Consider the following 57,671-nt stretch of genomic DNA (forward strand, 5'->3'; position numbering starts at 1 on the left):
AAGCAAATTGGCTAGAAACATACTTGCTTCTAACTGTTTAGGCTGGAGCGTCAGCGCGCGTTCATAGGCGGCCTGTGCTTTCCTGTATTGTTCGATACCGCCAAACTCGAAAGCAGCAGCGGATTCGTAAGACTGCCCGAGATAGGCCCACGTCAGAGCATAGCTAGGATCAATCTCAACGGATTTCTCCAGCATCTTGATAGCTAATGGAAAATTATGGCTGCCTACAAGATCGACTCCCCGCAGATAGTATTCATAAGCCAGCGGATTAACCGGCTCCCCAAGCTTGATCCGCGCCTCCTCTGCAGGTGAGAGGTTCAGTTCCAATCCCTTGATGATCCGCTGAGTGACATTATCCTGAACAGTCAATAACTTATCGTATTTAAGATCGATCATGTCTCTGCCGAGGATATTGTCGGTTTTCACGTCAATCAGCTGATACGTGATTCTTAGATCGTCTCCATCGTGAATGAAAGTACCGGTGAGCAGAGTATCAACGTTCAACTCCGCGGCAACTTTCGACAAGTCAATTGTCTGACTTTTGTATTTCTCAATCGCAGTAGAGGGCCGGACTGTCAGCGAACTGATGGGGCCCAGCTTCGTAATTACCGCGTCGGCGAGTGAAAACCCGAGGAAGTCGTCTTTAGGGTTCTGTCTGATATTCCGTAACGGAAGAATTGCCAGACTACGTTGCACAGGCGCCGGGCGTACAGATAATGTGAGCTTTCGAGAGGCTAAGTAGCCAATCACTGTCAGGATGCAGGCAAGCACGGCGAGGACGGATAGCACCATCCGGCGGCTGGATAGATGTTCCCCCTGTAGAGAAATAAGCACAGGTCCATCACGAGCATGGCCCCAGTCACCAGTTTCGCTCTCCGGCAACGCGCCCGCGGCAATGGCAGAAAGAGGGGCATACTGAGCTTCGTCAGATTGTATCCGGGTCGCTTCCGGACTTTTCACTTCTTTAACTGAAGCAATAAATCGATAACCCCTCTTCGGGACCGTCTCGATATAGCGTAGCTCGCCGTCTTTTTCACCCAGTGCCTTACGCAATACGGAAACTGATACGGTGAGATTGGCCTCTTCGACGAAGCTGCTTGGCCACACGGCTCGCATAATCTGATCCTTAGTGACCAGCCGGCCCTGATTCTGAACCAGGAAGACAAGCAGTTCAAATGCCTTGGGAGTGAGCGATACAGGATTTCCCTCTCGCGTCAACCGTTGTTCGGCTGGCTCTAATCGAAAAGGTCCGCATTCGTAGAAGCTCCCTGTTTTCAATTCCATATATTGTGCTCGCCGCTCTGCGGACGTTTCTTTGCAAATAACTTGGAATTTTTTTGGGGGCCGTTAAGGACTGCGAAGCTCTCCGCAGATGACTATGGCGGAGTCTTAAGCACCTTATGCCATGATCCTAAATCGCGGCCCGGGGCAGGACAAGGAGAGAACTTAATGAAGAAGTTACTTATCATCGCATTTGCCGCAATCAGTTTCGGGATAATTGGGAAATCGGCTTCCGCTCAGGTTCCTGAGATCATCTTCAACCTCGTACCTCAACCAAAGTTCGCCAGCTGCCTGGGGGTGCCGGGCGGCCCCGCACCTACTGCCGAAATACTTGTTCAGAGGGGCGAACTGAATGACATCCTCATTTTGCATGCTCAACACCTGCGGCCAAACCTTGGCTTCGACCTGTTCACTATCCAGAACACCAATTTGCTGGCGGACGGACAAGTGGATCCGAACTTCAAGAATTTCGGATTGGCTTGGTATCAAACAGATGTCCAGGCTAATAGCGAGGGAAACGCCGAGACAGTGATCAAGACGATTTTGCTGGATCAAATTTTTGGATTTGATCCGGCTGCGAATCTGCTGCCAACCCACACATTTCACGTCGGGTTCTGGTTCAACAAGCCGGAGGATGCTGTGGCCTGCGGATTCGATCCTACAAAACCTACACCCTTCAACGGAGAACAAAACGCCGGGCCTAACGCGATGATCTCGCTACCCAATTCAGTCACAAATCTCGGTCCATTATGCACAGGCCCTCGTAAACAAGGGTCGACCTTCGTGTGCAACGAATAAGGATTCAGCTTAAGAGTTTCAATCTAAGAAAGGTGCACACGGGCAAAAATATGATCGCGGATCGCGCGGCAAACATACTTCGCGATTCGCGACGCTACTGTAATTGCCCTGCGACGAACTCACGGGCAGCTTGATCACCGCAGAGTGATTCGCATAGCAACACCGTGGCGACAGGAAATCCCGCAAGGTCGTCGCCTCGGCAAGTACAAGCGCATCGATTGTGTGGTGAATGCATTGAGATGCGTGCAAATAGGCGCAGACGCATCTACACTTGCAGCTAAGGGAGTTTCCCTATGCGTCGCCTACTCTTCTTTCTGAGCGCAGTTGTACTTTTTGCCCTGTCGGCACAGCATGCGAGCGCGCAGTCGCACAAAGATCCGCTGAACGAGAACGAGATTGACCAGGTACGCGAGCTCGGCGACCGGCCCAATGACCGCATCAAGCTTTTCGCCAAATTCATCGAGCAGCGTGTCACCGACATCAAGCAGCTTGCCACCGACAAGAACGCAGACAATCGCCAGTACCAGCTACGCGCCAGAATTGAGGAGTTCACCAGCCTTGTCGACGAGTTACAGGACAACCTCGACACCTATGACGCACAGCACGCTGACGTGCGCAAAGCCCTGAAAGATCTGGTCCCTGCAACCGATAGATGGCAGCCAGTACTAAACCTGCCTCCCGCAAGTTCCGAATACGACTTCGCCCGCAAGACCGCCATCGATGCCGCGCAGAGCATTGCCGACCAGGCAAAGACACTCCAGAAAGTTCAGGAAAAATACTTCGCCGAACACAAGGATCAAGCAGGCAAGAACGGGACCGGCCCTTCATAAATTCGCCCAACACTTGTGCTACGCTCAGGTTGAGTGACCTCCGAGCTTTCGCGTTTATTTGAAGAAGAGTACCGCGCCATCCGCCCACGCGCTCCTATTCCTCCCATTCATGTCCGCTTCCGCCGATTCACCAGCCTGAACACCACTATCCGCCTGCGCGAAGGACAGATCAAAGTCCACCTCTCCGACTTGCTTGAAGGCGCACCTGATACAGTCCTGCGCGCCATCGCGCACATCCTGCTGGCCAAGTTGTATCGCAAGCCGCTCGATCCATCACACAATGCACGTTACCGCCGCTTTGTATCCAGTGACGCTGTGCTGAGGCAGACCGAGCGCATTCGCCAGACGCGAGGACGAAAAAAAATCTCAACCGCAAAAGGCGAGCACTACGACCTGGACGAAATCTTCGAGACTTTAAACCGCCGCTTCTTTTACGGACTGCTCGGCCGTCCACTGCTCACCTGGAGCGAGCACAAGGCGCGCCGTCTGCTCGGCCATTATGACGCCGCCCACAACACCATCATGATCAGCCGCGTATTCGACCGCAGTAACACGCCGCGCTACGCCATCGAATACCTGATGTACCACGAGATGCTGCACCTTAAGCATCCGGTCAGAGTCCGCAGCGGCCGCCGCTGCGTTCACCCGCGCGAGTTTCAGGAAGAGGAACAGCTGTTCCCGGAGCTTGAACAAGCCAAGGCGTACTTGAAACAGATATGAACAGCCCAAGCCTAAGGTTGTCATCCCGCCACATCCTTCGCAAAGGGAAGGGTGGGAGAAATCCACTCAATAAAGCAAAGCCATCTTCCGCTTCGCCTCAAACTGCTCCAGCGAAGCCCGCCAATCTTCAGCAATCCGCGACGGATCAATCCCACTCATCAACTCCTTCAGCACATGCTTGTTGGCCAGCAGCGTGTTGATGCGCTCCAGCTTGTAGTCCTGCGAATAAAGCCTGTGCAGCGCAGCCGCAACCTCAATTCCAAGTTCGGGAGCGTCGAGAATGTTGCGGTCAAGCAACATCACCCGCACCCCATGGCAAACTTCACCGGCATAGGGATAAGGCTTTTGCGGAGTGAAATCCACCGGCACAAAACGCACGCCGGGCAGGAACCTGTGATTCAGATACTGCGCGAGCTTGCGCCCATCGATCCACGGAGCGCCGAAAATCTCGAACGGCGTATCAGTCCCCCGCCCCACGGAGATATTCGTCGTTTCCACCAACCCCAGCCCCGGATACAGCGTTGCCTCTTCCAGATCGCGCAAATTTGGCGACGGATTCACCCATGCAAGCCCAGTCGAGTCGTACCAGTCGCCGCGCTGCCATCCCTGCATCTTCACAACAGTCAGCGGAGCATTCAGCTCGCGCTCGCGATTGAAATACCGCGCCAGCTCGCCCATTGTCATGCCATGCCGCGCCGGCAACGCCATGTAATGCACATAACTTTCCTCCCCCTCATCCGAAAGCGGCCCCTGCACAAATGCGCCGTTGATTGGGTTCGGCCTGTCGAGCACAATGATGTCAGTTCCCGTCTTCGACGCAGCTTCGAGGAAATATCCCATCACCGATTCATAGGTATAAAAGCGCACCCCGGCATCCTGCAGATCGATCACCACCGCATCCAGCGAGCGCATTGTATCAAGCGGTGGCCGCCGCTGCGCATCAGTCGCGCCATACAGACTGATGACTGGCAGGCCTGTCTGCGGGTCAGTTGTATTGCTGATGTCGGTCGTGTCCTGCGCGCCGCGAATGCCATGCTCCGGGCTGAAGAGCGCCTTCAGTTCAATTCCGTCGGCATGAGCCAGAATGTCAATAGTCCGGCGTCCTGCAGCGTCCACACCAGTCTGGTTAGTCAGCAGGCCAATCCGCAAGTGGCCGTCATGTTTCTTTGCCAGCGCATGAAGTTCGGCAAAGTTATCCCCTTCCAGAACATCAATGCCCGTTTTGACTTCAGCATTGCGCGAAGGCCAGCGCCGCATCCCGCTCAATGACTCGTTATATCCAGTGAGCCTCGCTGAAAGCTTTCCCCAGTCGGGAACAACGCCAATCGCAGCCGCCGCCGCGTCAGCAATCTGACGGCGCAACGCCACCGTGCTCTTGCCGCCATCGGGATGCACCGCGTTCGTCAGCACGATCACATAGCTGTCCGAAACAGGATCGATCCACAGTGAAGTGCCTGTGAACCCCGTATGCCCAAACGATCCCACTGGAAAAATTTCGCCGCGATTGCTCGAATACGGTGACTCAATGTCCCAGCCGAAGCCGCGCAACGCAGTTCCCGTCGCTGGCTGCTCGGGCGTCACCATTTTTTCAAGAATCCCTCGCGACACCGGAAATTTGCTCGGCCTTCCGGCGAGCCGGTCAAGAAGATTCTGTGCGTATATCGCAACATCATCTCCGGTGCTGAAGAGTCCTGCGTGCCCGGCCACGCCACCCATGCGTCGCGCCGTTGGATCATGCACCACTCCGCGCAGCATCACGCCATGCTCGTACTGTGTCGGCGCAATGCGGTCGCGCCACTCCACCGGAGGAAGATAGCGCGTGTGCTTCAACCCAAGCGGCCGGATGATGTTCTTCAGCACATATTCGTCTTCCGTCATGCCGGAAAGCTTTTCCACCAGAGCGCCCAGCGTGATGAAATTGATGTCGCTGTACACAAAGCGCATGCCCGCGGGCGTAGCCGGCTCAATCGCAAATGCCTGCCGGAAAGCTTCCGCTTTCCCCTCCCATGGTTGCTCCAGCGAAAGATCCGGCGGCAGGCCCGAATAGTGCGTCAGCAGTTGCCGGATCGTGATGTCCCGCTTGCCGTTCGCGCCGAACTCCGGCAGATATTTCGAGACAGGATCATTGAAGCTCAACTTTCCCTGCTGGCAAAGCTGCATCACAGCCGTCGCTGTCATCAGCGGCTTGGTCAGCGAGGCCATGTCGAAGATCGTGTCCAGTGTCATTGGTTCGCGCGTCGGCTCCAACGAGCGCTCGCCATAAGCCTTGCGAAATACGACATGACCATTGTGGCCAATCTCGACCACAGCGCCAGGAATCTGGTGCTGTTCAACCGCCTGGCTCACAAGCCGGTCAATCGCTGAAAAGTCCTTCTTCTGCCCAAAGGCACAACCCACACAGGCAACAACCAGAAACACGACCCGTCGGCACCGCGCCATCTACAATTCACTCCTCACACTGTTACGTTTCCCGAAAAGACTCAACAAATATCCCATCCCGAATGTTATCGCCGCGCCAATGGCCACATACCAGGTCCAAGCCACCTTCGGCAGTACAAAAGAATGCCCCAGCAAACTCCAGTGAATCTCGGAACTCTGCCGCCACAGCAGCACATTTAACACGCACCCGGCCAGCAAGCCGATCATCGTCGCTGTTTCTTTCGCGCGCCTGGTCAGCGTGCCCAGCAGAAAGACGCCCAGCATCCCGCCCCATAAGACTGACGCGATGGAAAGTCCGATTTCCAGCACATGCCCGCTGCCACGCGAAACAATCGCGAGGATAAGAAGAACAGCAGCCCAGCCCATCGTCATCACGCGCGAGAGCCGCGTCTTTGACTCCTCGCTAACATCCGGCCTGCGCAGCAGATATAAATCCACCATCGAAGTAGAAGCCAGCGAGTTGAGCGCCGCGCTCAGATTTGACATGGCCGCCGCAAGAATGGCCGCAATCATCAGCCCGGAAACGCCCATGGGCATCTGCCACACGATGTAATGCGGAAAAAGCCGGTCAGCGCTGGCGACATGCGGCGCTCTTCCCGTCTGGCCGTAGAAGACATACAGCCCCGCGCCAATCAGCAGAAAAAGCGTGAACTGCACAAAGATCACCACGCCGCTCGTGAGCAGCGCCAGCCTTGACTCATACAAATTCTTCGCCGCCAACAACCGCTGCACCATCAGTTGGTCGGTGCCGTGACTCGCCATCGTAAGGAAGCACCCGCCTAGAACTCCCGCCCAGAACGTATACGTCTCTGTAATGGACAAAGAGAAATGAAAGATCGTTAACTTGCCCGCTGACGACGCGACGTGCAGCAGCGCATGTGCTCCGCCGTGAATGTGCGCACAAATCGACCACAGACTGACGAGCGTTCCCAGAAAATAGAGCAGCATCTGCAGCACATCAGTCCAGATGACGGCCTTCATGCCGCCCTCGAACGTATAAAGCAGCGTCAGCAGCGAAAGAATCACAATCGACGCAATATCGCCTGTTCCCAGCGCCACGCCAACTACAATCGCCACGGCGAAGACGCGCACTCCCTCCGCCGCCGCACGCATCACCAGAAACAGCAGCGCGGTAAGCCGGTGCAGACGCGTCCCAAACCTTTGGCCAATCAACTGATATGCGGTCATCAGCTCGCCGCGAAAATAGCGCGGCAGAAAGATGATGCAGATCACCACGCGCCCCAGCAGATAGCCCATCGCAAGCTGCAAGAAGCCAAAGTCGCCCGTAAACGCGATGCCCGGCACGCTGATAATCGTTAGCGTGCTCGTTTCGGCGGCAACAATCGAAAGACAGATCGCCCACCACGGAATATTGCGGTCGGCAAGAAAATAGCTCTTGATCGACCGCTCTCCCTGCCTGCGGAAGCGCAACCCGAACCAGGTGATTCCCAGCAGATAGAGAACAACCAGGACCAGGTCGATTGTGCGCAGCGGTATATGCATCCGTTACAGTTACAAATACTTCATACGGCAGGAATCTGAAAATGTAGAAGCACCGGCCTTTAGGCCGGTGAATTAGGATCCCATCAAGCAAGGGGCTTTAGCCCCGGGACTATTTAGCTGCCTGCTGCGCTATCCCTACCGCTTCCGGCGCAGGCAGCGTATACGTTGCCTCCCATTGCTGACGCGCCGCTCGAAGCTTGTCCGCGCGCGTAATCCATAACTGCATGGCCATGTCGTATTGCGCCGTCACATTGTCCAGCCAGAACGGGCGGTTCTCCTTGAGCCACGCTGCTTTAAACAGATCGCGAATATACCCGTAACCATCGCGCAGGTCCTCGCAGCGCCCGTTCGCACCTGACAGGTTCCACAGATCGCGCGACATGTGCTTTCGCGTTTCAGGATCGCTTTGATTCTGATACAGCCTCTGATACGTCCCGGCAATGTCGCCCGCCGTCTGAAACTTGAAGGCAATAAAATCCATCCTGCGCGCGCCCAGTTCCATCGCGTCTACCGCATCCGGCTCGCGCAGGTTCCCCGCCTGCCGCGCCTGCGCAATCAGCGTCAGCGCGTGTTCTGCGTCCAGACGAATCTCGTCCAGCGACGGCTTCAGTTTCGCAGCTGTCTCCTGTCCTTCAGCAGTCCATGGATCGAGCCAGAACAACGCATCCCGCGCATCCTCGACGCCCGCTTTCGCAAAGGCCTGATGCGCCTGCATCAATGCAAGCTGCGCCTGATCGAGATCGCCTGTCGCGTCTCCGTGAAAAACCTTGCCATAATCCTTCTGGAATTCCGCAATGTCGCTTGTACCCGCCTGCCAACCGGCGGCAGCCCCAAACAGCACGCCATACCAGTCCTCGGCGAACAAGCCCTCGCCATCATCATTCCAGATTGTGTTCAACATGCCGGTGCTGCCGGCCTTCTGACCGGCGGCGACAAAGCCTTGAATGTTCCCCAGCGCGAGATTGTTGTTCGGATAGACGCGGTTCCAGTTGTTCACACCAGGCGCAACCCAGGTTTCCATGCCTGCGTGCGTATAAGGATCAAGCCATTTGCTGAAGTCCGCCTCCGGTTCATAGTGCCACGCAACGGCGATCATGTCCTTCGGCAGCTTCGGCACCAGCGCCGGATCATTCATCGCCACATCGCCCCAGAAGAGCAGTCTGCGGTTCAGCGGTGCAAGTTCCGTGTGGATTTTCGTTAGGAAATCAATGTAGACGGCACCCAGCCCGCGCTCCTTCACTTCAGCAGCTGTCTTTCCCTGCCCCAGTTCAAACGTCTCGTCCGCGCCGATATGCAGAAACGGCCCAGGGAAAATCGCTGCCAGTTCAGTGAACCATTGCTTGATGAGTTGCAGCGATCCCGCCTCGCCCGGCGCCAGCACAGCGCCCACCGGGACTTCGGCCAGGTTCGCATACTGCTGCCATGTCAACACATGATGCAGATGCCCGAACGCCTCCTGCTCCGGCACAATCGTCACATGGTACTGCTTCGCATACGCGACCAGCGCTTCCGCGTCCACCTTTGACATCGATCCGCCGGGCAGCCCCGGCAGAGGATTCGACGCATATTGCATCGTGTTCTCAAAATAAGGCGAGTACACGTTCATCTTGTATGCGGCAAACGTTCGAATCTGTCTTTTCTGAAATTCAAGCGTCGGCACCGGCCCACGCGATAAGTCGTCATGCACGCCGCGAAATTTCATCGCTGGCCAGTCGCGTATCACGCATCCCTGCAAGACCGCGTGATCGCCCGAACCCGACACAAGCTGCTTTACCGTTTGCGCGCCATAAAAGAGGCCCGCAGCCGAACGCGCCACGACGTAAACACCCCTCTTCGACGTGAAAAGAACATAACCCTCGTCCTGCATCGGCGCATCGAGCGTGAGTTTTTCATCAGTCAGTGCCCGCTTGCCTTCTGACGAAGTATCCCGCAGCAGATAAATGCGCGTACCTTTGCCCGCATGCTCAATTCCCTGCGCTTTCAAAAATGCCAGTAGGTCATCAGCAGCAAAAGAATCTTCTGCATCTTTGCTCGAAGCGGTAACTGACACGCCGCGCGCCAGCGAAATATCGTCGCCGTTGTGAAATTCACGCGGCTCAGGGATCAAGGCAGGACGCTGCGCCAGAGCGGCAATCGGCGTGGCAAAGACTACACAAAGGGCGAGAAATGCTGTCTGGATCAATTTGTCAATTTTCCTGAAAGAAGTTTTGAGGCGTGTTCGGAACTACATTCCCATGGATAGACAACTATACAAATGCGCTGATTCGAGGGTCAACCATAGGGCCTGCTGCACAGAAAAAGCGCCCTGAACCGGGCGCTTTTTCTCTCTGCAGCAAATCAGATTCTACGGAGCGCCCGACCCGACTGATCGGCTCTGCGTAACGGAATTTCCCAGTGTCGTTGCGGAACTCGTGCCAGCATACTGCGTCGTGGTATGCACATCCACGCCGTTGCCCTGCAGCAAAATCGACGAAGTCACGATGTCGGTGTCCGTACGAATCACTGTCAGATAGGGGCTGTCCTGCGCGACCGTATAGACCTTTCCAATCGGAGCATTAAAGGTGGAAGCAATCGAGCGCGGATGCCCGTTCACCGGAATCACCGACTCCACCGTGAAGCTCGAAAGATTCACCACCGTCACTGTGCCATCGCCTTCATCGGCAACATAGGCGCGGCTCCCGTCCTGCAGAATGGTGACAGCCGCCGGATGGCTGCCAGGCTTCAATTTCACCGTCGCCAGCACCTGTCCAAAATTCGGTGTGTCGGTAAAGCCCTCCACCGGCCCATTGATGGGGACGCTGATGATGCTGATCGAATCGTCATCGTAGTTCGCGGTCACCAGCAGCGAAGCCGGCGTATACAGGTCGGCATACACCGGCCCCTTGCCAACGCTGATCGTCGCATTCGTCATGTACTGGCTCGGCGAATCCGTATCCAGCGCGTTCTTCGAGCTGTCAATCACTGTGATTGTCCCGCTGCCGCGGTTCAGAACGAAGGCGCGTCGCCCATCTGCCGTCATCAGTCCATAGACCGGACAAATCCCGAGCGGCAGGCGGCTGTTTACCGTGTTCGTCGATACCTGGATTCCATCCGCCTCGCCATTCGTCGTGACCGCTGCACCGGAGTTCGGATCGCACTGCCCCCACGTCACACCGCTGCCGCTCGTGCTGTTGCCCTGGCTCACCGCATAGACGTACTGAGCGCCGGACGATCCAATAACGTTAACCAGACTCGGTGCAACCGCGATCTCCTGCTTCAGCGAAGTCGGGCTGCCAGTCATTGCGCCCACCGCTGTCCGGTTTTGCTCAACGACATATTGGCCCGCCGTCGTCGCCAGCAGATTCGTAGGCAGTGTACTCACACCTCCCGGGTTTTCCGGCAGAGTTGTTGTCAGCACATTCTTCGTTTGCAACGTCGTGCTGATCGGGATCGTGCTTACTGTGCCGTCGCAGTTCGTGCTGTAAGCTGTCGAACCTGTAGAATCCAGCGCGAAGGTCAATGGCCCTGTGCCGACGGTCGCCAGCGCCATCACGTTGTCTCCGGAAAAATCGACCAGCGTCACCACACCCGGTTGGCTGTAAGGTGTTCCTGGGCAAGGACTGGACACTCCGCCCTGCGTCAACCCAGGCTGCGAAAAGGCCACTACAAAAGACTGCGGCTGCGGCGCCGGACCAGTTGGCGTTATGGGTGTTACAACCGGACGATACTGGTTGCCGCACCCGCACACACCGGCCAGGGCCAGCAACGCCCCGGCGGTATACCCTGTGACACTTCGCACTCTAAGACACCTCATTCAGCAACGAATCCTGCGTCGGCATTTTTGGCCGCGTACTTCCACTGACCTCGACCGCAGCCAAAAGGTCAACTGGCGTCGAACCATCAGGACAAAATACCTTGAAAAGTAGATTGTAAATCACTCAGCCATTTCGATTTTGCCACGCGCCTTAGGAAAAACCCGATGCACGAAAGAAACCGTTCCGGCTCACCGCTACATTGGCAATCACAATTGCTCCTCCTGATTGTAGTGCCTGTCTGCTGCGTCTGGATATTCCTCCAGGCTACAAGTGCGCGGGTCTTTCACAACTTGATCTTTCTGCAGGCAGCTGGACTTAGCATCACCTTCGGCCTTCTCGTCTGGCTGACGCGATCAGCTACGGGCTATGCCGCGGCCACCGGCGCGGTCATCGCCGCCTGCCTTTATCTCCGCACGCCTGGCTGGAGGACCGCGCTCCTTCCGCTTGTTGTCATGCTCGTCCTCACACTGACGGCCACGCGCATAGGTCGAGCGCGCAAGGAACAACTCAGCACCGCTGAAGCCAGACGCGGGCGCAGGGCTTCTCAGGTCGCAGCCAACCTCGGAGTAGCAGCCCTTGTCGCCATCCCAATCTTCAGTCCATCCTCGCGAACCAGTCTCGCAATACTTGCCGCCATCGCGGCAGCGCTCGCCGAAGCCGCCGCTGATACCTTGTCTTCCGAGCTGGGCCAGGTCTTTGGCGGCCAACCACGTCTGCTGACAACTCTGAAGCCAGTGCCTATAGGAACTGATGGCGGCATTACGCTCGCCGGAACCACGATGGGATGTATCGGTGCAGCTATCGTCACCGCCACCTCCGGAATTGCCTTTTCCTTTGATCTCAAAACATCAGTCACTGTATTTTTCTGCGCCGTGCTCGGCCTCTTCGCCGATAGCTTCCTCGGAGCGGTCTTCGAGCGCTGTGGTTGGCTGAACAACGACGCCGTCAACTTCCTCTCAACACTGATTGCGGCTCTCGCCGCTAGCTTGTGCGTATCTCACAATTGAAATCAGGCCTGTCATCCTGGTCTTAGTGACCCAACCTGAATTGTCATCCTGACTGGAACGCGTAGCGCGAAGTCAAAGAGCCTGCCCTGAGCTTGCCGAAGGGACCTGCCGTTTTGCCAGCAGCACGAAATGGATGCCCATCCTCGCGCAGTTTGCGAAGGATGGGAAGGCGAGAACACTTCAGTGCAGATGTAACCTCCACGCCGTGTAGCTGATAATCTCATGCGCCATGCGCGTAAACGATTCCTGCCAGCTGATGCCCCGCCCTGCCGGACGAGGTGAAGTATAGACAGTGAGTCCAATCTTCTCGCACAACGCATGAATACGGAAAAGGTGGGTCCCATCGCTCACCACAATGATGCGGTTCAGATGGTTCGCCCTTGCAATCACCGCCAGCCGCGCCGCCGATTCCTCCGTATTGTCACTCTGCGTTTCGGCAATGATTGCCCTTTCCGGAACGCCGTGTGCAAGCAGGTAGTCATGCCCGACTCCACCTTCGGAATGTTGATCCCCCACATCGCCGCCGCCCAGCGTAATTACCATCGGCGCCAGTTTGCGGTCATAAAGATCGAGCGCATGATCGAGCCGCGCGCGCAGCACAGGGGACGGTCGCCCGTCATATTCCGCTGCGCCAAAAACGGCGATCGCGTCCGCTGAACGCGCTTCATCGCGGTCGGCATAATAGCGAATCTGGCCGTGGACCCAGCCGACCCACGCCACAATCACCGCCAGCACCAGTACAACGGCGGTCCGCAGAAGCCTGCCGTCGGCGCTTCTTCGCCGCAGATTGGTATCAGGAACGATCATCGAACTACAAACCAAAGCTTAGAACATGCTCGAAATGCTTCTCGATAGAAGCACTGGGCTTTGACCCCTTGAACCAAATCCTAGGTATGCAATGCCAGAGCAACTTCGTGCGTTGCAATAGCCCCCTCGCGCAGAATTTGCCAGCGGTCTTCGCCGCCTGAAAGATCGACTATCGTCGTCGGCAGCTTGCGCCCCGTTGGCCCTCCATCCACAATCAATGGAATCCGGTCGCCGATCTGATCGCGCACGCAGGCCGCATAAGTGCACTCCGGAGCGCCCTGCAAATTGGCGGAGGTAGCCGTAATCGGCAGGCCAAAAGCATTCGCAACCGCGCGCGGAATCACCGCATCGGGGACACGCAGCGCCACGTTGCCTGTGTTCGCCGTCACCCGCAGCGGCAGCCGCGAGCTCGCCTTCACGATCAGCGTCAGCGGTCCCGGCCAAAAGCGCTCAGCCAGACGGTCAAAGTTCAATCCCAGATCGCGCGACAGCTCATATGCCTGGGACAGACTCCCTATCAGCAAAGACAAAGGCTTGTGCTTCAGCCGCGTTTTGATCTCATAAATGCGCTCCACCGCGCGCAGGTTCACCGGGTCTACCGCCAGCCCGTAGAAAGTGTCTGTCGGTATCCCGACAACTTTGCCTCCGCGCAAACACGAGACGACATACTCTACGCGCTCCGGCTCTGGTTCATCCGGATGTATGCGCAAAATCTCCGCAGACAAGACAACTCCTTCAGGAACTCAAGCGCTGACGGCAGATGGAAACCGGCATCGACAAAGTAGAATAACGCCAATGCAATCGGCTTCAAATCACGCGCATGTTCGCATTGTACAAAGCTGGCAGAATGCCCGCGTAAAAGAATTGCGAACCGCCTTAAGAAAAGGCGAAAAGACCGCATCCGGGCTCATTGCTCTCGAAGGCCAGCACCTCGTCGAAGAAGCCATCTTCAGCGGCCTCCGTATCGCCACCGTCTTCGTCCGCAGTGGCAGTCTCGACATCCTCAGCCATCTGCCGATATTAGACCGCACCGCAATCCTCGAGTTGCCGTCCGACATCTTCGCAAGTGCAGTTACCACCGAATCGCCGCAGCCTATCGCCGCGCTCGCCGAAGCTCCAGCCTTCAGCCTCGAAAAAATCCTCGCCCAGCCGCATTCCCTAATCGTCGTCTCCGCAGGGTTGCAGGACCCCGGCAACCTCGGAACCATTGTCCGTTCCGCCGAAGCCTTCGGAGCAAGCGGCATCATCGCTCTCCCTGGCACAGTCAGTATCTGGAATCCGAAAACACTACGCGCAGCAGCAGGATCGGCTTTTCGCCTGCCTGTCGTCAGCGCAACCACTCAAACAATCTTTTCCGCACTCCGCGCAAAAAGAATCCGCACCGTGGCCACCACTGTCGATCATGGCACACCAGCGCAACAATTCGATCTCACCCAACCCACCGCTATCTTCATCGGCAACGAAGGCAGCGGCTTGTCACCCGAACTCGTACAGCAGTGTGACGAGTGCATCACTATCCCGAGCCCCGGTCCTGTCGAATCCCTAAATGTCGCCATCGCTGCGAGCATACTGCTCTACGAAACTAGCCGCCAGCGTTAAACCAACAACTTCAAAATAGTTTTGTCATCCCGAGCGAAACCGAGGAACCTGCGGTACCACTATTGTTCGCCCAAGTTGAAGATCACATTCAGTGTGAAATCCTGGATGCAATTCATGAGAGAAGGTTTTTGTTAAAGATAAGTCTGAGCTGGGCACTTAACGTCAGCGGAGGGAGGCAACCGCCGCGATCCTGACAGGCGGTGCATCGCCGATCCCCACATCTCACAGAGATGTGGAAGATGTGCAGGAGACTACAACTCAAAAAACTGAAAGCAGCATACTCTCGAAGGTGGCACAATCGCAGTGGGAGACCTCCATGCAATTTCGCTTATATAGGGTTCTTGCCTTCGTCACCGTTGCACTTGCTGCGTTGTCAACGGTCGCCTCTGCGGCAGCTTCTTCTGGAAGCACAGCATGTCCCAACGATTACACCGGCTTGAAACTACCCCCGGGGTTTTGCGCGACCATCTTCGCTGACGGCATCGGTCATGCCCGTCATATGGTGGTAGCTCCAAATGGAGTGGTCTACGTCAACACATGGTCTGGCGCATACTATCCGCCGAACGAAGCCCCGCCTGAAGGCGGTTTTCTCGTAGCGCTCCAGGACAAAAGCGGCACGGGAAAAGCTGATGTAATCAAGCGCTTCGGTGAGACTGCCAAAACCGGAGCAGCCGGTGGTCTCGGGATTGCCTTATACAACGGGTCAATTTACGCGGAGGTGAACGATCGCATCATGCGCTATGCCTTGCAGCCGGACGCGCTCGTGCCAACAGGCCCAGCCGTTACCGTCGTCTCGGGGTTGCCTCTCGGGGGCGACCACCCCATGCATCCGTTCGTCATCACCTCTGACGGCTCTCTCTATGTGGATGTGGCTACAGCGACGAATGCCTGCCAACTCCAGAACCGGACGCTGCATTCGCCGGGCGCCAAGCCGTGCACAGAACTTGAGACCCGCGGCGGCGTCTGGAAGTTCGACGCGAACAAAACCGACCAGAAATTCTCTCCCTCGGATCGCTATGCTACTGGAATACGCAACGCCGAAGGCTTCGGCGTCGATGCAGCGGACCATCGTATCTATATAACGCAGCATGGACGCGATCAGCTCCACGCAAACTGGCCCGAACTATACAAGCCGGAAGAGGAAGCAACTCTGCCCTCTGAAGAAGTCATGCTCCTGAAGCAAGGCGGCGACTACGGCTGGCCGGAATGCTACTACGATCCTGGACAAGGGAAGCTGGTTCTCGCGCCCGAGTATGGAGGAGCCGGCGGCCACACTGTCGGTGTTTGCGCCAGCAAGATCGCTCCGGTCGCAGCCTTCCCCGCTCACTGGGGACCAAACGACATGGTCTTCTATAACCAGAAGCAGTTTCCCGCTCGCTACCACGACGGTCTTTTCATTGCCTTCCATGGATCGTGGGATCGCGCTCCATATCCGCAGGGCGGCTACAACATCGTCTTCCAGCCGCTCGCTGGTGCTCGCGCATCCGGCCAATGCGAAATTTTCGCCGATGGTTTCGCAGGAGCAACCGTCTCCCCTGAGGAAGCGGTATATCGCCCCTCTGGTGTTGCGGTAGGTCCCGATGGATCACTCTACGTCTCCGATGACAACAAGGGGCGGATTTACAAAATCACTTACACCGGGGGCGCGCAAGCCGGAGAGCCGCAGTTCACTCCTTGTCCGAGTCTCACCGCTCCCGCTGGCGAGGTCGTCAAAGCCGAAGCCAAACCGCCCGAAGGCACGCATTCTGACGCCGGTACGGCTGCTCTCCCCGTCCCTCCCGGAGCAACGCATGACATGGTTGCGCTCGGCAGTCGCATCTACCACGGAGAAGTCGCCAATGGAACCTGCACCGCTTGCCATGGCGAGAATGGCGCCGGAACTCCATTAGGTCCCGACCTCACGAAAAACAAATGGCTATGGAGTGACGGCAGTTGGGCGGGAATCACGAAGACAATTACCACTGGTGTTTCGCTGCCCAAGCAATATCGCAGCCCCATGCCGGCAGGGGGAGGAGCGCAACTCACCCCGGACCAGGCATCAGCCGTGGGCGCATATGTGTGGGCCTTAAGTCATCATTAATGTAACTGCGGAGTTTCCTCGGCCTTTCTCGACTGGCTTTCTCCCAATAGTCAGCCGAGAATGCCTGCCGCGAGATGCCCGCATTTTAAAAAATGGAACCGCCGCCCCTGTACGCACGTACCCCTGATACAGCCTGGGAATCACTGACGATGCGTAACGAGGTAGAACCATGAACGCCGATATACGCCTTGCTTTACGGCAACTCCGAAAAGCGCCTGGCTTTGCTCTGACGGCGGTGCTCACGCTGGCGCTGGCTATCGGCGCCAACGCCATCGTATTCAGCGTTCTCAATGCGCTCGTGTTGCGCCCGCTCAACGTACCACACCCTGAAAGTCTGTTCATGGTGGAGCGCGCTTACGGCTCAGAAACGACCCCATCGCAGTCGTATCCGGACTACCGCGACCTGCGCGACAGGAACCACAGCTTTGATTCGCTGGTGACTTACGACATTATGGGCGGCGTTGGCCTCGATACCGGCCACGGAAATCCTTCCGTCATATGGCCCTATATGGTGAGCGGCAATTACTTCGATGCTCTCGGCATCCAGCCTTATCTTGGCCGATTCATCCATGCTTCCGAAGAACATGGGCCGGACAGCGTGCCCGAGATTGTTCTGAGCTACGCACTCTGGCACAGCCACTTTAACAGCGACCCTGCCGCAGTGGGCCGCACCGTAGAGATCAATAAGCACCCCTTCACCATCGTGGGCGTTGCGCCACGGGACTTCCGCGGCACCGAACTCTTCTTCGCGCCCGATTTTTGGGTTCCCATCGTCAATGCACATCAAATTGCCGATTGGGATTCGCTCGAGGAGCGCGGCAATCATAACGCATGGGTAATAGGCCACCTCAAGCCCGGAGTGACGCCAGCCGCTGCTGCCTCGGACTTGAACACCATTGCGGCTTCGCTGGCGAAGACATATCCCAAAGCAGATGATGGCTTGAAATTTTCCTTGTCCCGCCCTGGGCTCGCCGGAAATACCCTCGCCAAGCCCACGCGCGCCTTTATGTTCGGGCTCATGCTCCTTGCCGGTCTTATCCTGCTTGCCGCATGCGCCAACCTCGGCAGCCTGTTCGCCGCGCGCGCAGCAGACCGCTCGCGCGAAATCGCAGTCCGCATGGCTCTCGGATCGCGCCGCCAGCTCATCCTTCGCCAGCTTCTTACTGAAGCCGTTTTAGTTTCTCTCGCGGGAGGTATTTGCGGCATGGTGGGAGCCGTCGCCATTCTGCGCGCCCTCAGCACCTGGCGGCCGATTCCGAATATCCCCATCAACGTGCCGGTCAATCCGGACGTGAACACCTACATCCTGGCCTTTCTGTTGGCTGTCTTCAGTGGCCTGTTTTTCGGCCTGGTTCCAGTCCGCCAGATTCTCCGCTCTGATCCCTGGCAGATCATTCGCTCCGGCAGCACCAGCGTTGGCAGCACACGCCGATTTACCTTGCGTGATGTCCTGCTGGGTCTGCAAATCGCCATTTGCGCTGTATTGGTCACTGCTTCGCTCGTCGCCGCGCGCGGCCTGGAGCGTTCGCTGCAAAGCACCTATGGTATTCAGCCGAAGGGAGTGATGCTCGTACAAACTGATCTGCAGATGGCAGGATATGATCCCGCTCAACGCGTGCAGATGCAGAAGCATATGCTCGATGCCGCTGCCACAATCCCGGGCGTCACCGCTGTGGGATATGCCGACCGGCTTCCGCTCAGTCTCGGCGGAGGGGATTCCGACGTATACGCCGACACCACGACAGATTACCGCCCGACGAATGCTGTAGCTGATGCCCAGAATTTTGATGTCTCGCCTGACTATTTCCGCGCCGCCGGGACGGCGCTTCTTGCCGGCAGAACTTTCACCATGCACGACGAAGACAAAGCCCCTGTCGTAGCCGTCGTGAATCGTGAATTCGCACGTAAGGTCTTCGGGTCTGTCGACAAGGCAATCGGTGGCCATTTCAAGTTCTGGGGTGGCCAGCGGGCCGAAGTCGTAGGCGTGGTGGAAGACGGCAAATATGAAACCTTGACTGAAGATCAAAAGCCGGCCATGTTCTTTTCCTTTCTCCAACACCCTGACAGCGATACCTGGCTCGTCGTTCGCTCGCAGCGCGACCCGCAGGAAATTGCGGCGGCACTGCAACGCTCCATGCGCAGCCTCGATCCGGCGCTGCCGCTCGAAATCAAGACCTGGAGCAGAGAATTGGATTCCGCTCTCTTCGCCTCACGAGTAGCTACTGTCTCTCTCGGTGTGCTTGGCCTGTTGGGCGCAATGCTCGCCATTACCGGCATCTTCGGGATGGCCGCCTATACCGTCAGTAAACGCCTCCGCGAACTCGGCATCCGTATAGCTCTCGGAGCCGGCCAACGCAAGGTGCTCGGCGCGGCGCTCGGGCGTACCTTCCGGCTGCTCGCAGTCGGGTCTATAGCAGGCATGATCCTCGGTGTACTGGCCACCCGCGTCCTTTCGTTTATCGTGTATCAGGCCACGCCCAAAGATCCGGTCATCCTGGGTGGCGTCATTCTCACCATGCTTGGTGTCGGAATAGTCGCTGCCTTAATCCCGGCCCGGCGCGCTCTCGCCGTCGACCCGATGATCCTGCTCCGCGATGAATGAGGACGGGCTTTTCGAAGACTCATTCCAGATAGAGCATTTTCATTGCAGTTAAAATTCTCTGCGACAAAAAACTTTTCGAGATTAGTCCCGAGAGACGAGTTTACTTGCGCGATCCCCTCAGACCGTCAATGAGCGCATTGCCCTGATCGTGGCAGTTGACTCATCGAGGCAGTGCAGGGTCAGGCGGTCAGCGCAAATATGTCGGCCACTCTCGCACTCATTCGCGCGTTCACTCGTGCATTGACGGCTGGAGGTCCCTTTGTGTCTTATCGAGTTAAGATAGGCGGGATCGGCCGAGGTGCGCCCTTACATAAAACAAGCACTTATTGGAGAATCCCATGCAGAAGAATCGTTTCAAGCTCATCGCTTTAGTCTTTCTTGTTCAGTTTGGCGTTCCTGGGGCAATACGCCTGGCAGCGGCGCAGGCAAAGAATGCTCAGTATCCAGCCATGGCTCCCGTCGATGAGTATCTGATCCCCGACGAGAATACTGAAATTGCGCTGGCCCGCAGTGCTGCTCCGGCATCCATTTCAAATGGAGCCGAGGTGATGGTCCTGGGGCGGAAGGGATTCACGACCGCAGTAAAAGGCACCAACGGTTTTCTTTGTGTAGTGGAGCGATCATGGGGCGCCGCCACGGATGCTCCGGAGTTCTGGAATCCCAAAATCCGCTCCCCCATTTGCTTTAATCCGCAGGCCGCACGAACGTTTGCGCGCATCTTCCTGATGAAGACCAAACTTGTGCTGGAAGGAAAATCGAAAGCGGAGATCGTGGCGGCGACTGCTTCGGCACTGGATAAGAAGGAACTGCCCCCGCTCGAGCCGGGAGCGATGTGTTACATGATGTCAAAGCAGCAGTACTTAAACGACCAGGGCGCGAGCTGGCACCCTCATCTGATGTTTTTTGTCTCGGGCGACGCGGCGAAAAGCTGGGGAGCCGATCTGCCCGGTTCGCCGATTATAGCCGCGGATGACCCTGAGGAGCGAACCACGATCCTCATGGTCTGGGTCGGTAATTGGTCTGATGGATCACCTGCTCCGCCAGTAGAGCACTAATGCCGCGCCACTCGTTGAGGAGGACAGCGCGCATCTGGCGCGCCATCGCTTGCGAGCCGGTGTCAAGGAGCGCATTGCCCAGAAGTCCTCAATCGACGCCACCCCTCACAATGAAATGAAAGCACTACCTCAAGGCCGGATGAAATCGCTGAGACAGGATCTTCCTCTTCCCTCGCCAGCCGTTCAGACATCACTGCGCCGTAATGGCTAATGTAAACCGCCGTCTTAATCTGCTGCATTGACTGCCATTTGCCAGCGCCATATTATCAGGCAACTCTCGCGGCGGCGGGTCCATGATCGATACGACGATCTCGCACTACCGGATCCTCAGCAAACTCGGCGGCGGCGGCATGGGTGTCGTCTATAAGGCCGAGGACATCCGGCTTCACAAGTTCGTCGCCCTCAAGTTTCTCCCCGATCAGGTCTCGCTCGATCCCCAGGCACTGGCGCGTTTCCGGCGCGAGGCGCAGACGGCTTCCGCGCTGAACCATCCCAACATCTGCACCATCCATGATATTGGCGAGGAAGACAGACGCGCCTTTATGGTGATGGAGTTCCTCGACGGCGAAACGCTGAAACACATCATTGCGGGCCGGCCCATAGAAGCAGAAGAGCTGCTGCGCATTGCCATTGAGGTTGCGGACGGGCTCGAGGCGGCGCACGGCGAAGACATCGTGCATCGCGACATCAAGCCGGCCAACATCTTTATCACCCGGCGGGGGCATGCAAAGATTCTCGATTTCGGCCTGGCGAAGGTCACACCGAGGGTTGCCGCCGGTCACGAGGAATCCGAAACGCGGATGCTCGATCCAGATTCTCATCTGACCAGTCCGGGCGCGATGCTGGGCACTGTGGCGTACATGTCTCCTGAGCAGGTGCGGGCGAAGGAACTGGATGCACGCAGCGATCTGTTCTCTTTCGGCGCCGCGCTCTACGAGATGGCAACAGGCAAGACTCCATTCCCGGGTGAAAGCTCAGGCGAGATCTGCGGCGCCATTCTGCGGGATGCTCCGGTACCGCCAACACAGTTGAATCCGCAGATATCGCCAGGACTGGAGGCGGTCATTCTGCGCGCGCTGGAGAAAGACCGCGACCTGCGCTTTCAGCATGCTTCGGACATGCGAGCGGAGCTGCAACGGCTCAAGCGCGATCACGCCAGCGAACGCGAAAGGCTATCCATCACCGCGTATTATTACCGCGATGTGACGGGCGAGGTGGACAAGGCTGCGCAGGCCGGCCAGGAGATGATTGACGACTTTCCGCGGGTTCCCGCCTCTTATGTGTCCCTGAGTTTGGACCGGGCCGGTCAGGGCCGTTACGAGGATGCGCTGAAACTCGCGTATCAGGCTCAACAACTCACACCGGACCGGGTTGGCGTCTACACCAATGTAGTCAATTTCGGGATGGCCCTGAATCGCTTTGATGAAGCGCGGAAAGTTATTCACGAGGCGCAAGGGCGAAATCTGGACGAGCTTGGCCTTCACAACGCTCTCTATGGGCTTGCTTTTCTCAACTCGGATGCAGGCGCCATGGCGACCGAGCAACGGTGGTTCGCGCAGGATCCCGCAGTTGAGAATTTTGGGCTTTCGCTGGACTCAGACAGCGAAGCCTACATAGGCCACATCAACAAAGCGCGGGAGATGACGAAGCGCGCGGTGGACTCCGCGATCCCCTCCGACAATAAAGAAAATGGGGCCATCTGGTGGGAGAACGCGGCGCTGCGCGAGGCCGCAATTGGCAACATTGCCGAAGCTCGCAGTGATGCGGCTGCGGGACTCAAGCTGTATCCGGATAGCCAGGGGGTACAGGTTGAAGCAGCGCTGGTCTATGCCACGATGGGGGACACAACACAGGCGCAGTCACTGGAGCGGGACCTGAACCAACGGTATCCGCTGGACACGCAGATACAATCGCTCTGGCTGCCGGCCATCCAGGCGCAGACTGAGCTCAACCGCAGGAATGCGGCTAAAGCCATTGAGCAACTGCAGAGGGCGCTGCCGCCCATCGAGTATGGGCAGATTGCATTCATCACTCAGATATCCTGCCTCTACCCCACCTACATTCGCGGACAGTCCTACCTGGCGACCGGACAAGGCAAGGAAGCGGCAGTCGAGTTCCAGAAGATCCTCGACCATAGTGGCATGGTATGGAACTGCTGGACGGGAGCTCTGGCGCGGCTGGGCGTAGCCCGCGCGAACGCTCTGGAGATGAAGGCTTCGAACGGGGCCGAAGCAGACGCGGCGCGTTTCCGGGCGCTGGCGGCGTACAAGGATTTTCTGATGCTGTGGAAGGATGCCGATCCAGATGCCCCGATCTACAAGCAGGCCAAGGCGGAGCACGCGAAGTTACAGTAATGGCCCGGGTATCCATAAATGCTATGGATTGGATTGTCTTGCGGCTTCCCGGATGAGCACCCGTATGGGTTTCGTGGCGCATTATCGAAGAAATCCAGGCTACGGTTCCCACCAATCTCGATTTGCGCATAACCGCCGAGTATTAAATCGAGCTATGTGCTTTTCCAGATGAGCGCGTTGGTGAATGGCATGAAAGCGCTGTGGACGGACAACTTCAGGATCGAAGTAGAAAATCGCAATCAACTCCAAGACCGCAAGCGCGATCAGATGCAGACTTCTTCGGATTCTTCTGCGGTGGATCCTACGACCTATGGAACGCGACTGACATCGTGGATGGCCAGGGCGCTGGGGTAATGTCTGTTTCTGTGACGGTCTTGCCGTCCGAACTCAGGATGAGGGTGTTTTCGCGGTCAACCTTACCATTGCTGCTGTAGGTCACCTTCAGGGTACGGGGACCGTCCTGCTTCACAGTCATCGTCTGCGTCCCCACAATGGTCGTCGGACTGCCATCAAGCTTGCAGGTGATTGGCTTGTCGTCGTCCGTCTCCTTGAAGTCGACGCTGTCGCCGTTTATCTGGATGGTGAGTACTCCAGTGTCCCGTGATGTGCTGATGGCAGTTTCCTTCCATGTACCGGAAAAGCCCGGTCCGCCTGAAATCCGTGTCGATGCGGAGGTGAGGGTGAATGGGCTGCCATCCGGCGGCATGATGTCACGGGTTTGAGTGATCTTCTTTCCATCTGACGATATCTCAATCTTCACTTTGCTTATTGGCTTGCCGTCCCGGGTATTCTCCAACTCATATCCCGCGGCGGATTTGTGGCAGGTGGTCGTGGAGCCATTCGCTCTTACACTCGGCTTGCCGTCGCAAATTACTTTGGAGTCGGCGCTTCCGCCGCGCGTGACAGTGAAGCCGTCGGCGTCCGTGGCTATGGAAAAAGTCGGGCCATCGTATTTGAATGTGGAGCGATCCATCTCCCAGGAACCGTTCCATGGGTTCTGCTGCGCGATGCAGGGAAGAGCGAGAGCCACAAACGACACGAGAGCGCACGCGCTGATGCCATATGGTTTCGTCATGATTTCCTCCAGGAACAGATTTGCGGAGTTGCTCGGTTTCGGGAGAGGGTGAACATGTGCCACACCCAGTCGGGTTTAGCAAATGATCACTTGTTTTGAATCCCCTCACCCTAGTTGATAGTTCACTTGCAATTCGCATGCCAGATATTCGCAATTTAAGTACCCGATTTTTGTGCACAGCTCAGGCGTCTTCAAGATTTTTGCTGTTCAATTCCGGACGCCGGTGATCGGCTGTGGACAGGTGATGGAGCGCTGCGGCTTGATGAGCACATGGCCCTGTTCGCGTCAACTGACCTTTCACTTCCGCGTGGCCAGTCGCTCCGAATCGAAGAAGCGTTTCGCCATCAAGAGAGGCTTTATTGCCTTTCAATCTCCCGGTATGAAAGTAGGCTCGATCAGTTCAGCCATAGGGACATAGTGTTGCGAGCAGTGCCGCTCTCGGGCACATTTCGTGTGGCTTATGGTGCTAACCATCTCGCAAGGCCTGCATGGGATCCATCCGGCTTGCGGCGAGTGCAGGCAGATAGCACGCGAATGCGGCCACGAGAAGCAGAACCACGGAAGCGCCGAGCAAGCTTAGTGGGTCGGCAGGGCTGAGGCCGAAGAGCATTCTGGAGAACGCGCGGCCGATAAGAAGAGAGATCGCTAAACCAACGCTGACACCAATGGCGACTAGCATCATACCCTGACGAAGCACGAGTCGCAGAACATCGAGGCGAGAGGCGCCGAGAGCCATGCGTACTCCAATTTCACGCTGGCGGCTCCTTACCGAGTAGGCAAGGATGCCGTAGAGGCCGACGCTGGCTAGGGCTAGGGCCAACAAGCCGAAGATACCCAGCATGCCGAGCACGATACGGGCATTCCACAACACCTGATTCACGAACTGCGCGCCAGTGCGAACATCGGTGACCTGTACGCTGGGATCCACTTCCTTAATAGCGCGCTGCACTTCGGTCAGCAAGAGCGAAGGATCACCCGCGCTTCGTACATAGAGGTTTGCGCTGCCTTCGGGACTTTGACGGAACGGAAGATAGAGGCACGGCTGGGGCGGTTCGCCCAATGTCGTGTAGTTGCTGGTTTTCACCACGCCGACGATCTGGCGCGTGACGGTGTCGCCGGAAAGACGGAGATGATTCCCGATGGCATTGCCATGCGGCCAGTACCGACGCGCCAGATCTTCATTGATGATAACGACGGGTAGCGATCCCTCCTGGTCCCCTGCAGTGAATGCGCGTCCTTGAAGGAGCGGGATTTGCATAGTCTTGAGGTAGTCCACATCAATTGTATTAATCACGGTACTGATGGTTTCTGACTTGCGCTGCTGGTCTTGTCCTTCAATGAAGATGCCGCGCGACGTGCTTGACCAGAACGGCATATTGGACGCCCAGGTGACGGCCTGAATACCGGGGATTCTCGAGACGCGGTCCTCGACCTGTCGATGAAACGCCTTGTGCCGCACCACGTCGTGATCTTGCTGCTCTGGATTCATCATGAGAACGGCGAGGTGCTGGTGATCGAAGCCGGGATCGATGTCGTAGGCACGCTGGACTGCGCGAAGAAAGAGGGAGGCAGCGATCAGCGATACCAGTGAAAACGCTACCTGCCCGGCGAGCAACGTCTTCTGAAAGCGCGCGCTGTGTCCGGATGGTCCCGCGACGTGGGTCTCCTCCTTGAGGCACTCGACCAGGCCTGTCTTTGAGGTTCGCAGGGCGGGCACCACGCCGAAGATGAAACCCGTGGCCAGAGACAGGAGGAAGGCAAACAGGAAGACAGTGCCGTCAAGTTTGGGGTCGGCAAGATTGCGGGCATATTGTGGCGGGCGGAAAGACCAGAGAAAACGGCAGCCCTCGTAGCCTACGCCAAGTCCGGCGATGCCGCCAAAGAGGCCGAGGAGCACGCTCTCAGTCAGAAGCTGGCGGAAGAGGCGTCTGCGGCTGGCCCCGATGGCGAGACGAACGGCGATTTCCTGCCGCCGGCTCACCGCACGCGCCATAAGCAGGTTGGCAACGTTCGAGCAGGCGATAAGCAACACCAGGCCCACGATGAGAAGCAGCACCGTGCTTACCAACACCAGGCCGCCCTCGCCGCCGGCGCTCGAGAACAGTGCGGTAGTCACGGGCTGCACAGAAGTCGCATGCCCTGCATTCGCATCCGGATATTCGCGCCTCAATGCAGCAGCCAGCGCTTCAAGACTGGCATCCGCCTGTTTGCGGCTGATTCCTGACCCGAGGCGCGCGATTCCCTGGAAGAAGGGCTTTCCGCGCTGCCGCAGCACATCCTGGAGCTCAGGCGGCAGGACTTGTTGGGCCATGGTCGCCGGAAGCCATAGATCCGGCCCGAAAACGGCGCTGACCCCAAGGAATCCCTGCGGCGCGACTCCAACCACCGTGAATGGCACGCCGTTGATTTCCAGGGTCTTTCCAATCACGTCCCCACCGCTGTTGAATCGGTTTTTCCAGGCGCCATAGCTCAGCACGGCAACGGGAGCGGATCCTGGCGTGCTGACCTCACTGGGAAGAAAGAATCGGCCCTTTGCAGGTATGAGCCCGAGCGCTTCAAAGTAACCCTGGGTAACAAGCTGGCCGAAGAAGCGTTCCTGCGCTGTGCCTTCGACCAGCGTCATCGGCATGGGCGGCGAGAATCCGCCGAGACTGCTGAACACTCCAGTCCTTGCCTGGTAGTCCTTGAGATTTAGATAGGAGATCGGCAGGAGGCTGGCGGACTGCTTCTGATTCTTCAGGTCCGTCGTATAGAGAGAGACCAGACGGGAGGGATCCTGTGCCGGAAGCGGATGAAGCAGCAGCGTATTCACAACCGTGAATACGGTGGTGCTTGCGCCGATGCCCAGCGCCAGCGCCAGAATGGCAAAGAAGGAAAAGGCTGGCGCTCTGGCCATACTGCGCAATCCATAATTCAGATCGCGCAGAAGGTCGGCGAGCACATTGCCCCAGCCTGATGTTGCTGTCGCCGGAGCGCTGTGGTTGTATCTGCGCTCGGCCTTGCTAATCTCCTGTTTCCAGTCAGGCATTGCTCTACCTCCATGACCTGGCTCATGGCCATTACAAACCCTTACACTCACCAGCAAAACATTGGAGGGACACGCGTGCAGTAAAGATTGGTAAAGCAACGTAAAGTTTTGTAAACCTGCTATCGTTGCTTGACGGCGGACAAGAACCGGCACCAGATCCGAGTTTGCGGCTGTCCGTTGGCTACTCTTCCGGTCAACTTCCTGTTTGTAGGCAACAGGAGTTAATCAGCGTCACCCAGTCTCAATTGTCGATAAATCACCGAGTCGCTCATGGGGTGGACAGCTAATTCGGTAGCAGATAAGTTTGCATTGTGTCATATCGAACCGCTTGGAGATAAGGATTCTACGAAGTGCCTAAAAACACATCGACATAATCCATCAAGGCTTGCGGGAATGGAGGGCTGTAATTCGACAGGAAAACAGACACTGCATTGCGATCAACATATAACTTCAATCCCGAATCTACCCCCGGCCCGCCGCCCGTATGCGCAAAGATCAGGTTGCCTTGTTGAGGATTGCACTCGCAGCCAGCCCCTGCTGGACGAGCATTTCGAAGCTCTTCCGGTCCAGAAGTTTTCCTGATTCGAGGGCCTCTGCAAATCGCAACAAATCGTCGATCGTGGAATACTCGCCGCCGGGGCCGACTGCGGGTCCCTTTAGTAGCTTTCCATAGAAGGCCTCGGCACTGACCCACGGCGCACCGGTATTAAGGGGATCGTCGACGTTGTCTCTGTAATAGCGGATCGCGCGACCGCATGGTGCCTCTGAGCTTGTTCGCCGCATCCCGGCCGGGCGGAAGATATGGTCTGCCAAATAGTGGCGGAACTCTTCTCCCGATACGGATTCAACGATCATGCTGGCTACCAGGAATCCGGTGTTACTGTAGGACTGTCCGTGCCAGGCTCGAACAGGAGAGGCTCGTATGCGAATAGTGGGTAGTAGTCCTTCAGTCGGCTGAGCGGCGTTCCAAGAGATTGCCTCGAAAAGATTTCCGCTAGTCCTGAGGTGTGACTGAGAAGCTCGCGGAGTGTGATTTTAGATGCCGCAGCCTTGTTTGGGTAATCTGGCAAGTACCGGATGATCGGTTCGTCATAACTTAATTTGCCTTCTGAAACGAGTTGCGCTACAGCTACACCCGTAAAAAGCTTCCCAAGAGATGCGATGAAAAACGGCGTATCGACGGAAATCGGAATATGACGTGCTCTGTCAGCGTCGCCGTATGCACCACGGAACAAAACTTTTCCATGTCGGGCGATAAGCACAGTCCCCGAGAAGAGCTGTCTGGCTGATGCTTCCTCAAAGCGCGCTTAAGTGTCTCCAGTCGTGTCTCGGTTGCGACGTCAGGTCTTGGCTTCGGCAGGAAATTCTCCGGTCCGGGAGACAATGCGACCATCTGGTAGCTCTCAATGAGGCATGGTTCACTGTTCCCACACTCCAGATCGATGTAGAGCTTCCTTGCCCGCAGTTTTGTTCTTGTGAACGCCGTGATTCCGGAACCGTGCGGGTACGCGGATTCGATAATCAGTCCTCCACTTCGTTTGCCGACGTTGTTGAGTGTCCGGGTGACCTCATCGGGTTCGCAACAACGGGTGGACCAGGAATCTTGATCGGTGTGATTTGAATCGAAGTTGTTGTGGACGAAGGATGCAATTTGGTCGGGATCCTGGGAATTGATTGCGGCGATCAGGTTCTTTAGGGCCGGGAGGGCCGGGCCCGCTTGCGGGCCCGGCGCTTGCAACTTCGTTTGCACGGCTCCCAGACCACCTATCGAGACGATCCCACACACGAATAGAGCAGCAAGAAAGCTATTTGTTCTTAACACGGTTTTTCCCCGAACTGTTCCGATCCGATGCTGGGGCACCTTGCTTGTGTGGCTTTGGAATCGGTCTAGGAATTCCAGCCACGACGAGTTCTGCAATCTTAGAAACACGCTCTTCGATCTCACGACGCGCCTTCAATTGACGGGCATTTAAGCTGAATGGCATTAGGGCGTTCGTCGAAAGCACGAGGGCAAGCGCCGTCAATTCCAAATCAACTACAGCAACCTCATTCTTGCAGACCCCTTCTTTCAAGAGGCTGAGGACAAGATCCGACTCGTTTGTAAAATACCGTTCACGATGAACCATGTAGGATGGCCGGATTGCGACAAACATTTCTTCGAACTTCGCTGGCAGATTTCGCGTGAAGTCAATGGCGAACAGAACCCGGCCAATTAAAATCCGTCGTATTCTCTCCAGAACCGGCGCATCGAGTTCGGCAAGTTGCCGCAAGTGTGTGAGAAGACGGGCATGAATCTTATCTGCACACTCAATGCCGATCTCATTCTTATTCTTAAAGTGCAGGTAAACAGCAGCCCTTGAGATGCCGGCTTCGCGGGCAATTTCCTCCATGCTGATTTTGCCAAATCCAAATTTCCCGATGAGAGCTTCTGCGGCGCCTAGTATTCGTGCGCGTGTGTCAATCATTGAGATCGAAGTGTAGACAACTAGACGGTAAATGTCAATCTGTCCACATCGGCTCTGATCAATTGTTTTACACGCTCCTCGCACCGGGTAATAAGCCGGAAGCTGAGGAGGACCGGAGGTGCCCCGCCTTATACGCAGACGAGACATCTCGCATACTCTGGCGGCCAAATCCGTGGTCCAGCGAAGAAGCCCGCAAGGCCAATCACAACGATCAAGAAAAACACGCTTCTTACCCTGCCATTTATTTCGATCTCCTTCATTGGTGCCCTTGCTGCCACTACAAGTAGACGATCACGATTTTCAATTCCATGCGGCTGCCCGCGTACCCGAAGGAGGCATCATGATAACTCGGTGGACCGAAGTGACCCCTTGCATTGTTTGACGCCCCCACACCTTCACGCGGAATTCCGAGGAAATTCGTATCGAGTCTGCTATTGGAGTTTTCGTCATGGAACACTGAAACCGCATAGGTCCCTGGCTGAATGCCAGAAAACTCGCAATCGGCATGTCGGTTGGCGATGAGGGATTTTGAGTGAGCAATGGCCTTTCTATCATTCTTTGGAAAGCCTTCCGCCGAAGAGTAGAGGGAGCAGATCACCTGCCCCTTGTCTGTGCGGAACCCATCGATCCCTACATGAATGACATTCTGCGGGCCACTCGAAGGAACCTGAAAGGCCAGTAAGCAGCAGAGCATGATTGAAATCTTTGCCAACATGGTTATTCCTCCCCTGAATGATCGAGCGCTACGCTTGTTGGACTGCGGAACAGTAACGAAAAGGCAGCTGCCAGCCACCACAGCGCCTGAATGCTTCCAAGTGACGTAATGGATGCTGGCAATGCCAGGGTAAGCAGAGATGCGATTCCAACGAGAGCGAATGTTGCCCCAAGCCCAAGGGCCAGGTAACCAAGAACTCGCGGAATAACTCTGGAATTAATCAGGGCTATCCCGAGCGGCAGGAAAACCGCGGGGGCGGACACGATGAAGTAGAGATGTTGAACTGAACTGATCAGTCTGATTCCGATGTCGATCATTCCAGAAGGAGTCGTGAACAGCGCGCAGATATAGAACGTCACTTCTATCAGGTTGACGGTCATGAGCGTCGTCGCGCCGAAGAAGGTCATCCATCCTGATATTCGCCGCTCTGCACCGGACAGATGAACAAGTGCAAATGCAAACAAAACGACAAAAATCGGGCCCACCGCCTGGAGCCATGCGCCCCACAGAACGGATTTATACGACTGTTCAACAAACCTCTCGAGAGCGGGTCCTGAAGATCCTGGCGGGGGCCCTGTATTAATTGAGAAAGAGGTGATGAGCATCAGAACCCCAAGGATCCCGCTGAGAGCGCTAAGAATACAGAACGATCGCTTTGTCTTAATGCCGTGAGTCATATTCCTTCCTTTCATCTCCGTGCCGCCAGGAGTGACCCTCTGAAGAATCAATTGAATGGCCGGTTCAATTCTGTGAGTATTTATCGCTCTGGTGTGCCTTCGCCTGCTTTCCGCCTGTGAAATGCTCGCTTGATTTCTGGACTGAATTCCCGGATCACATATACCGCCGACGTCATGCCCACCGCGATATTCGCTTGCCGAAGGCCATATCCAGTGGCCGTGTACTTCTCCGGATACCACTCCGTCATGAGCATTGGTCCGCCATAGATTCCGGCGAGACCCGAAACGTCAGGGTAAAGATGTCCGTTGTCGCCGTAAGTGAAAATCGTTCTGCCCACTGCGTGGAGAGTGCGCGGAAATGCTCCTCGGCACGAACAACGAAAATACCGCGTGTCCTGATGAAGAATGGCAGCCAGAGAGGAATGGATGGTCCCGCCGATTGTAAAGGTGGCAAATTCCGAGCCAACGTGTTCGGATAGGCCAGCCATTCCCGAATCCCAACGGGGAACACCTCCCAAGTGGTCTCCTAAGCCCGTAAAAAACGCCTGGAAGAATGCTCCATACGATTCGAAATTCTGGTGCTCATAGTTCTGCCAACGTTCTTCCCTCGTCATGGGCGAGTATGAAAACGCCTGGGGCGTGGTTTGCGATGCAGCGAGTGTGAGCTGGGTAGGTCCGAAGGACGGCGGGACCTTTGCCGGAGACGGCCGCATCGGCTGCGCGTCAGATGAATTCGAGAGCGCCGCCTGAGCCTGACGAAGCGAGGCGGAGGCATCGTCCTGCTGTGCAAGCGCGGGAATCGCGGCCGAAAACACGATCCAGAACATCAGACAGCATCCACCGAACCAAGTCCGATTGCTCGCTGAAAAATTAGCAATTTTGCCGTTCATGGCGTCTCCTTCGCTTGCTCGATCTTGCTAGGATCTATATATCGCCCCGTTATATCGAATCGATATAAGATTTCAAGGGGGATGAGGAAAAGAGCTCTTCGGAGGTGGTTATTTAGAATTCCCTCTCCGGGCGTGAGCGGAAATGGGGGCGAATGTACGAACTATTTTTATTGGGGAAGCTGATCGGGAGGCCATGGCATGGATACGAATTCCATCAGGTAATCAACTCCGTCGTCGGCCCGGCTCGCCAGGTGAGTTGGGGAACGATTTATCCGCTGTTACAAAGACTGGAAAAAGCCGGTTTGATTCAACGGCTCTCCGAGCCATCAGACAAGGAAGATGGGCGGGGCCGCCAGCGATACTCAATCACGCAGAAAGGAAAGCAGAGATTCCTGCAGCTAATGAGATCGGAACCCAGAAACGACCCCAACTACCGCGAAACGTTCAGGATTAAGCTCGGCAACTTCAGTCGTGTTGACATCGAAACCCAACGCGGAATCATTGACCGCTATCTGAACCGGCTCTCTTCAATTTCGAGTCACACCAAAGCCATGTCAGAATTGGTGTCCAAAGTCCCGGAAATTAACGAATCGGAGCGACGGAACATTCTGCTCGCCCTGGCACACGATCGCTTCCTTGCGGAATCAGAGATCAAATGGGTTCGCGGAAAGTTGCAGCAAGATTTGTTCGCCCGCAAATAGCAAATTGGGATCGGGGCGTAAGGGACCGACCCGAGCGCAACTCGAGATTGCAGAGTGTCTGCGATTTGAGATCAATGTCGGTGCATTGACAGGTTTCAGCAGCAGGTAAGTTTACAGGAGGTCATATCTGGAGAGATACCTTCGAAATACAGTGCCCACGAATGTCCACAACCGCTGTAAACTGTGCATTTTCCACAGCCCACCCGAAACTCTTGTCAACCCCCTCCAGCGAAAGGAATCTTCTAACTCCTACATTCCAAACAGCAAAAACTGGGCCCAATTTGATCTTGTATTTCGCCCTGAATTGCTAAAATAGAGATAGAAAGAAAAAGCCCGCCAAGTAGCGGGCTTTCATATTTTCAGGGTGAAGACCCGGCAATCCGAAAGAGAACTCCTGGGCCCTGCGCCCTAACCATTTTCTTTGCAGGAATTTACCCAAGACATAGGGGGTATCATCAAATTAGAAGCAGGCTCGGCCTTGAATAACGGACGTTCTAAAGAGGCGGCCTTGGGAGTACCGAAATGGGTTTTGGGGGGATGTGCAGCGTGCACCATCGAAGCACCGCAACCGCACGTAGAAAGAGGAACTTAGCAAAACCCTAGGGGTGGTGCATGGGCCCCAGCAAATCTGCCATCATCTACAGAAGCAGTATGAGCCTCTTCGGCAACACTCCGGATCTCGCGACAGCGCCGGCAAAACACGCACCACTGGCTGAGCGCATGCGCCCGCGTACGCTTGACGAATTCGTAGGTCAGGAGCACTTGCTCGGCACAGGCAAGCCACTGCGCGTGCAGATCGAGCGCGACGACGCTTCATCGATGATCTTCTGGGGACCGCCCGGCGTCGGCAAAACCACACTCGCCAAAATCATCGCCGAAACCACCCGAGCCAGCTTTATCGAGTTCTCCGCCGTCCTCTCCGGGATCAAGGAAATCAAGCAGGTCATGGCCGACTCGGAAAAAGCCGCCACCTATGACTCGCGCACCATCCTCTTCATCGACGAAATTCACCGCTTCAATAAAGCACAGCAGGACGCCTTTCTTCCCTACGTCGAGCGTGGCACCATCCGCCTCATCGGAGCAACAACAGAGAATCCGTCCTTCGAAATTATTTCGGCGCTGCTCTCACGCTGCCGCGTTTACACACTACACGCGCTGACCGACGAGCAGATTCTCCATCTGTTAGAACGCGCCCTCGCCGATGAGAAACGCGGCCTTGGCAACCTGAACATCAAAGCCGACAAAGAAGCCCTTGAATTGCTCTCCAACTACGCTAACGGAGACGCCCGCCATGCCCTCAACGGCCTCGAGGTAGCCGCGCGCCTCGCACAATCCGCCAAGTCTCCCATCACCAAAGAAATTGCAACTGAGGCGCTGCAACAGCGCGTCCTGCTCTACGACAAGGAGGGCGAAGAGCACTACAATCTCATCTCCGCGCTGCACAAATCCGTCCGCAACAGCGACGCTGACGCTTCTCTCTACTGGCTTGGTCGCATGTTACAGTCAGGCGAAGACCCGATGTATGTTGCCCGCCGCGTCATTCGCATGGCGGTCGAAGACATTGGCCTCGCCTCGCCGGAAGCCCTCAACCTCTGCCTATCCGCCAAAGATGCCATGGATTTCCTTGGTTCGCCCGAAGGCGACCTCGCGCTTGCACAGGCCGTCGTCTACCTAGCGCTCGCTCCGAAATCGAATGCCCTCTACACGGCTTACGGCGAAGTCCTCTCCGACATCGAAACCACGCGCGCCGAACCTGTCCCGCTGCATCTGCGCAATGCGCCCACCGGACTGATGAAAAATCTCGGCTACGGCAAGGACTACAAATACGCGCACGATGAAGAGGGCCGTGTAGCCGACATGGAATGCCTGCCGGAAAGCCTGCGCGACCGCACTTACTATCACCCCACTAGCGAAGGCCGCGAAAAACTGCTCGCCCAACGCATGGAAGAAATCCGTAAAATCCGCGAATCGAAACGCGCCAAAAGTTGACTTGTCATCCTGAGCGGAGCACGCGCAGCGTGCGTAGTCGAAGGACCTGCTTTTCGTAGGCAGCAAGAGGAACTTGGTGTCCTCTCCACTGCCATAGCTTCCTCGAAAAAATCAACCGTTCAAAGCAGCTACTGATACTTCACCGAGCACCCATAAGGCCGCGTATATGAGACCGCCACTGGCTGCCCCACCATCGCTTCATTCAGCGCGGCGGAGACATAGTTCTTCGATACTTTGACATCGCTCAGGTCGGTCGTCGCATGGTCATCGATTGCGCCATCATAGATCAGTTTGCCGGAAGGATCGATGACAAACATGTGCGGCGTGGTCTTCGCCGAGTACTCGTGCCCGATTGCGCCGGTCGGATCGAGAAGCGCTGCCGTGGGCGATGCTTTCTCCCTGCTCATATATGAGTTCTCCTGCGCCGCCGTCATATATCCCTGCTCACCCGGCGCAGAGGAGAGAACCGTCAACCAGACAACGCCCTTGGCCGTCCATTCTTTCTGGAGGGCCTGCATGTTGCCGCTGTTGTAATGCTTTTGCGTATAAGGGCAGCCGTTGTTAGTCCACTCGAGAACTACATACTTGCCGCGATAGTCCGAGAGCTTATGCGTTTTCCCGTTGGAATCCATTCCGGTAAAATCCGGTGCCGCGTCACCTACATGGACCGCGTTCGCCACCAGAGGAACGGCCAGCATTGCCGCCAATATGCCAATCGATAGAACAGATCTGCGAACCATACACACCTCGCAACGAATGTCTGGATCACTTGCAGATACTTATATTGACGATGTTTCTTAGCCGACAGCCGAGCACAAAGATGCGTATTATGAAATTTACGCGGCAAGGCGCAAAATGGTTCAGCCGCGTCCCGCGCTCGCGACTACTTCGCCTGCGACACCGGCAGCGGGTTACGCTCCGCAAACTGCCACTGATGCCAATATGGATAGACCGGCTGCACCGCGCTTGCCTTGTTGAGCTTTGCCACTTGCTCCGCGGTAAGGTTCCAGTCTGCGGCGGCAAGGTTCTGCTTCAATTGCTCCTCATTGCGCGCGCCCATAATCACGCTTGCCACTGTAGGCCGTTGCAGCAGCCAGTTCAGCGCCACCTGCGGAACCGTCTTCTCTGTTTCCTTCGCGACCTCATCCAAAGCATCCACAACTTTGTAGAGATACTCCTCATCCACCTGCGGCCCATACTCTGAAGTCTTATGCAGGCGGCTCGTTTCCGGCAGCGGTTTGCCACGGCGGATCTTTCCCGTCAGGCGACCCCACCCCAACGGACTCCAGATCAGCGCCCCAACTTTCTGGTCGAGTCCCAGCGGCATCAACTCCCACTCATACTCGCGTCCCACCAGCGAATAGTAGACCTGGTGCGCCACATACCGTGTCCACCCATAGCGTTCCGAAATTGCGAGCGACTTCATCAGATGCCAACCGGAAAAATTCGAGCACGCTATATATCGAACCTTGCCTTGATGCACCAACGTATTCAGCGTGTCCAGCGTCTCTTCAATCGGCGTCGTCGCATCAAAGCCGTGCATGTGGTAGATGTCGATGTAGTCTGTGCCCAGCCGCTTCAGGCTGGCGTCGCATTGCTGAATCAGGTGATACCGCGACGACCCCAGATCATTCGGTCCGTCGCCCATCTTGAATGTGGCCTTGGTCGAAATCAGCAGCTTCTCGCGCCTGCCCTCAATCGCCTTGCCCAGAATTTCTTCAGCCAATCCGGTTGAATAAACATTCGCCACGTCAAAAAGGTTCACCCCGGCATCCAGACATAAACCAACAAGCCGCGTGGCCTCCGCCACGTCCTGGCTGCCCCATGCCTTGAAAAATTCGTTGCCTCCGCCAAAAGTCCCCGCCCCAAAACCGAGCGCGGAAACCTTCAGTCCTGAATAGCCAAGCTGTCTGTATTCCATGAGCTACTAGATGCTCCCTGACAATATGTGGCGCAAAATGTCTTCGTAAGTTTAACTTGCCGGGGGAACAATCGGAGGAACTGTCCCCTTCACCTTTGGCTTCCTGAAGGCATAAACAACCGCCAGCAGCGGCGGAGCCAGTAACACGCCCCAAAACGGAATGACAATCCCGAGCACAATCGGCGCCAGAATCGAAGCCCAGATCGGCACGCGCGCGGTGCGCTTCATCAGCATAGGCTGCAGCACCAGTTGATCGACAACCACGATCACCGCATACAGCCCAAGCACAAATGCCAGCCGCTCCAGGTCTTTTCCCGTCACCAGAATGCAGAAGACTGGCCCGATCAGCGCAATCACGCCGCCAAAGTTCGGAATGAAAGTCATCAGGCCGCCCAGCAGCGCCCACACTGGGAAAAGCGGCACGCGCAGCAGCCACAATCCGATGAGCCACATCACCGCGACACACAGAGCCTCAATCGAAACAGCGCGCCACCAGTTCAGCAGCGCTCTTCCCGCCGTCCGTCCGGTTGTCTTGATGTCGAATCCGCCCATAGCGAAACAATAGTCTCAAGTTAGAACCCTTGCCAGTGCTAGTCCTCACTGAAAGATGGTCCGTCTGAGTAAACATTTCGTTCACGCGCTCGACGGCACGTCCTACCCAAAACTGCTAGCCTAGACGTATGAAGTTCGGCGTTCTAGTTTTTCCCGGCTCCAATTGCGATCACGATACCTCTAACGTTGTGTCTGAGATTGCCAAACAGCCGGTGACCTTCCTCTGGCACGACTCGCCCAGCCTGGACAACTGCGACGCCATCCTTGTGCCCGGCGGTTTTGCATACGGCGATTATCTCCGCACCGGGGCCATTGCCCGCTTCTCGCCGGTGATGCAGTCGGTAAAGAAATTCGCTGCGGACGGCGGCCTGGTGCTCGGCATCTGCAATGGCTTTCAGATTCTTACCGAAGCCGGCCTGCTGCCCGGCGCGCTTATGCGCAATGCCGGACTCAAATACGTCTGCAAGCAGATCTATCTGCGCACGGAAACGAGCAATACGCCATTTACCAGCACACTGAAAAAAGGCGAAGTTCTCAAAATTCCCATCGGTCACATGGAAGGCAATTACTTCTGCGACCCGGAAACGCTGACAGCGCTGAAACGCGACGACCGCATCGTTTTCCGCTACTCCTCCCAGGAGGGCGAAATCACGCCGGAGGCCAACCCGAACGGCTCGCTCGGAAACATTGCCGGAATTCTGAACGAGGGCCGCAATGTACTGGGAATGATGCCGCATCCCGACCGCTCATCGGAGAGTTTGCTCGGATCAGCCGACGGCTACAGGATTTTCGCATCTATGGTAAAAGCGCTACAGGCAAAAGAGGGCGAGACCCCCGCGCCCCCTGAACTGGCCGCATTGTAAAGGGGAAGTTAGCTCGTACATGATTGACATTCACCATCACCTGCTTTTCGGACTTGATGACGGCTCCCCGGATTTAGAGACCTCTGTCGCCATGGCCCGGATGGCTGCCGACGACGGCATCACGCACATTACCTGTACCCCCCACTCCAACCACAGGTATCACTTTGACCCAGACGTAAACGCCGCGCGTCTCGCGGAATTGCAGCAGCAACTCAATAGCAGAATCACTCTGGGACTCGGCTGCGACTTCCATCTCTCCTACGACAACATCGAAGACGCGCTGAAGAACCGGACCAAATACACCATCAACCAGAAACAATATCTGCTGGTCGAGTTCGCTGACCTGATGATTCCGCAAGGCATGACTGACACCTTTTACGAAATGAAGATTGCCGGAATTCAGCCCATCATCACCCACCCTGAGCGCAACCATACCATCCAGCGGCATCCCAGCCGCATGATCGACTGGCTGCGCGAGGGCTGCCTGGTTCAGGTCACCGCCTCGTCACTTACTGGAAGATTTGGCCGGACAGCGCAGACAATGGCTTTCAGCTATTTTGATAAAAATTGGGTCCACTTCATCGCCAGCGACGCCCACAACCTCAATTCCCGCCCACCCATCATGAGCGAGGCATACAAGGTCATCGAAAACAAATATGGCAAGGAAACTGCCGAACGCGTCTGCGTTACCAACCCTGGCGCAGCCTTTCATGGCTCTGAATTCCCACCGCAACCTGAAATGCTGGGTCTTTATGACGAGCCGGCAACGCCGCCGCGAAAGAGCTTCTTAAGCCGTCTTTTTTCCACCAAATAGCCAAACTAAGAGACGTCCCATAACGAACGTCTCTTTCCGCAAATAAAGCCGATCATTTTGTCGACCAGAAATCCGGGTCGGCTTTGACCCATTCGTCGCGCGGGTAGCTCATCTTTGGATTGAACATCAACAGGCTCGATTGGTGGGATTCGACGCAGGAGGCCTCCATGTCTTCGAGTTTTTTCATCTCGTTTGCGCCCACGCTGTCCATGACCTTTTTTGAATCGGCCATGAAGTGATCGACCTCGGCCAGGGACTTCATGGGAGTGAAGATGAGGAAGACGCCAGCAGTGTCGGCGCCGTACATGCCCTCAAACATGGCCCAGTGCGCGCCGGGGATGGCCTTTTCGTAGGCGCTCCTGTACTGCTTGACCAGTTCTTCCCATTCCGCCCCATGTCCTGGACGAACGCGGTAAGAATTTACTTCGAAGTAGCGCATATGGGCGATGTCGACCGGGCCATGCAGGCTGAGGTCATCGCGATAGGCAAAGACGCCGGTATCGTACTCAGACAGCAGATCGCCGTCGGCCTGCTGGGCCTTGTCGAGAGCGGCGGCGAGCGTGGGATTGGCGGCAGTGGCCTGAGTGTCCTTTTCCCAGGCTTCGAAGGAGTCGTAACCAACGAAGAAGTCTGCACGCGGGCGCCCGGTGAGCCCGTCCGCGGCAAAGTAATGCGTCGGCCAATTGGCCGACTTAAAGGCCTGCACAAACGCGCTCTCGCTGCTTTGATGAGCGCTGCCTTGCCGGCCGGGCTTGAGGAACTCGCGCATGACGACGAGCACCTTGGGTGGCGGCATGGTTGATTCGGCGGCTTCCTGCGCAAAAGCTGCTGCCAGACCGCAGATAGGGAGGCACATGCCCAGACATAGTCCTATGAGTTTTTTCATGGAGATTGCTGCAATCCTTTCAAATAAATTTCCGGGGGGCCAGGAATGCCGGGGTGTGAGGGAGCAGCAATGGACGAGGGTTTTGTTCCCATTCCTGGAACGGCTGGAACGATACTCCCGAGCGCTGGCGGAAGCAAGGGGAGAAATTTGACGTTTTCTTGACATTTACCTGTGGCGTCGCCACAGAAGGATATGAGATGGTTATGTGGCAGCACCACAGGAGCAGACGGATGGGGGAATCGAAACTCGATTTATTGCAGGGAACTCTGGACCTGATGGTTCTGCAGACACTGGCGGCGATGGGTTCGCTGCATGGGTATGGCATTGCGCGGCGCATAGAGCAGATCAGCGGCGATGAGGTGCTGCTAAACCAGGGAACAATTTACGCATCGCTGGTGCGGTTACAGCAGCGGGGCTGGATTGACGCAGAATGGGGCACCTCGGAGAACAACCGTAAGGCCAAGTTTTATTCAATTACCCGCGCAGGACGAAAGCAACTGGCGCAGGATGCGGCTTACTGGGAACGGCTGGCGGGCGTGATGGGCCGGGTGCTGGCCATGCAGAACGACGGTGGGAGGGATTGAAAGAACCCATGTCTCTGCGAGACATGGGGCACCCACATCGAGCCAAATGAAAGGTTAAGCAGATGGTTTACTTCTTTCGACAGGCGCTGAATCGGCTGCATGCTTTCTTTCACAAAGCGCCGCTTGACCAAGAGCTGAACGACGAGATGGCTTCACACCTTGATCTTGCCATGGAGGAAAATATGCGGCGCGGAATGACGAAGGAAGAAGCGAGGCGGCAGGCGCTCGTCCGCTTTGGCGGTGTGCAGCAGGCCAAGGAGCAACATCGCGAAACGCGCGGCTTGCCCTGGATAGATGTGCTGATGCAGGACCTGCGTTTCACCATACGGACGCTGAAGCGCGATCGTGGATTCACCATTATCGCGATTCTGATTCTGGGGCTTGGAATCGGGGCGAATGTCTCCGTCTTCAGCGTGGTGAATACGATTCTGCTGCGGCCGCTTCCATTTCGGGATCCACAGCAACTGGTGTGGATTACCGGAAACAATGGCGTGGGTGGCCTGTCCGGGCTTACTTACTCAGTGGACGCTTTCGAGGATTACCGCGCACAGAACAAATCTCTCCAGGACGTGACAGCATACATGCCCTTCTATGGACAGGGCGATTACAAGTTGACGGGGTACGGTGAGCCTCAGCCGGTAAACGGAGTGATGGTGGCGGGGAATTTCTTCCAGGTACTGGGCATTCAGCCGAAGCTGGGGCGGCTGTTCACACAGGATGAGCTGGTCAAAGGCGGCCGCCCAGCGGTGCTGTTGAGCGAGCCTTTCTGGAGGCGGCAGTTTGCCGGCGATCCGAAGATCGTGGGCCAAACGATCACGCTGAATAAGACGCCAACCACAGTTGCGGGCGTGATTCCTGCAAACTTCGATTTTGGATCAGTGTTTGCGCCAGGTACCCAGATGGACATCTTCGCTCCCGCAATCGTGGACGAGATGCGCGACTGGGGCAATACGATGTCGCTGATCGGGCGAATGAAGCCCGGAGTCAGCATTGGGCAGGTGCAAGCTGAGGCTGACATGCTATTTCCGCAGTTCTATTTCAGAAAAACACATCCGGAGTATGGCAAGGGCTATACAGGAACCGTGCTGGGCTTGAAAGAGTATGTCAGCGGAAAGCTGCATCGCTCGCTGGTGGTGCTCTGGTCGGCCGTCGGTCTTATCATGCTGATCGTCTGCGTAAACCTGTCAAACCTGCTGCTGGCGCGGTCTGCTGCACGCAGCAAAGAGTTCGCAATGCGCAGCGTATTGGGCGCGGGACGCGGACGCCTGATTCGCCAGCTGCTGACCGAAAGTCTTGTGTTGTCGACCGGAGGCGCTGTACTTGGCCTGGGTATTGCCTTTGCCGTGGTGACATGGCTGGCGCACCAGGTGTCCATAGCATTGCCGTTGCTGAGCAGTATCCGCGTGGACAGAAGTGCCCTTGGTTGGACGCTCCTCATTGCTGTTGTGGCTGCTGTTCTCTTTGGGCTGGCTCCGGGAATAAAGATGTCGAGCAGCGACCTGCAGGAATCACTCAAAGATAGCGGGCTGGGCGCAAGCGCTGGCAGGAAGCACGACCGTATGCGCTCGGTGCTGGTGATTTCAGAGGTCGCGCTGGCCTGCATTTTGATGGTAGGTGCAGGACTCTTGCTACGCAGCTTTCTGCGCGTGCTGGATATTGATCTCGGATTTCAGCCAAGCCGGTCTGCGGCAATTCAGGTGACTTACGATGACGGCGGCAAAGATGAAAATCGCGGGCCGATCTTGCAGAACATGGTGGATCATGTGAAGGCGATTCCCCGGAATTGAGGCAGCAGGCATTACCGACATGCTCCCGCTGGACCGGAACCGCAGCTGGGGCTTGTTTAGAAAAGGCAGAGATCCCAATCAGCAACCGGATGCGGGCACTTACGTACAAGTGGTGACGCCCGGGTATATCGGCGCGCTGGGTATGCGCTTAATCAAAGGGCGCGATTTCGCCTGGGACGATTCAACCCACGCCGAGCATGTGGTGATCATCAACGAAGCATTGGCGCGCCGCGAGTGGCCTGGCCAAGACCCGGTAGGGCAGATTGCCGAGCCCGACGACCGGCGAGTGATCGGTGTGGTCGCGGATGTAAAGGAGACCGGGCTGGAAACTGATCCGGGTGCAGAGATGTATGTTCCGATTACGCAGAACGGGCCAGCCGGTGCAGAACTGGTAGTCCGGACCAATCTGCCACTGGATGCGCTGGCTTCGACCGTGATGAAGGTATTGCGGGAGCTGAATCCAGGGCAGCCGGCAACAGAATTCAGGCCCATCCAGCAGCTTGTGGACCATTCGATTTCGCCGCGCAAGTTCTTTGTGCTGCTGGTGGGTATTTTTGCCGGACTCGGATTGCTGCTGGCTTCGCTGGGAATCTATGGCGTGATTTCCTACTCTGTCACGCGGCAGACGCAGGAGATCGGAATCCGCATGGCGCTGGGAGCATCGCGGTCTAAAGTGCAGCTCGGCGTGATTGGCAAAACGCTGCGACTGGCTGCCATTGGCATCGTGGTTGGCGGAATAGCTTCGTTTGCTTTGGCCAGAACCATTGCTTCACTGCTTTACGGGACAGAGCCCACAGATCCGGCGACATTCGCGGGGATGGTCGTGCTCCTGGCGGCTGTCGCACTGTTAGCGGGATATCTGCCGGCGCGACGCGCTTCGCGGACCGATCCCATGATTGCGTTAAGGACGAACTGATCCCACATCTCAGAAACGAGATGTGGGGCACCCGGCACCTGGGCACCCTTGTTCGTGCTCAGTTTTTTGAAAGACTGGTTCGATGGCCTATCTCTTTCGGCAAATGCTCAATCGTGTACGGTCGTTCTTTCGAAAAGAGCCGCTGGATCGGGAACTGGATGCAGAGATGACTGCGCACCTGGAAATGGCCGTTGAAGAGAATCTTCGACGCGGAATGAATCCTGAAGAAGCAAGGAGACGGGCAATGGTTCGATTTGGTGGAGTACAGCAGGCACGGGAGCAGCAACGCGAAGCCCGGGGCTTGCCATGGCTGGATGTTTTGATGCAGGACCTGCGCTTTACCTTCCGCACATTACGGCGGGACCGCGGATTTGCAGTTGTTGCTGTGCTCATTCTGGGGCTTGGCATCGGAGCGAACATTGCCGTCTTCAGCGTGGTGAATACGATCCTGCTGCGACCGCTTCCCTTTCACGATCCACAGCAACTGGTGAGGATTGTAGAAAAGGAAGCCGGAACCAACGAATCCGGAAGAACATATACAGCGGACGCTACCCAGGACTTCCAGGAACAGAACCGCTCTTTTCAATCGGTAAGTGGCTATTTCGCCTTCACGGGCCCCGATAACCTGAAGCTGGTCGGAAACGGCCAGCCATTGCCGGTCACAGGCATCCAGGTCGCGGAGGGCTTTTTTCAAACGCTCGGCGTTGCGCCTTCGCTGGGACAGCTCTTTAGGCCCGAAGCATTTGTGAAGCATGCTCAGCCGGCAGTGTTGTTGAGCTACCCATTCTGGAAACGTCAATTTGGGGGCGATCGCAGCATTGTTGGAAAGACCGTCAATCTGAGCAACACATCGGCGACCGTTATAGGCGTGTTGCCGGACACGTTTGATTTCGGCTCGGTCTTTTCACCGGGAGCCAGGGTGGATCTCTTCATGCCGTACATCATGGATGATTTCCGCGACGACGGAAATGATCTGGCGCTGGTTGGGCGTCTAAAACCAGGAGTTACGCTGGCGGCGGCACAGAGAGAGGCTGATGAGATTTTTCCACGGCTACTTTTTGAGCATAAACACCCGGAGTTCAAACCAAACTACACAGGCCAGCTTACGGTGCTGAAAGATTACATAAGCGGCAAGCTGAGGCGCTCGTTGATCGTGCTGTGGTGCGCGGTTGGATTGATCATGCTGATCGTCTGCGTGAACCTGTCGAACCTGCTGCTGGCGCGCTCCGCTGCGCGCAGCAAGGAATTCGCAATGCGCAGCGTGCTGGGCGCAGGACGCGGACGGCTGGTCCGGCAGCTCTTGACTGAGAGCCTTATATTGTCGGCTGGAGGCTCTGTTCTCGGTCTGGGAATCGCTTACGCCGTGGTGACATGGCTCGCTCATCAGGGATCGATTGGCCTGCCCTTGTTAAGCAGCATGCGCGTAGATGGAAAGGCGCTGGGCTGGACAGTTGTCATCTCTGTAGCCGCGGCTGTGCTCTTCGGGCTTGCTCCGGGAATAAAGATGTCGAGCGGCAACCTGCAGGAGTCACTTAAAGACAGCGCGCTGGGCGCGAGCGCGGGCAGGAAGCATGATCGCATGCGCTCGGTGCTCGTTGTATCGGAAGTCGCGCTGGCGTGCATTTTGCTGGTCGGCGCTGGATTGCTGCTGCGCAGCTTTCTACATGTACTGGATGTCGATCTCGGCTTCGAGCCAAGCCGAGCAGCCGCTATCAGCGTTGACTATGACGATGGAGGGAATTCCGCCCACCGGACTGTTCTATGGCAGGAGGTAGTGCGTCGCGCCTCGATGATTCCAAGCGTGGAGGCGGCAGGCATATCGGACAATTTGCCGATGAGCCGAAACCGGGGCTGGGGAATTGCGGCAAGAGGCCGTGAGAAACCCAAGGACAGCGACTTCATCGGGGTGTTCGTCTACATTGTTTCGCCCGGGTATTTGAAGGCGATGGGAATGCGGCTGATGAAGGGCCGCGACATCAGTTGGGAAGACCTGGCAAATAACGAAAATGTAGTCATCATCAATGAAGCGGTAGCAAAAAAACTCTGGCCGGGGGAAGACCCCATCGGCCGGATTGCGGTTGCCGGCGGACAGGATGCGCGCGTGATTGGCGTAATTGCCAATGTGCGCGAAAGCGGCGCCGAGGACAAAGGTGGCGCGGAGATGTATCTGCCGGCTACGAAGAACTTCGGGCCGGAAGGTTCGTATCTCGTAGTGCGATCAAAACTGCCTCCTGCCGCCCTGGCCGGAAGTGTTATGCGCATGCTGCAGGAAATAAATCCGGGACAGCCAGCGACGGAGTTTCGGCCTGTTCAACAGCTTGTGGACCACGCAACATCGCCGCGACGTTTCTTCATGCTGCTGGTGTCGATCTTTGCCGGGCTTGGATTGCTACTGGCTTCGCTCGGAATCTATGGTGTGATCTCATATTCGGTCACGCGGCAAACGCAGGAAATTGGCATTCGGATGGCGCTGGGAGCATCGCGGTCAAGGGTCCAGATGGATGTGATTGTCCGGACATTGCGGCTGGCGTTGATCGGCGTTGGCATAGGCGCGGTCGCGTCATTTGCGGTGGCACGCGCAATTGCTTCGCTGCTTTACGGAACGGAGCCTGCTGACCCGGTGACATTTGCAGGAATGGTCGTGCTGCTGGCGGCTGTCGCTTTGTTGGCGGGGTATTTGCCGGCGCGACGGGCTTCGCGGATCGATCCAATGATTGCGTTGAGAACCAACTGAGACGCGCCACACCTATAATGCAGCCATGAGGGCTGGATCCATCTCTGGCCGCCTACTCGTTGTGACGCTGCTGTCGATGCCGGGCTTCGTGCCGGCGCAGTCTGGCCAGAAAGCAGCTCCCGCGAAAAGTACAGACCAGCCTTCGCCGCTCGCTCTTCTCTCGCAACAGATTCAGGATTTAAGCACGTCCGTTCCGCCCGAACTGGCGTCATACGCGTTTCTGCGACTTGTCGAAACCAAAGCTGTAAGCCAGCCCGAACAACAGCGACAGCTGACTGAGCAGGCATACATGCTGGCCGGCCTCAGTCCTTATTCGATGCGACTGACAGCAGTGGGCGGCGTGAGCGATACGCGCGCCGGCTATTTATCGCAGGCACTCATGCAGGGCATGGACACGCTATCGTTGCGGACACGCGCAGTGACGGCGATGCTGAAGCTCGATCCGGACCGGGCGCGCGATTTGTTTGAGCAACTGCGTCCACTGGCGATTGCCAACCGGAGCTGCACGGATTCAATGCTCTATGATCCCGCCGCGTATTACCGGTCGGCAGGCGATGTTTATCGAAAGGGTTTCACTCCGGACGAGCAGGCAAAAGGACTGCCGGATGAATTCCTCGAATCAGTCTTTCGCGATGTAACCCATGCAAGCGAGGTTGGCCCGGCAGCGGAGCTGCTGCGGACAGTACAGTTCGATCCGGAGATGCTGGCGCGGGCTGAGGGCGCGTTTGCGCGTTCGCTGAATAGTATTCGCGGCGATTACCGCTCGTTTGCCGCAACACAGGCGGACCTGACGCGGAATGTGATGCGGCTGGCATCGGTACGGGGACGCGCGAGCCATGCGCTGCTAGAAGCTGTGCGAAATTACGTGGTTGCGAATGAATCGGGCGCTGTATGCGGCAGCAGTTCTGAAAACGTAGGCGGTTCGGAGGCATCTACAAACAGCAGCACATACGCGGCGCTGAATGTAGTGCTGGAGCGATATGGCATCGCTCAAATCAGCGATGCGGATCTAAAGCCGGGATCAGTTGTCGCGGCGAACGAAACTGACACGCAGGCATACTGGCAATCACCCACATCCAAGCAGTTGCTGACCAGCGTGCGCGCGCTGCGCTCAGGCGACAAGGATTCTCCCCAATGGCAGGAGAGCGCATCGAGCGCGCTGACATCGCTGCGGGAATGGATTGATGCGGGGAGCGAGCCTTCTGAAGAGGATTTTTATATCCAGAAGGCCGTGCTCTATTCGCAGATGCTGATAGCAACACCTGATTCGGCAGCGTATCCAGAGATGCTGAACGCATATATTGCGTTCCTGAGCGAGGAGCCGCCGAGTGACGATGTGCGCATCTATTGGCTCTGGAATATTCAGAATCTGGTGCAGCGAGTAAGAATGAACCATTGGAGAAATGACTCGGCGCGGCTTAAGCTGGAAGCTGCGCTAGAGGATGCGCCAAGTCCGCCAATTGCGCTCTACGGATACCTGCTGGAGTTGGAACGGACGCAGCGGCCATCCTTTACACGCGGCTATGCGCGGCAATAGTGCTTACGCTGAATTCAACATCGTGAAGAAATCAACTAGGTTACCATCGGGATCGCGGAAATAAATCGAGCGTGTGCCCCAGGGCTGGTTCGTCGGACCTTTTACCCATGTCTGCACAATGTCATGTAGTCGCGCGTATTCCTGATCGACATCGCCCACTTTGAATTGAAGGATTGCACTGTGGTTCTCGTCGGCCCTGGCGGAGCCGGGGATGTATTTCTCCTGCGCTTCCGCTGAGAAGATGGCAAGCACTCCCACGCCGGTATGAAATTCAACGTAGTCCTTACCTGTTCTTTCGGGGCGGATTTTCAGAACTTTCGCGTAGAAATCAGTAAGCCGATTGACATCATTCGTGATGAGACAGGTGTTGATCAGTGCCGGTGGCGCGTCGGATATGGATTGCGCCATCGCTCTCTTATTGATGCGAATCAGCAAGCCGAATATGGACGAGATAAGAATGACTGTCAGAATAGACGCTGCAATTAGATTTCTTCGCATATATGACTCAATCTCCTTTCTCTGCTGCTCGTGCCACCGTGGAAAGCACAAAACAGATCCTTCCGCATCCCCTTCGTTTCAATCAGGGTCAGAGTCAGGATGATAGAAAATATAGAAAAGCAACTTAGTGTATGGCGGCTGAGGCGCGCTCCGTGTTGGATGCGTGGTCCAGCTCGCGGTAAATCTCTTCGTTGCGGATGATGGCCTGCACATATTCGCGGGTTTCTGTAAATGGAATGGATTCGACGAACTCATCCATGCCGCTGTAGTTGCCGATGGATTGCCAGTCGGTAACGCGATTGTCGCCCGCGTTGTAAGCGGCGAATGTGTACTCGGGCTGGCTGTTGAACTTGTCGAGCGTCTGGCGCAGATAGCGAGTGCCGAGGCGGATGTTGATGTCCGGGTCGAGCAGATCGTTAGTTGAGAAGTGATGGATGCCTTCCTCCTTCGCCATGCTTCTGCCGACCGACGGCAGCAACTGCATCAGGCCATATGCATCTTTATTGGAGATGGCTCCGGGGTTGAACTCCGTTTCCTGGCGAATGAGTGCGGCAACCATATAAGGATCGAGGCCGTTTTTCTCTGATTGGGCTTTGATGGTGGGCCAATAAGCCTCTGGAAAGAGGATGCGCCAGTACTCCATTGGGATCGCATCAATGGGCGCTGATGTGTAGAACGGGATGGCCCGTTTCATGGAGCGCATCGCGCGCCAGGTTTCTCCATAAGAAGCGTAAATTTTGGCTTCGGCGAGCGCGCCCCATTCGTCGCCGCCCTCAGCCGCCTGGATTTCAGGCGCAATGTATTCGTTAAGACCGGCGTTTGCGAGCAGGTGCGCACGGACAACATGCGGATCATCTTCGGGAACATCGTCAGACAGCGTCGGAATCGGTTCGGGCTTCATGGCATCGAGCGATGCGACCGTCGCCGGAGTGACACTGCCAAGTTCCGCGACCCGCTGCTGCGCGATGGATGCGTAATAGTAATGGCGATAAAGGCGCGCGACCGTTCGGTAATATTCCGCTGCCATGGCGGGCTGATGTTCCTGGTTCTGATAAAGGCGCCCGCGCCAGTAGAGCGCGGAGGGGATTTCCTTCCCGCCATGGTAGACAGCGATCTGCTCGTCCATGAGGCGCGCAGCTTCTGAATATTGACCGATGCGGTAGTTCAGCCATGCAGCCCGCCAGTGCGCACTGGGGGCTAGAGTCGAGGTCGGAAAGCGCTTCGCTAACTCGCCATAGTCGGTGATGGCGGTGGGGAAATCTTTCCGCAGCAGATACATGTTGCCACTGGAATAGAGCGCTTCCGCAAGCCACGGGCTTGAGGGAAAGCGCGTCTCCATCTGGTCGACGATAGCGCGCTGTATTTCGCCGTCATCCTTGTCGCGGGCCAGTTCCATCAGCAGATACATGCGGCGTGCGCCGGTCTCGTCATTGCTGTCGGGGATGCGCTCTAGTGCGTCCTTGTTGAGCCGTTTCAGCTTCCAGTCGCAGGCGGCGGCGGAAACGAGGAGCGAGTCTTTGAGGCCGTCGGTTACAGCCGGATCATTCGAGAGAGCGCGGTATTCCTCGCCTGCGTCGGAGAAGCGGCCAGCTTTATACAGCGCATCAGCGTGATGGCTGCGCTCTTCCACAGTCAGAGATGCTGTCGCGCCCAAAGCGGCGAGCTGTTTCTTGGCCTCGGCGGCTTCATTGCTTAGAGGAAAACCGAGAAAGGTATGGCGGAACATTTGCGTGGCTTCCGGCATACGACCCGCCATCTGATAGGTTTTCGCCAGGGCCAACTGGTAATCGGCATGGTTGGCAATGGCTTCGCCCTTATGAGCATCGAGAACGTGCAGCGCCGCCTGCGGATCGCCTTCCTGTAAAAACAGATTGGCCTGCAAAACTGGGATGCTGGGCACGAAAATGCTGTCAGGGTGCTTCTGCGCGAAGATGCTGAGGATGCTTTCGGCCTGCGGCAGGCTGTTCGACTGCAGATCAGCCTGGGCCTGGAGATAGTCGGCATAGTCGTCGAGCGCGGTGCCCTGAATGTTTGCCTGTCGGAATGAATTCACTGCTTCAGGGAATTTACGGTCAAGCAGGTAGGCGTGTCCCAGAGCGATATATGCTGCTGCCGATGCCTCGCCCGTATGCGAGCGGGCGTAGGCGGTCACGCCGGCATATGCGGCAGGGGTGCGCATCGCGGCCAGTTGCTGCGCCATAGGCCGAAGCTGGGAAGACGCAATGAATGCCTGATGCAGCTTATGACTCTTTGCCCTTGCTTTGGCCGAGAGCGGACGGCGCTTTCTGTGTGTGGATTTGCTATGCGCTGCAGTCTTGTGCGCAGTGCTATGGGATGTGGAATGCGTGGTCTTCCCCGCTGTCGAATGCGACGCCGTTGCCGAAGAATGTTTCTTGTGCGTTGAAGACGACGAACTGGACGATGACGAATTACCCTGTGACCAGCATGTGGCAGACAACGCGCTGGCGAGAGCCAGCGCTGCAACCTTACTCCAGGCAGAAAAGACTTGATTCACTGCGAACTTATACGCCCCTATTTCAATGTAAGCCGAAATGGGCGGGATTGTTGTTCATTCCACTACAATCCCGGAAAAAGCGTTCCTCATTATGCAATGTCAGGAATGGCGTTCCGGTTCCCCGGATTCGACAATCAACATACGCAGAATGAGCCACTTTGATGCCGCACCCTGCGGATCATTTATTATGAAATAAGGACGGAGCCGCAGCCACCAACGCGACGGAATGTCCGTTCCGGTCACGAAAGGTCGAATTCCTGAAGCTATCTGTCATGCCCAACATCCAAACACAAGGAACAGAGGAAGTTCACCCTGACGTGCTCCTTGTCAATCAGGCGCGCCAAGGGGATGTGCAGGCGTTTGAGAAGCTGGTAAAGCAGTACGACCGCCAGGTTTTCCGGATTGCCCAGCACATTACGCAGAACCGCGAAGACGCGGAGGACGTAGTACAGGACGCCTTTTTGAAGGCGTACGAAAAACTGGACCAGTTCCAGGGAAACTCGAAGTTTTACACCTGGCTGGTGCGAATTGCAGTGAACGAATCGCTGATGCGTCTGCGCAAGCGGCGCACCGGTAAGATGGTTTCGATTGACGAGGACGTAGAGACGGATGAAGGCTCAATGCCGCGCGATCTGGCGGACTGGGGGCCGGACCCGGAGATGCAGTATGGCCAATCGGAGCTGGCCGAAATTTTGCGGAAGACGATCCAGGGCCTGCCGCCCGGCTTTCGCACGGTGTTTGTGCTGCGAGATGTGGAAGGTCTCTCAACAGAAGAGACCGCTGAGACTTTGGGACTGAGTGTCCCGGCTGTAAAGTCGCGCCTGCTGCGGGCGCGGCTGCAATTGCGGGAACGGCTGAGCCGCTACTTCCGCAAGAACAAAAGGGATGGTGCGAAGTGACCTGCACGGAGTTTATAGCGCAACTGGATGACCTGCTCGAAGACCGGGTATCAGTAAAGCTGAGGGCGGACTTGGAAGAGCATCTGCGCGGCTGTGAGCATTGCGTGATCACGATGAACACCACGCGCAAGACAATCGAGATCTACCGCAGCCATGAGTTGTACGAATTGCCAGACTCGCTGCGTGAGCGCCTGCAGAAGGCCATCCTGGCCAAATGCAAGAAGTGCTAAGGCATCAGTTTTTCCTCACTACACTCTTTCTGAAATATGAGGAGTAATCAGCGCACCTGGCTTCTCCATCGCCTCAAAAGGCTTGCCGGGGCATCTGTCGAAACCGCAGTTCTTGCTTTGAATGTGGCCGCCATTGCAGGCAATGCGCTATCTGCAGTCAAGGTGACATTCGCGCACTCTTCGCCCGCCCGGCACGGGATCAACATGTAGGCGTGACCGCACGACTCGTAATCTTCCAGAGCGCAACCGGGCGGCACGCCGAAGCCGGCGATCTCTCCCCTGTCATTGATCGCCACTGCATAGGTCAGGTCCAGACTTGCGCCTGGCGGAATAAGCGTATTCAGATCCACCATGGGGCGGCCTCGCTCCCAAAGAAACGCATGCTGCCCGACAAAAATAGAACACAGATGCTGGTTTTCCGACGTGCCTACAACCTGACCATAAGAATTGATGAAATACGCATTGCTGCACGAATCGCCGGGAAGAACACCAAGATCGAGCGCTTTGCCATTCCTCCACAGGACTGCATCGTGAAGTTGAGGCGCGGGACCCGGTAGATCAGCTTTGCCGACAACGTCGCCCCAATCATTGATCCAGTTAGGTTCGCCTGTATCTCCCCCAAAAGTGCCAAGATCAATCAGGTGTCTTCTGCTCCAGAGAAATGGATGGAAAGTCTGATCTCCTGAGAGATTCGAGAAGCCCGCCACCTGGCCCCATTGATTCATAGAACGAACGTCGCCGCTGGTACCACCCAAAGTGCCGAGATCCAACATCGACCCGTTCTGCCATAAAAATGGGCGTATCTCAGGGCATCCGGTGGCTGGGTTAATCGAGTCGGTGTAGGAAGCTCCAGCAATTTGCCCCCTATCGTTAATCAACTCCGCATTCGCATCAGGGCCACCCAGAGTTCCCAAATCCTCCATCGTTCCGTTTTGCCATCTGAAAGCTCGTGTTTGCGTGGAAAATCCGACTAGCGAACAAGTATCTGGAATCGTATTGAGAGCGAATCCAACCACTTGCCCATAGTTGTTCACCGCGGCTGCCAGACTTTCGTATCCTCCATCTGGCAATGTTCCGAGATCGGTGATTTTTCCTTTTTGCCAAAGCACGGCGCGGATTTCAGGAAACCCATCGACCAGAGGATCGAACTCTCCGTTTTGGGATAGCCCAACGATCAAGCCGCTTTCGGTCGCCCAAAAAGCCTCGCTTGTATCCCCGCCGGGAAGAGTGCCCAGATCGGTTACGTGCCCGTTCGTAGCTCGAAACGCATGTGATTGAAAACAATTGGGTGCAGTCAAACAGAGTGGATCGGGTGTAGATGTGTTCGCCCAACCGACGAGAGTGCCGTGGTTGTTAAGAATTCCGTCAAATCCGTTTTGCAAGTAACCTGCTGGCCCGCCGAAGGTGCCGAGATCGATGAGTCTGTAACGAGGCTGCTTGCTTGAATGGTTTTCTTGGCTGATGCTGACTTGTGTCAGCGATACGGCAAACAGCACGACAGCACTGGTGATCAACAGTGTGCGACGCATAACGTACCTCCTCGGTAAAAGCTTGCTGAGATGGGCTCTCGATGAGCGTCATCAAGACCCTGAATGCTTTCCTCAATTGATGGACCACGAAGAGAAAGCCTATTTCAACAAATCGTGGCGATAGTATTTCGCTAGTCGCGCATTAAGAACTGCCTGCATCTGAGGAGTCAAAGGAGCAATGTTTCGTTGTTCCGCAAGAGCAGCAGAATCAGCAGAAACCTCATTCGTGCCGATATCGTTTCTCTCTTCATCTGGAATAAGGATCGTCGTGTGCAAATCACCATTTGGGAGAAATCCTCTGGCTACAATCAACCCACGATCCGTAATAAAATCGGCCTCGATTAGATTGATTTCCGAGTCGTTGGAAATCAGCATATTGAGGTCAAGCATCGGGCCATTACCGTCCCACAGGAAGGCGTGTGAAGCGGTTGTGTTCTGGCCATCCCAGAACCAGCTTTGTCCCACGATCTGACCTTTCACATTAACGCCAAATGCGTTACTGGAATTGTCTCCATCTACTGTTCCAAGATCAGTCATCTTGCCACGTTTCCAGAGGAAGGCATGGAGGCTCTGATCGGCGATTGCACTGATGCCAATCACGTCGCCAGCATCACTCAGCCATTCCGCGTTGCCATAATCTCCTCCTAAGGTTCCAAGGTCACTCATTTTCCCGCGCTCCCAAAGAAACGGATGCGTGACTAGATCACCGGCCAGGTTCGACGCTCCCACAACTTGGCCGCGATTGTTGATTGCACTTGCCACCCCAAGAGTGCCACCGAGATTTCCCAAATTTTGCATCCTACCCTTCTCCCACAGGAATGGAGCAAAAGGAGCGATTCCCAAGGGACCGGGAATAGAAGTAACAGGTGAGACACCGACAACTTGTCCCAGATTGTTCATATCGTTGCCGAACGCACCGGGCCCTCCCAAGCTGCCGAGATCGAACTTCTTTCTGCCATCCCAGCCAAAGGCATGGATTTCTGACGCCTGACTGAACCCAAAATTCTCTCCAAATCCTGAATCATCGGGTTTGCCATTTTCAGCATCACCCATTACAAAGTTCTGATCGGTAACAGCGACAGCAATGCTGAATCCGCCACCGAGGGTTCCAAGATTCCTGATCTTGTCGTGGTCCCAGACAGTGGCAATGAACTTCGGAATCCCGGTGACCGGATCAAGCTCACCGTTTTGCGACTGCCCTACAATTAGGCCGCGTGTATTGATTGCATTCGTGTAACTGCTCGAACCGCCGGGCAGAGTGCCCATGTCTGTCAACTCACCCTTGCGCCAGACATAAGCGTGTTGAACGAAGCAGCTCGCATCCCAGCATGCAAAAGGATAAGGGTCCGGTGCGTCTGTATCTGCCGCACCGACTACGATTCCGTTAGCGGTGGCAATTCTGGTGAGCACGTTGTAAACGCTGACAGGACCTCCAAAGGTTCCAACATCTATGACCTTGTATCGAGGACGACGCTGATTGTTTTCCTGGGCCCAAAGATAAGTCGAAAAAATCATCAGACTCATCGCTAACATCCCAATAGTACGAATCCATCTCATGACCTTCTCCGCTACAGATAATTTCGAATTAAACTGTGTTTGCTTCTCTGCGAATGTTTGTTACTCTCCGCTTTAATCCACTGCAAACCCCGAGAGGCTCGATACTCACCAGCCACGCCGTATATCGTGAAATCTGCGTCCCTCTACGGTGAGTTTTCATCAATGGAAGCCCGAAATGCATCAATCTTAAAGACAGGTGGTGGCCCGAATGTGCAGCAAGTTAGTACCATCTCTGATGAAAGGCAATGGCTCAACTCTTTATTTCGTGTAAGCAAGATGTTAGGAAGGAAGATCAATAAAAGGTTCTACTTAGACTCTGCTGGTGGCGTAACATGACGCAGGAAGCGTAGGGCGGTGCCGCAATGGTTTCCCAGGGAACCGAGCCGCGCACAATTCGCTTCGGCCCCTTCGAGCTCGACCTCGCCAATCGCGAGCTGCGCAGACGGGGCCATCTCGTCAAGCTTCAGCCGCAGCAGTTCGCTGTCTTGCAATTGCTCGTAGAACGCGCCGGACAGATCGTTTCCCGCGAAGAGATTCACCAGCATATTTGGGGCAGCGACACGTTCGTCGATTTCGAACGCGGCATCAACTTTGCAATCAATCAGATACGCGCCGCATTGGGCGATAGTGCTGACAAGCCTCGCTACGTTGAGACCATTCCGCGGCGCGGTTATCGCTTTCTCCATCCAGTTGAGTTCTTGTCTGAGTCTGCTGTCGAGCCGAATTCAAGCAAGACGCTGGGATTAGTAGCGAGTTCGGAGGTACCCTCCAATAACGCAGCACCTCCTCCGCTCATAGCCGTCAGGCCGTTCTGGAAGAAGCCCATCCTTTGGGGTGCTGTGGCGCTTGTTCTCATAATTGGGTTATCGGCTGTTTGGTGGCTGGCGCGTCGGCGCCACACTTCTCCGGATGCATCGGCGCAAATCACTGTTAAATCGATTGCAGTCCTGCCGTTTGTAAACCTGTCTGAGAAGCCCGGAGAAGAGTACTTCGTGGAGGGCATGACGGACGAGTTGATTACAGATTTGGCGCATCTGCCGGATATGCGCATCATCTCACGGACATCCTCGATGCAATATGCAGGCACGAAGAAGTCCATACCGCAAATAGCCAAGGAACTGAACGTCGATGCTGTCGTTGAAGGAAGCGTAGTCCGCGCGGGAGATCGAGTACGGATTCGTGTCCAGCTCATCTATGCACCGCGCGATGAACATATGTGGGCTTCCGCCTATGAACGCAATCTGGAAAATGTTCTGGACCTGGAACAAACTGCTGCTCTTGATATTGCTGATGAATTGAAGTTGCAATTAACTGGCCAGCAACTGGCTCGCGCATCCAGGAGCCGGACCGTAAGTCCGGAGATTTATGATCTTTATCTTCGATGCCGTTTTTTCTGGGACAAGCGTGACGACGATGGATTGAAGAACGCCATTGTGTGCTTCAATCAGGTCATTGCAAAAGATCCATCCTACGCTGAGGCATATGCGGGCCTGGCAGATACCGATATTTTGCTGTACGCGTATGCGCCCACATCCTCCGCAAAGCTAATCGGTGAAGCAGAAATCGCGGCGGAAAAAGCGGTTTATCTGGATGACAATCTGGCTGAGGCCCATACCTCCCTGGCTATGTTGGCCCTCTACAACGACAATTGGAACTGGATGGAAGCCCAAAAACATTACCAGCGGGCTTTACGGCTAAATCCTAACTATGCCACCGCACATCACTGGTACGGCGATGCTTACCTTGAAGAAATGGGGCGGGTGGACGAAGCGATTGTTGAAATCCGGCGAGCCGCAGAACTTGACCCTTTGTCCCCGATCATCGCCACCGATCTCGGCAAAGCGATGATTTTTGCACGTCGATATGATGACGCAATCACTCAGTTGAACAATACTTTGGCGCTGTACCCCGATTATTCACTGGCCCATTATTGGCTGTACTATGCCTATGCTGAAAAGGGCGATTACTCAAAAGCTTTCGTCGAGTTGGACAAGGTACAAACCTTTTTAGGCCGGCCGAGATATCTGGCGGAGCGTGCCTTTCTCACTGCCCGGTCAGGAGATTCAAAGAAAGCACGCGTAATGATCGATGATGTTCAGGCACTCTCTCAGCGCGAATATGTAAATCCTTCTGCAATGGTCTACGCATATACCGCTTTAGGCGATAAAGACCAGGCATTTGCCTGGCTCGAACGAGGCTATCGGGAAAAACTTCCGTTCATGGGTTCTATAAAGGTAGTGCCCTGCCTCGATCCGCTCCGTTCTGATCCTCGCTATTCAGATCTGACCCACCGGCTCGGTCTTCCGTCGTGAATGGTTGATCTTCCGTTTCGCAAATCTCTCCGATAGACTTCCGAGCATGTCCTGCTTACCAAATGCTCTCGCACTGGCAGTCTGCTCGTTTCCCCTTCTTACTTTCGCTCAGTACCCGCGCTTTTCCGTGAGCTTTTCTTCGGAGCGCAGCGCGCAGCCGCTCGACGGGCGGCTTCTCCTGCTGCTCTCCAATGATCCGACTGCGGAACCGCGGATGCAGATCAACGACACGGCGCGCACGCAGATGGTCTTTGGCGTCACGGTCGATGGCTGGAAGCCCGGCGACGCGACAGAGGTCGATGACTCGGCGTTTGGCTACCCGATTCGCAGTCTGAAGGACGTTCCCGAAGGCGATTACTATGTTCAGGCTGTGCTGAACCGCTATGAAACGTTTCATCGCAGCGACGGCACAACGGTGAAGCTGCACATGGACCAGGGCGAAGGGCAGCACTGGAACATCTCGCCGGGAAACCTGTACAGCAAGCCGGAGAAGATACATGTCGGGCCAGGAACCACAGCAACCATCTCGCTAGACCAGGAAATTCCGCCGATTCCAGACGCGAAAGACATGAAATACATCCGGCATTTGAAAATCCAGAGCGCGCTGCTGACAAAGTTCTGGGGACGGCCGATGTATCTGTCGGCGATTGTGCTGGTGCCCGAAGGTTTCGACGAGCACCCCAACGCCCACTTCCCGCTGATAATCTTTCACGATCACTTCTCTGAAGGCTTTGGCGATTTCCGCACCGAGCCGCCTGATCCGGATCTGAAGCCGGACTACAGCGAGCGTTTTCACATCTCCGGTTACAACCGCATTCAGCAGCAGGAGGCTTACAAGTACTATCTGCAATGGATCAGCCCTAAATTCCCGCGTGTGCTGATTGTGAAGATCAATCATGCCAATCCGTACTATGACGATTCGTATGCGGTGAACTCCGCCAATGTCGGACCGTATGGCGATGCCATTGAGACGGAACTGATTCCCGCAATCGAAAAGAAGTTTCGCGGCATTGGACAAGGGTGGGCGCGATTTATGTATGGCGGATCGACCGGCGGCTGGGAAGCGCTGGCTGTGCAGGTCTTTTATCCCGACCACTACAACGGGACGTTTGCCGCATGTCCTGACCC

General features: G+C 56.1%; 44 protein-coding genes and 1 pseudogene (2 of these 45 cut by a window edge). 22 read left to right on the forward strand and 23 right to left on the reverse strand.

Going from position 1 to position 57,671, the window contains the following annotated elements; all coding sequences use genetic code 11:
* Positions 1 to 1,284, reverse strand: the 5' portion of a protein-coding gene (locus VEV40_RS00825; RefSeq protein WP_324829474.1) for a winged helix-turn-helix domain-containing protein. The gene continues 732 nt to the left of window position 1, outside the view; the window shows 1,284 of its 2,016 coding nt (coding positions 1–1,284); the start codon lies at positions 1,282 to 1,284; its stop codon lies off the left edge, out of view.
* Between the two features lie 42 nt (positions 1,285 to 1,326).
* Between VEV40_RS00825 and VEV40_RS00830 the strand changes: the two genes are divergently transcribed.
* The 3 genes from VEV40_RS00830 (at position 1,327) to VEV40_RS00840 (ending at position 3,629) form a co-directional block, all read left to right on the forward strand.
* Positions 1,327 to 2,079 (forward strand): hypothetical protein, encoded by a 753-nt coding sequence (locus tag VEV40_RS00830; protein WP_324829475.1) that lies wholly within the window; start codon positions 1,327 to 1,329, stop codon positions 2,077 to 2,079.
* Between the two features lie 293 nt (positions 2,080 to 2,372).
* Positions 2,373 to 2,909, forward strand: coding sequence for a hypothetical protein (locus VEV40_RS00835; protein WP_324829476.1), 537 nt, complete (start codon positions 2,373 to 2,375; stop codon positions 2,907 to 2,909).
* Positions 2,910 to 2,942: 33 nt separating this feature from the next.
* On the forward strand, positions 2,943 to 3,629 hold the full coding sequence (locus tag VEV40_RS00840; protein WP_324829477.1) for a M48 family peptidase: 687 nt from the start codon (positions 2,943 to 2,945) through the stop codon (positions 3,627 to 3,629).
* A 66-nt stretch (positions 3,630 to 3,695) separates the two neighbouring features.
* On the opposite strand, the gene VEV40_RS00845 is transcribed toward VEV40_RS00840, so the two are convergent.
* The 4 genes from VEV40_RS00845 to VEV40_RS00860 all read right to left on the reverse strand — a co-directional run bounded on the left by VEV40_RS00845 (position 3,696) and on the right by VEV40_RS00860 (position 11,349).
* Positions 3,696 to 6,068: an exo-beta-N-acetylmuramidase NamZ domain-containing protein gene (locus VEV40_RS00845; protein ID WP_324829478.1), complete on the reverse strand. Its 2,373-nt coding sequence runs from the start codon at positions 6,066 to 6,068 to the stop codon at positions 3,696 to 3,698.
* Positions 6,069 to 7,571: a sodium:solute symporter gene (locus VEV40_RS00850; RefSeq protein ID WP_324829479.1), complete on the reverse strand. Its 1,503-nt coding sequence runs from the start codon at positions 7,569 to 7,571 to the stop codon at positions 6,069 to 6,071. It lies immediately after the preceding gene.
* 109 nt (positions 7,572 to 7,680) lie between these two features.
* Positions 7,681 to 9,753 (reverse strand): beta-N-acetylhexosaminidase, encoded by a 2,073-nt coding sequence (locus tag VEV40_RS00855; RefSeq protein WP_324829480.1) that lies wholly within the window; start codon positions 9,751 to 9,753, stop codon positions 7,681 to 7,683.
* 162 nt (positions 9,754 to 9,915) lie between these two features.
* A complete protein-coding gene (locus VEV40_RS00860; protein ID WP_324829481.1) occupies positions 9,916 to 11,349 on the reverse strand; it encodes a YncE family protein in 1,434 nt (477 codons plus the stop codon).
* A 180-nt stretch (positions 11,350 to 11,529) separates the two neighbouring features.
* On the opposite strand from VEV40_RS00860, the gene VEV40_RS00865 reads away from it, so the two are divergent.
* Entirely contained in the window at positions 11,530 to 12,372 is an 843-nt protein-coding gene (locus VEV40_RS00865; protein WP_324829482.1) for a DUF92 domain-containing protein, read from the forward strand.
* A 180-nt stretch (positions 12,373 to 12,552) separates the two neighbouring features.
* Here VEV40_RS00865 and VEV40_RS00870 read toward each other — a convergent pair whose 3' ends face one another.
* Together VEV40_RS00870 and VEV40_RS00875 are read right to left on the reverse strand one after the other, a co-directional pair.
* Positions 12,553 to 13,179: a YdcF family protein gene (locus tag VEV40_RS00870; protein WP_324829483.1), complete on the reverse strand. Its 627-nt coding sequence runs from the start codon at positions 13,177 to 13,179 to the stop codon at positions 12,553 to 12,555.
* Positions 13,180 to 13,259: 80 nt separating this feature from the next.
* Positions 13,260 to 13,904, reverse strand: a complete 645-nt coding sequence (locus tag VEV40_RS00875) for an L-threonylcarbamoyladenylate synthase (protein ID WP_324829484.1) — start codon at positions 13,902 to 13,904, stop codon at positions 13,260 to 13,262.
* A 70-nt stretch (positions 13,905 to 13,974) separates the two neighbouring features.
* On the opposite strand from VEV40_RS00875, the gene VEV40_RS00880 reads away from it, so the two are divergent.
* The 5 genes from VEV40_RS00880 (at position 13,975) to VEV40_RS00900 (ending at position 22,869) form a co-directional block, all read left to right on the forward strand.
* Positions 13,975 to 14,778 carry an RNA methyltransferase gene (locus VEV40_RS00880; RefSeq protein WP_324829485.1) on the forward strand — a complete coding sequence of 268 codons (804 nt, stop codon included), beginning with the start codon at positions 13,975 to 13,977 and terminating at the stop codon, positions 14,776 to 14,778.
* 316 nt (positions 14,779 to 15,094) lie between these two features.
* A complete protein-coding gene (locus VEV40_RS00885) occupies positions 15,095 to 16,858 on the forward strand; it encodes a PQQ-dependent sugar dehydrogenase (RefSeq protein WP_324829486.1) in 1,764 nt (587 codons plus the stop codon).
* Positions 16,859 to 17,027: 169 nt separating this feature from the next.
* Positions 17,028 to 19,460: an ABC transporter permease gene (locus VEV40_RS00890; RefSeq protein ID WP_324829487.1), complete on the forward strand. Its 2,433-nt coding sequence runs from the start codon at positions 17,028 to 17,030 to the stop codon at positions 19,458 to 19,460.
* Between the two features lie 338 nt (positions 19,461 to 19,798).
* Positions 19,799 to 20,515 carry a hypothetical protein gene (locus VEV40_RS00895; RefSeq protein WP_324829488.1) on the forward strand — a complete coding sequence of 239 codons (717 nt, stop codon included), beginning with the start codon at positions 19,799 to 19,801 and terminating at the stop codon, positions 20,513 to 20,515.
* A gap of 293 nt (positions 20,516 to 20,808) precedes the next feature.
* Positions 20,809 to 22,869, forward strand: a complete 2,061-nt coding sequence (locus tag VEV40_RS00900) for a serine/threonine-protein kinase (RefSeq protein WP_324829489.1) — start codon at positions 20,809 to 20,811, stop codon at positions 22,867 to 22,869.
* A gap of 301 nt (positions 22,870 to 23,170) precedes the next feature.
* Here VEV40_RS00900 and VEV40_RS00905 read toward each other — a convergent pair whose 3' ends face one another.
* From VEV40_RS00905 to VEV40_RS00935, 8 genes and pseudogenes are all read right to left on the reverse strand, one after another.
* The gene (locus VEV40_RS00905) at positions 23,171 to 23,944 is read right to left on the reverse strand and encodes a hypothetical protein (RefSeq protein WP_324829490.1); all 774 of its coding nucleotides are present in this window, start codon (positions 23,942 to 23,944) and stop codon (positions 23,171 to 23,173) included.
* Positions 23,945 to 24,410: 466 nt separating this feature from the next.
* Positions 24,411 to 26,972: an ABC transporter permease gene (locus VEV40_RS00910; RefSeq protein ID WP_324829491.1), complete on the reverse strand. Its 2,562-nt coding sequence runs from the start codon at positions 26,970 to 26,972 to the stop codon at positions 24,411 to 24,413.
* Positions 26,973 to 27,467: 495 nt separating this feature from the next.
* On the reverse strand, positions 27,468 to 27,947 hold the full coding sequence (locus tag VEV40_RS00915; protein ID WP_324829561.1) for a serine hydrolase domain-containing protein: 480 nt from the start codon (positions 27,945 to 27,947) through the stop codon (positions 27,468 to 27,470).
* Positions 27,833 to 28,258: pseudogene (locus tag VEV40_RS20620) on the reverse strand (serine hydrolase domain-containing protein); the annotation flags it as partial. The pseudogene VEV40_RS20620 and the gene VEV40_RS00915, both read right to left, overlap by 115 nt.
* 519 nt (positions 28,259 to 28,777) lie before the next feature.
* The gene (locus tag VEV40_RS00920) at positions 28,778 to 29,437 is read right to left on the reverse strand and encodes a TetR/AcrR family transcriptional regulator (protein ID WP_324829492.1); all 660 of its coding nucleotides are present in this window, start codon (positions 29,435 to 29,437) and stop codon (positions 28,778 to 28,780) included.
* Between the two features lie 277 nt (positions 29,438 to 29,714).
* Complete coding sequence (locus VEV40_RS00925) at positions 29,715 to 30,152, reverse strand: DUF2141 domain-containing protein (protein WP_324829493.1); 438 nt, start codon at positions 30,150 to 30,152, stop codon at positions 29,715 to 29,717.
* A gap of 2 nt (positions 30,153 to 30,154) precedes the next feature.
* A complete protein-coding gene (locus VEV40_RS00930) occupies positions 30,155 to 30,829 on the reverse strand; it encodes a hypothetical protein (protein WP_324829494.1) in 675 nt (224 codons plus the stop codon).
* An 80-nt stretch (positions 30,830 to 30,909) separates the two neighbouring features.
* Entirely contained in the window at positions 30,910 to 31,719 is an 810-nt protein-coding gene (locus tag VEV40_RS00935) for a hypothetical protein (protein ID WP_324829495.1), read from the reverse strand.
* Between the two features lie 152 nt (positions 31,720 to 31,871).
* Here VEV40_RS00935 and VEV40_RS00940 point away from each other — a divergent pair, with 152 nt between their 5' ends.
* Both VEV40_RS00940 and VEV40_RS00945 read left to right on the forward strand, forming a co-directional pair.
* On the forward strand, positions 31,872 to 32,420 hold the full coding sequence (locus tag VEV40_RS00940) for a PadR family transcriptional regulator (RefSeq protein ID WP_324829496.1): 549 nt from the start codon (positions 31,872 to 31,874) through the stop codon (positions 32,418 to 32,420).
* Between the two features lie 651 nt (positions 32,421 to 33,071).
* Positions 33,072 to 34,409, forward strand: coding sequence for a replication-associated recombination protein A (locus VEV40_RS00945; RefSeq protein ID WP_324829562.1), 1,338 nt, complete (start codon positions 33,072 to 33,074; stop codon positions 34,407 to 34,409).
* 128 nt (positions 34,410 to 34,537) lie between these two features.
* Here VEV40_RS00945 and VEV40_RS00950 read toward each other — a convergent pair whose 3' ends face one another.
* From VEV40_RS00950 to VEV40_RS00960, 3 genes are all read right to left on the reverse strand, one after another.
* Entirely contained in the window at positions 34,538 to 35,149 is a 612-nt protein-coding gene (locus tag VEV40_RS00950) for a thioredoxin family protein (protein WP_324829497.1), read from the reverse strand.
* 143 nt (positions 35,150 to 35,292) lie between these two features.
* Positions 35,293 to 36,330, reverse strand: a complete 1,038-nt coding sequence (locus VEV40_RS00955; protein WP_324829498.1) for an aldo/keto reductase — start codon at positions 36,328 to 36,330, stop codon at positions 35,293 to 35,295.
* 51 nt (positions 36,331 to 36,381) lie between these two features.
* The gene (locus VEV40_RS00960; protein WP_324829499.1) at positions 36,382 to 36,882 is read right to left on the reverse strand and encodes an AI-2E family transporter; all 501 of its coding nucleotides are present in this window, start codon (positions 36,880 to 36,882) and stop codon (positions 36,382 to 36,384) included.
* A 128-nt stretch (positions 36,883 to 37,010) separates the two neighbouring features.
* Between VEV40_RS00960 and purQ the strand changes: the two genes are divergently transcribed.
* Together purQ and VEV40_RS00970 are read left to right on the forward strand one after the other, a co-directional pair.
* The gene (purQ, locus tag VEV40_RS00965; protein WP_324829500.1) at positions 37,011 to 37,745 is read left to right on the forward strand and encodes a phosphoribosylformylglycinamidine synthase subunit PurQ; all 735 of its coding nucleotides are present in this window, start codon (positions 37,011 to 37,013) and stop codon (positions 37,743 to 37,745) included.
* Between the two features lie 19 nt (positions 37,746 to 37,764).
* Positions 37,765 to 38,559, forward strand: a complete 795-nt coding sequence (locus VEV40_RS00970; protein ID WP_324829501.1) for a tyrosine-protein phosphatase — start codon at positions 37,765 to 37,767, stop codon at positions 38,557 to 38,559.
* 52 nt (positions 38,560 to 38,611) lie between these two features.
* Here the strand turns inward: VEV40_RS00970 and VEV40_RS00975 are convergent, their stop codons facing one another.
* Positions 38,612 to 39,445, reverse strand: a complete 834-nt coding sequence (locus tag VEV40_RS00975) for a hypothetical protein (RefSeq protein WP_324829502.1) — start codon at positions 39,443 to 39,445, stop codon at positions 38,612 to 38,614.
* 230 nt (positions 39,446 to 39,675) lie between these two features.
* On the opposite strand from VEV40_RS00975, the gene VEV40_RS00980 reads away from it, so the two are divergent.
* From VEV40_RS00980 to VEV40_RS01000, 5 genes are all read left to right on the forward strand, one after another.
* The gene (locus tag VEV40_RS00980) at positions 39,676 to 40,029 is read left to right on the forward strand and encodes a PadR family transcriptional regulator (RefSeq protein WP_324829503.1); all 354 of its coding nucleotides are present in this window, start codon (positions 39,676 to 39,678) and stop codon (positions 40,027 to 40,029) included.
* Between the two features lie 62 nt (positions 40,030 to 40,091).
* Complete coding sequence (locus VEV40_RS00985; RefSeq protein WP_324829504.1) at positions 40,092 to 41,816, forward strand: ABC transporter permease; 1,725 nt, start codon at positions 40,092 to 40,094, stop codon at positions 41,814 to 41,816.
* A 19-nt stretch (positions 41,817 to 41,835) separates the two neighbouring features.
* The gene (locus tag VEV40_RS00990) at positions 41,836 to 42,732 is read left to right on the forward strand and encodes an FtsX-like permease family protein (protein WP_324829505.1); all 897 of its coding nucleotides are present in this window, start codon (positions 41,836 to 41,838) and stop codon (positions 42,730 to 42,732) included.
* Between the two features lie 103 nt (positions 42,733 to 42,835).
* A complete protein-coding gene (locus tag VEV40_RS00995) occupies positions 42,836 to 45,466 on the forward strand; it encodes an ABC transporter permease (RefSeq protein WP_324829563.1) in 2,631 nt (876 codons plus the stop codon).
* A gap of 25 nt (positions 45,467 to 45,491) precedes the next feature.
* Entirely contained in the window at positions 45,492 to 47,003 is a 1,512-nt protein-coding gene (locus VEV40_RS01000) for a hypothetical protein (protein ID WP_324829506.1), read from the forward strand.
* 3 nt (positions 47,004 to 47,006) lie between these two features.
* Here VEV40_RS01000 and VEV40_RS01005 read toward each other — a convergent pair whose 3' ends face one another.
* The gene (locus VEV40_RS01005; RefSeq protein ID WP_324829507.1) at positions 47,007 to 47,501 is read right to left on the reverse strand and encodes a VOC family protein; all 495 of its coding nucleotides are present in this window, start codon (positions 47,499 to 47,501) and stop codon (positions 47,007 to 47,009) included.
* A 124-nt stretch (positions 47,502 to 47,625) separates the two neighbouring features.
* Complete coding sequence (locus tag VEV40_RS01010) at positions 47,626 to 50,016, reverse strand: transglycosylase SLT domain-containing protein (protein WP_324829508.1); 2,391 nt, start codon at positions 50,014 to 50,016, stop codon at positions 47,626 to 47,628.
* Positions 50,017 to 50,288: 272 nt separating this feature from the next.
* Here VEV40_RS01010 and VEV40_RS01015 point away from each other — a divergent pair, with 272 nt between their 5' ends.
* On the forward strand, positions 50,289 to 50,915 hold the full coding sequence (locus tag VEV40_RS01015) for a sigma-70 family RNA polymerase sigma factor (protein WP_324829509.1): 627 nt from the start codon (positions 50,289 to 50,291) through the stop codon (positions 50,913 to 50,915).
* Positions 50,912 to 51,145, forward strand: coding sequence for an anti-sigma factor family protein (locus tag VEV40_RS01020; protein WP_324829510.1), 234 nt, complete (start codon positions 50,912 to 50,914; stop codon positions 51,143 to 51,145). The genes VEV40_RS01015 and VEV40_RS01020 overlap by 4 nt, the downstream gene beginning before the upstream one ends.
* A gap of 47 nt (positions 51,146 to 51,192) precedes the next feature.
* Here the strand turns inward: VEV40_RS01020 and VEV40_RS01025 are convergent, their stop codons facing one another.
* Together VEV40_RS01025 and VEV40_RS01030 are read right to left on the reverse strand one after the other, a co-directional pair.
* The gene (locus VEV40_RS01025) at positions 51,193 to 52,674 is read right to left on the reverse strand and encodes a hypothetical protein (RefSeq protein ID WP_324829511.1); all 1,482 of its coding nucleotides are present in this window, start codon (positions 52,672 to 52,674) and stop codon (positions 51,193 to 51,195) included.
* Positions 52,675 to 52,773: 99 nt separating this feature from the next.
* Positions 52,774 to 54,231, reverse strand: a complete 1,458-nt coding sequence (locus tag VEV40_RS01030) for a hypothetical protein (protein ID WP_324829512.1) — start codon at positions 54,229 to 54,231, stop codon at positions 52,774 to 52,776.
* Between the two features lie 362 nt (positions 54,232 to 54,593).
* Here VEV40_RS01030 and VEV40_RS01035 point away from each other — a divergent pair, with 362 nt between their 5' ends.
* Positions 54,594 to 56,543: a winged helix-turn-helix domain-containing tetratricopeptide repeat protein gene (locus VEV40_RS01035; RefSeq protein WP_324829513.1), complete on the forward strand. Its 1,950-nt coding sequence runs from the start codon at positions 54,594 to 54,596 to the stop codon at positions 56,541 to 56,543.
* 127 nt (positions 56,544 to 56,670) lie between these two features.
* Positions 56,671 to 57,671, forward strand: the 5' portion of a protein-coding gene (locus tag VEV40_RS01040) for a hypothetical protein (protein WP_324829514.1). It continues 634 nt past the right edge of the window; the window shows 1,001 of its 1,635 coding nt (coding positions 1–1,001); it begins with the start codon at positions 56,671 to 56,673; its stop codon lies beyond the right edge, outside the window.

It is taken from the genome of Alloacidobacterium sp. (assembly GCF_035631355.1).
Taxonomy (GTDB): domain Bacteria; phylum Acidobacteriota; class Terriglobia; order Terriglobales; family Acidobacteriaceae; genus Alloacidobacterium.

What these genes read in the sequence shown, in the direction of transcription:
- VEV40_RS00955 (WP_324829498.1), bottom strand. Translation starts at nt 36,330, where the DNA reads ATGGAATACAGACAGCTTGGCTATTCAGGACTGAAGGTTTCCGCGCTC.
- VEV40_RS00850 (WP_324829479.1), bottom strand. Translation starts at nt 7,571, where the DNA reads ATGCATATACCGCTGCGCACAATCGACCTGGTCCTGGTTGTTCTCTAT.
- VEV40_RS00960 (WP_324829499.1), bottom strand. Translation starts at nt 36,882, where the DNA reads ATGGGCGGATTCGACATCAAGACAACCGGACGGACGGCGGGAAGAGCG.
- VEV40_RS00925 (WP_324829493.1), bottom strand. Translation starts at nt 30,152, where the DNA reads ATGTTGGCAAAGATTTCAATCATGCTCTGCTGCTTACTGGCCTTTCAG.
- purQ (WP_324829500.1), top strand. Translation starts at nt 37,011, where the DNA reads ATGAAGTTCGGCGTTCTAGTTTTTCCCGGCTCCAATTGCGATCACGAT.
- VEV40_RS00950 (WP_324829497.1), bottom strand. Translation starts at nt 35,149, where the DNA reads ATGGTTCGCAGATCTGTTCTATCGATTGGCATATTGGCGGCAATGCTG.
- VEV40_RS00870 (WP_324829483.1), bottom strand. Translation starts at nt 13,179, where the DNA reads ATGATCGTTCCTGATACCAATCTGCGGCGAAGAAGCGCCGACGGCAGG.
- VEV40_RS00880 (WP_324829485.1), top strand. Translation starts at nt 13,975, where the DNA reads ATGCAATCGGCTTCAAATCACGCGCATGTTCGCATTGTACAAAGCTGG.
- VEV40_RS00905 (WP_324829490.1), bottom strand. Translation starts at nt 23,944, where the DNA reads ATGACGAAACCATATGGCATCAGCGCGTGCGCTCTCGTGTCGTTTGTG.
- VEV40_RS01035 (WP_324829513.1), top strand. Translation starts at nt 54,594, where the DNA reads ATGGTTTCCCAGGGAACCGAGCCGCGCACAATTCGCTTCGGCCCCTTC.
- VEV40_RS00920 (WP_324829492.1), bottom strand. Translation starts at nt 29,437, where the DNA reads ATGATTGACACACGCGCACGAATACTAGGCGCCGCAGAAGCTCTCATC.
- VEV40_RS00895 (WP_324829488.1), top strand. Translation starts at nt 19,799, where the DNA reads ATGCAGAAGAATCGTTTCAAGCTCATCGCTTTAGTCTTTCTTGTTCAG.
- VEV40_RS00910 (WP_324829491.1), bottom strand. Translation starts at nt 26,972, where the DNA reads ATGCCTGACTGGAAACAGGAGATTAGCAAGGCCGAGCGCAGATACAAC.
- VEV40_RS00945 (WP_324829562.1), top strand. Translation starts at nt 33,072, where the DNA reads ATGAGCCTCTTCGGCAACACTCCGGATCTCGCGACAGCGCCGGCAAAA.
- VEV40_RS01025 (WP_324829511.1), bottom strand. Translation starts at nt 52,674, where the DNA reads ATGCGTCGCACACTGTTGATCACCAGTGCTGTCGTGCTGTTTGCCGTA.
- VEV40_RS00980 (WP_324829503.1), top strand. Translation starts at nt 39,676, where the DNA reads ATGGGGGAATCGAAACTCGATTTATTGCAGGGAACTCTGGACCTGATG.
- VEV40_RS00970 (WP_324829501.1), top strand. Translation starts at nt 37,765, where the DNA reads ATGATTGACATTCACCATCACCTGCTTTTCGGACTTGATGACGGCTCC.
- VEV40_RS00835 (WP_324829476.1), top strand. Translation starts at nt 2,373, where the DNA reads ATGCGTCGCCTACTCTTCTTTCTGAGCGCAGTTGTACTTTTTGCCCTG.
- VEV40_RS01015 (WP_324829509.1), top strand. Translation starts at nt 50,289, where the DNA reads ATGCCCAACATCCAAACACAAGGAACAGAGGAAGTTCACCCTGACGTG.
- VEV40_RS00975 (WP_324829502.1), bottom strand. Translation starts at nt 39,445, where the DNA reads ATGAAAAAACTCATAGGACTATGTCTGGGCATGTGCCTCCCTATCTGC.
- VEV40_RS00885 (WP_324829486.1), top strand. Translation starts at nt 15,095, where the DNA reads ATGCAATTTCGCTTATATAGGGTTCTTGCCTTCGTCACCGTTGCACTT.
- VEV40_RS00865 (WP_324829482.1), top strand. Translation starts at nt 11,530, where the DNA reads ATGCACGAAAGAAACCGTTCCGGCTCACCGCTACATTGGCAATCACAA.
- VEV40_RS01030 (WP_324829512.1), bottom strand. Translation starts at nt 54,231, where the DNA reads ATGAGATGGATTCGTACTATTGGGATGTTAGCGATGAGTCTGATGATT.
- VEV40_RS01005 (WP_324829507.1), bottom strand. Translation starts at nt 47,501, where the DNA reads ATGCGAAGAAATCTAATTGCAGCGTCTATTCTGACAGTCATTCTTATC.
- VEV40_RS00930 (WP_324829494.1), bottom strand. Translation starts at nt 30,829, where the DNA reads ATGACTCACGGCATTAAGACAAAGCGATCGTTCTGTATTCTTAGCGCT.
- VEV40_RS01000 (WP_324829506.1), top strand. Translation starts at nt 45,492, where the DNA reads ATGAGGGCTGGATCCATCTCTGGCCGCCTACTCGTTGTGACGCTGCTG.
- VEV40_RS00990 (WP_324829505.1), top strand. Translation starts at nt 41,836, where the DNA reads ATGCTCCCGCTGGACCGGAACCGCAGCTGGGGCTTGTTTAGAAAAGGC.
- VEV40_RS00940 (WP_324829496.1), top strand. Translation starts at nt 31,872, where the DNA reads ATGTACGAACTATTTTTATTGGGGAAGCTGATCGGGAGGCCATGGCAT.
- VEV40_RS00845 (WP_324829478.1), bottom strand. Translation starts at nt 6,068, where the DNA reads ATGGCGCGGTGCCGACGGGTCGTGTTTCTGGTTGTTGCCTGTGTGGGT.
- VEV40_RS00935 (WP_324829495.1), bottom strand. Translation starts at nt 31,719, where the DNA reads ATGAACGGCAAAATTGCTAATTTTTCAGCGAGCAATCGGACTTGGTTC.
- VEV40_RS00985 (WP_324829504.1), top strand. Translation starts at nt 40,092, where the DNA reads ATGGTTTACTTCTTTCGACAGGCGCTGAATCGGCTGCATGCTTTCTTT.
- VEV40_RS00890 (WP_324829487.1), top strand. Translation starts at nt 17,028, where the DNA reads ATGAACGCCGATATACGCCTTGCTTTACGGCAACTCCGAAAAGCGCCT.
- VEV40_RS00900 (WP_324829489.1), top strand. Translation starts at nt 20,809, where the DNA reads ATGATCGATACGACGATCTCGCACTACCGGATCCTCAGCAAACTCGGC.
- VEV40_RS00995 (WP_324829563.1), top strand. Translation starts at nt 42,836, where the DNA reads ATGCTCAATCGTGTACGGTCGTTCTTTCGAAAAGAGCCGCTGGATCGG.